The sequence below is a fragment of the Pyrococcus woesei genome (genome assembly GCF_050496105.1).
GTDB classification, from domain to species: domain Archaea; phylum Methanobacteriota_B; class Thermococci; order Thermococcales; family Thermococcaceae; genus Pyrococcus; species Pyrococcus furiosus.
Genome location: NZ_CP179867.1, coordinates 1,786,422 through 1,841,856, shown reverse-complemented (window position 1 = coordinate 1,841,856; position 55,435 = coordinate 1,786,422). Strand labels below are relative to the sequence as shown.

Sequence of the window (55,435 nt, the reverse complement as noted above, 5' to 3'; positions counted from 1 at the left end):
ATTTGAGTAAATGCTTCTTGAATCTTGAACATAGCAGTTCTCTATCTTGTATTTTCCAGTAAGCGGTAAAATAACTTCTTCATACGTGATTGTGGTATATCCCCTAGGAGCCCCATAGAAAGGAACGTCTATTTCAACAGGCTTAGCGTAGGTGAGGTATAGAATGAGATATGTAGTTGTGAATAAAATTACTGAAGCTAGCATAACATATGTAAGCACCTTCAATACATCTCCCTCCTTTTTATTATTTCGAGTGTGGACACAGCCACTATTCCCTCTAGAAATATTCCCATCAGCAGATATTCCGAAAAGGTCCCAAATTCTCTGCTCCACATCAAATACATTAGAGAGATAGACGGCATGAGAACATCTCTTAGGGAGTATGAATACATAGAAAGAAAGATAATAACAAAACCAGTGGCTACGGGATAAATCTGGTTTTTAAATATGAGAGTTAGAAAAATTGTTAGGACTACTCCCCAAATAAAAGCTAGGAAAGAAGATATGAAGATGGCAAGTAGGGCTCTAGACTGTACAAAGATACCAAAGTGCTTTGAAAGAGTAACAATAAACACGTTTATTATACTCAAGAAACCTCCATAATAAACAACTGGGGTTGTTCTTTTTATTATCGCATTTACTTTGCTACCAACGAGAGAGACGTCTATTATTATTTGGCCACCACTTATGGGTTCTCCAATGAATAGCGCTGCCAAAATCGTGCCTGTGATAAAAGTCGAGAGTATTAATCTAGTCAAGGCAGAGTGAAATGCTGCAAATTGAGCTACTTTAACGGCTTCAAAAAATTCAATGTTGGAGGTAATTGCTGAAAGATAAGAAGTATAGTTGCTAATAGGAACTAGTTTACTGGAGCTTGTGGATACAACGTCTATCTTACTCATAGTTGACCAAAATATGTAAAGAATCACAGAAGGCAATGCTATCATTGTACTTAGCATATCTATTCTTGATTTTAGTTCTACTCCTAGAGTTTTCATTTTTTCATCACTCTCCATAAAGCTATTCCCAGGAATGCAAGTGTTAAGCCTGCATAAATTAGAGTGCTGTTATCTTTAGTAGAGGGAGGATTTGGGAGGGACATTAGAAAGTTTAGAGTTTGATTATCAAGTATAGGGGTTATCATAATTGTTACGGGATCATCAAAAATACCAAAGGGATCCTTGGGATAAATCACACTTGCTTGCACTAAGTAGGGACCTCTAAATATAAAAATGGGATCCTCCTTTTTTGTTTCCCACTTAAGGCAAGTTCCATTTACATGTACAAAAGCACATGCCTTTACCTTGAAAGTATCCATGTTTTGGTAAATGTCTAAGTTGTTGACATATCCAACTCCTATCCTCGTTCCGTTTTCAAATGAATCCCCTATTATAATCTCACTCTTTTTAAACTCTATAGGGATGCCCATATGGTAAATTTTGTCGGCGATAGTAAAGTTATGGGGAATGAAGTAAAATGGGAAAAACACAATCTCATTTCCACATATAAATGTGTTTGTCTTTCCATCTACAGTTAGAGATATTAAAAGCCTTTTAGGAGATCTGTAAACCCAGTCATTGAGAGTTTTAGTTTCAATGTCCAGGGTAAACGTGACGTTATACATATCATCTTCTAAGGAAGTTATTGTAAGGTTTGAAACAATACCCTCATAATCATCAGAGGTTATTACGTATGTTCCGTTTTCATAGTTCAATTTTGTAACTATCACTCTCCACTTTAATGGGATAGACTCGCTAGCTAAAGTATTAGGAGTCAACATCAAAAATATGAAAAGAAGGAAAACAGTCTTTTTCATAATTTCATCCCCTCTTTATCTTCTATAGGGGAGGATTGTATTTTTGGTGCTGTAATAAGCCCGGAGAGTCTAAAGTTCCCATTTATTAGAACTTCGTCTTTGTCCCACCTTTCTCCTGGCCTTTCTGTATGCCTTATTGCTGTTAAATGATAAATGGTATAGACCTTGTAATCTCCTGTTGCAATTCTTTCTCGCTTTATGTCGCCCTTCCAATACATATTTACCCTGTACCTAATCTTTGTTATTGGTATTACTGGTGTTGTATAGTCTTTTGTTTCATAGTTCATCCATCTCCCAAAACCAGCCCACTCATTAGTTTCTGGGTTATAGTAGCCATATAGTGCCGCTCCAGCTCCAAATCCATGTTTTCCGCTGTACGAGACTTTTAGGTTAAAATTTATGGATCCTCCTGATACACTTATACTTATATCAACAGATGAAACTTCTCCTCCTTTTTTTACATCTCTATCTAGAAGGTATGGCTCCAAACTTCCAGCTTTAGTGGTTGTTGTGCTTACTGCCAAGAACATTAACAGCATCACTACAAAGTGCTTCCTATCTAAATATACTTTTATATTGTTCACCTCGTAATAATACTCCAGAGAATAGACTTATAAAAAATTTTGGTTAGTGTTTACATAAAATTATAAATTTAAAATTTGTAAACTAAACAAAGTAGTAAAAAAGAAAGTTCAACCGGATATCTCCCTAATCTTCTCCTTAACTATTTGACTCACGAGCTTTCCATCTGCTTTGCCTCTGACTTTGGTCATCACTCTACCCATTATTAGTCCCATAGCTCCCATTCCTTTCTCTTTTATGACATCTATGTATTGGTTAACTACTTCGTCAACTATCTTTCTCACTTCCTCCTCGCTCAACAAGGTTAATCCCTTTTCTTGTGCAACTTCTTCGGCCGTTTTTTCTGGATGCTGAGCTAACTCTTTGAATATTTCCTCAAAAGCTTCCTTGGCAATTTTTCCTTCCAAATACAGCCTGAATGCTCCCTTTATATGCTCCTCTGTAATGTTTTCAATTGGGACTTCTTTTCTTAGGCCCTTAAGAACAACTGCCAGAATGGAAGCTGCAAGTGATGGTTTTACGCCCATTTCAATCAGCTCTTCAAATAGCTCATCCCTTTCATCGTCCACAATTGTTTGGGCCATGCTCTTGTCAATTCCAAACTCCTTAACGTATTTTTCAACTTTCGCTTGTGGCAACTCTGGCAAGTTTTCTTTTATTCTCCTCTTCATTTCCTCTGTTATCCTTATTGGTGGAATGTCAGTTTCTGGGTACATTCTTGCTTTCCCTGGGAGAGGTCTCATGTATTGAGTGTTTCCGTCTGGGAGGGCTCTCCTTGTCTCTTCTGGAACTCCGATTATTGCTTCTCTTGCCCTTATTATAACCTCTTTTAGGGCTTTCTTGGCTATTTCCTCTTGGGCGGCAACAAGGACAAACGCATCTTCCTCTTCCAATTCAAGTAGTTTTCTAACCTTTTCTACCTCCTCCTGGGTTATTCCATAGTTTGGAAGCTCATCGCTGTGGAATATTCCAGGCACGTACTTCTTAGCTCTATCTGCAAATTCTGTTCCTAACCTCCTTCCTGGTTGGATTTCCATTCCTATTAATCCCTTGAACTTGGGGAGTTTTATTGCGAGAACTTTTCCTCCTTTCTTCAAAATTCTTGCGATTATTTTTGATTTTGTGTCTTTGAATATATCTGTAACATCGTAAAACTCTTCCTTTATGTCTTCTGGTGTAACTCCTCTCTTCCTGAGCTCATCTCTAATCTTGAGCAAGTTGAGCTGCCTTTGAACTTCTCTCTCAATGATCACTGGAATCATGTCGAGCTCTTGAACTCCCTTTATTTCAATCCTGGCTCCACCTTTTATTGAGACGTTTAGATCTTGTCTTATTGTCCCCAGCCCTCTCTTTACCTTTCTAGTGGCTCTCAGAGCATCTCCAATGAACTTTGCAACTACCTTAGCCTGCTCTGGGTGGTGAATATCTGGAGTGGTGCTTATCTCTACAAGGGGAATTCCTAGTCTGTCAATCCTGTAGATGACTTCCCTATCCCTTGTTTCGATAATTCTTGCGGCATCTTCCTCTAGACATATTGTTGGGATCCCCACGGTTCCCCAGGGAGTTTCGACTTTTCCGTCGGTGGCTATTATTGCCGTTCTCTGGAATCCTGAAACGTTTGAGCCATCTATTACAATCTTTCTCATATAATAGACTTCGTCAACTGGTTTGGCGTTTAGCAAATATGCTATCTGGAGAGCAACCTCTAAGGCTTCTTCATCTGGCCCCCTGGGAGGTTCTTCATCCATATAAACTAGATCGCCAAGTTCGTTGTTTGCCTCATAAATGTAAGTTCTTCCCTTCTTGAATTCTTCAAGAGCAGCTGGATCAATCTCCCCAAGTTCACTCATTGTAGGTCTTAGTCTTCTCTTAAAAGTAAAGTCAACGTCATCACTAAGCTTACTTGGAACTGGAGAGAAGAGCTTTTTGGTATCTAGTTGTCTATGAATCTCCAATCCTACTTTAAGTCCTACCTCTTCATAATTTATTTTCTCCACTTTTCCTCCCCAAACAATGTAAAGAATAGAGGGGGTTAAAATGAGTTGCGATTTACTCTCCCCAAGTTACATATTCATAGTAGCTCTCGTCCAGTATCCTAGTCTTTTCTTGTTTTTCTAGAATTACCACTTCTGCTGTGGTGCCTTCTTCTAGCTCTACACTCTCGATTGGTCTAAACACACCTCTTTCATAAACAACCCTGACCTTCATATTTATCCCCCCTTAGTTAATCCTAGAATTTCTTTGGTATATTGCCTTAGTTGTATATAAATTTTTTGACATTTAACACATAAAAACTAAATTTTTTGAAGAAAATGTTAAATGTGAAGAAAATGTTTCAAATAAGGAAAGTGTTTGGTTTAGTATAGGGGGTTATTTCCCCAGCATAGTTTGTGAGCATCATTTTCTTAGCTTCCCTTAAGTCATTTGTATGACCGAGAACCCACATTAGCTTTACGTAGGCAGTTTCTGGAAGCATGTCTTCACACGGTATAACCCCTGCCTTAAGCAACTTTCTTCCAGTTGCATAGACGTTTAAGTTCACCCTCCCATAAAGGCACTGGCTCGTCATGCAAACTGCCACACCCTCATCAACCGCCCTCTTTATACTTGGAATGAGATCTGAGGGGGTATGCCCTAGTCCAGTCCCCTCAATTACTATTCCTTTATACCCCTTATCCACTAAGAAGTCGATTAACTCTGCTGACATCCCAGGATAAACCTTCACTAGGGCAACTTTTTCTTCCAGCTTATCATCAACCCAAACTTCTCCCTCGCTTCTCTTCCTGTAATCGTCTCTAAGGAATTCTATTTTTCCATCACTCCATATCTTGGCTATGGGAATGTCGTTTATACTCCTAAAAGCATCTCTCCTTGAAGTATGCATCTTCCTAACCTTTGTTCCTCTATGAGCTAAGCAGTAAGTATCGCTTGTCTCTCCGTGCATAACTACCATAACCTCAGCAGCATCGCTTACTGCCATTCTTGTGGCACAAATAAGATTCATAGCAGCATCACTACTAGGTCTATCGCTACTTCTCTGTGCTCCAACTAAGACAACGGGCTTTGTTAAGTTTCTCAACATGAAGCTCAGTGCTGCTGCAGTGTATCCCATTGTATCTGTTCCGTGGGCTATCACAACTCCTTCGTTTCCAGAATTCAGAGCCTTTGCCGTTTCATGAGCAATCTCAATCCAATGTTTAGGCTTCATGTCCTCACTAAATATGTTGAAGAGTAGCTTAGGTTTTATGTTTGCTATCTCAAAAATTTCGGGAACAGCTTTTGCAAGTTCCTCAGCTGTAAATGCTGGATAAACAGCTCCAGTCTCGTAATCTATTCTACTAGCTATAGTCCCTCCAGTTCCCAGGATAGTTATTGTGGGTAACTCTTTCCTAGGCTCAAGTTCTGCTTTGAAGTGCACTTCGGGCTTAGCCTTAGCTTTTTCTATCACATTTATTTCTTGTATCTTTTCAATTGCAATACCAATGTTATACCCATTGTCAAGCTTTATTACAACCGTATCTCCCTCTGAGAGCTCGTAAGGGGGCATTACTATTCCTTCATATTCTACTTTTTCTCCGTCTTCAACTTTAATAATCCTGACATAGTCGCCCACTTCAATTCCCTTTTGTTTAAGAAACTCTTCGACTCTCATTTATACCCCCTGCGTATTTTTGCAATTAACTCTTATAAAGGTTGGATATTAAGTTTCTTTTATGGGAATAATATTTGGAGGCTCATCTTTTGGAATAGTTGAAGGGGATTCGATTAGGCTATTTATGTACGACACCGAATTTTGTGAAGTCTATACTCAGGTTAAAGGAGATGTTGTTTTTAGAAGGATTAGAAAACTGAAAGGAAATAAGTATCTAGAGAAAATTATTGTGGCAAATCCTAACAAGCATCCAGTTGATTTTGAAGTCATTGTTAATGTTACTTCAAAGTTTAGAGATGTTTTTGAGGTTAGGAGAATAGCAACTCCCGTTAATAGAGAAATATCAAGAAATAAGTTTGGGTTCGAATATAGGGGTAGGGATGGAGTGGTTAGGAAAGTCATAGTATTGACCGAAGGACTTAGTGGTTCTCTCCCTCCCTATTCTTGGAGAACGGCTAAGGTAAAGATAACTCTTCAAGCTTCTGTACCAGTGATTCACGATCCCTCATTTCCACAGATAAGGGCGAGTGGATTGTATGGATTATTAAAGAAGGCTCTAGAACACTTAAGAGCATTAAGCGTCGAGATTACTGGGAATAAAACATTATTTGCTGGAATTCCAGACTTTTTCTGCGTTTTTGGCAGAGATTCAATAATATCCTCTCTCTTTTTGCTCCCTTATGATCCAAAGTATGCTAAGGGAACTTTATTTGTGTTGGCAAAGCTCCAAGGTGAGAAATTTGATCCTAAAAGGTTGGAAGAGCCTGGAAAAATTCCTCATGAATATAGGCTTGGAGAACTCTCGCTTTCTGGGAATTATCCTTTTTCTCCGTATTATGGTTCTATCGATGCGACTCCTCTCTATCTTATCCTTGCTGGTGAGTACTACAGATGGACCAAAGATCAAGAGACAATAAAAAAGCTCAGGGAGAACTTATTTTCTGCTTACGAGTGGCTAATAAAGAAGCTTGAGGAAGGTAACGGTTTTTTAGTATACACTTATGCAAATCCTTACGTTCCAATGAATCAGGGGTGGAAGGACTCGAGAGAGGGAGTTCCAGATGAAGATGGGCTTCCCACAAAACCACCTGTGGCTCTTGTAGAGGTACAGGGTTATGCGTATAAAGCCCTTCTTTCTCTAGCAGAAATTTCAGAAATAATTAATCCTGATGAAAACTATCTTATCCAGCTTTCTAGAGAATTAAAAAAGAAGTTTAACAGGGAGTTTAAGGGAAAAAAGGGGTATAAGCTTGCTTTGAATTCAGATGTATTGGCCTCAAATCAGGGGCATTTATTGTTCTCTGGGATTGTGGAAGATCAAGAAAAAGTCATTGAGGCTCTCTTTTCTTCAGAACTTCTAACTAGGTGGGGAATTAGAACGTTGTCTGAGAAAGAAAAGGCCTACAATCCATTTAGCTATCATAACGGAAGCATATGGCCACACGACAACGCTATAATAGCTTTAGGTCTTTCAAAGGTTGGAGAGCTCGAAAAGGCGGAAGATGTAGCATTGAGAGTTCTAAGAGCTTTCTTGCGGTTGAATTCGTTGCCCGAGCTCTATGCGGGTGTTGATGCTCCAGAACCATTTATAATTCCCAGAGCAAATGAGCCTCAAGCATGGAGTGCGTCTTCCATATTTGCATTTATTACGGCCTCATTAGGAATTACTCCCAAAGGAGTCTCAAGAGAAAACACTAAGCTTCCAAACCTTTCAATTTATCCAGTTATTATAAACGGGAAAAAGCATAAACTGGCAATAAAAAATGGAGAAATCAAGATTTCAAGAATTTCTTAACTTCGATTGGGTCGCTTAGATCTATTCCTTCGATTCCCCAGATTTTAGTTACATATTCTATCTCTGCAGTGTAATCCCCTGGGACTAGTGACAGATGGTTAGCTCCCATAACCCTTATAAAATCTTGTGAGTCGAGAGGATTTTTAATTGCTGTGTGCGGCCACTGTTTCCCCCATTTGAGCTTTCTTTCAATTTCTTCCGTTATCTCAACTCCTTCCGTAAAGAAGTAAAGGAGATAGTATTTTCCGTTTCTTCTTATTAGTCTAGCAACGGTGAATTCTGCAGGGGGAGTTCTATAGGTTAACGCTCCCCCACTCTTTCCTTGGCACTGCCCTTGAATTGTTACCGCCCTAAGGTTTTCATAAGCATCATCACTTAGCCTTGCATAGTAGAGGGAGGAAGCTCCACAGTTCGCTATTATCACAATTTCATCGTCTACGTACTTTATATCTCCAAAGAGTGGCGGTTTCCCGCTTAAATAGTACAGCAAAGCTGAGGAAATGGTTCCCTTTATATCTCCTTCACAGGTAGCAGGGATTATTGGCTTTTCTCCAAAGGCATCTTGGTTAAAGGGGAAGAAAGCTGGGATTGTACATGCTGTGACACCGTAAACCTCACTCAACTCAGGCTGACACTTTATTGAAATTCCGCTTACTCTTTCTTTTCTTTCCTCTACAATTTTCTTTGCTCCTAGGTAAAGCCTTATTTGTTTTTTAAGCACTTCTGGAGTTAGCATCTTATTGTCAAACTTCACATTTGTGTTCTTCATTAGCCAATTATAGAATTCTTCAACTTTTTCATCCTCAATACTTTCGCCTTCCTTTATTACTACGTACTGGTCGAGAATTATGAAGTCTCCTACAAACTTCTTTAGTCTTGGCAGATCGTCCATTAAGTGTTCCATTCCCAAGGTGTATGTTCCTCCGAACAATAATAGAGCCCTTTCGGAGAGTGCTTTTATAGCTTCACTAGCCCTTGCCCAGGCTTTTACTAGCTCCACATCCCCAATGACTCTGGAGTGTCTGATCGCGTATTCGTTCACTGAACTTTCCCAAAGAGAAGCTCCAACTGAAGTTACACATGTAGCTCCAGCCCAATTTGGATCGCCATCACTATAAAGTAGTATGGGTACATTTGCCTCTTTAATGAAATATGTAACTAAATTACTCTCTGTCCAGTGCCAGAGACCAAGAATGACTCCGCTTACTCCTTTTGATTTAGCAATCCTACCCGCTTCAATTGCTTCCTCAACACTGTTAATTCCAAATATTTCCTCAGAATACTTTCCAAGTTCTGCATTTATATCGAGGATCTCAAACTCTTCACTCAACTCTTTCAGCAACTTTTCATGTTTTTCTTTAATTGCACTTTCTCTTTCGTGGGAGAGAGCGGTTTTCCTAGGGTCTGTAAAAGAGACAAGTCCTATCATTATGACACCTCCCTAATTTGTGGAGTTATACTCTTTAAATATGTATAGCAAAGAAAGGTTAGAGGTGATCGATAATGATTACTGCTTTCGGAGAAGTGCTGATTGATTTTATAGCAGCTGAAGAAGGGGACTTAGAGAATGTGAAAATTTTTGAGAAGCACCCAGGAGGAGCGCCTGCAAATGTTGCTGTGGGGGTTTCAAGATTAGGTATTCCATCATTCTTAGTAAGCAAGGTGGGAGATGATCCTTTTGGAAGATTTCTCATAAGGAGGTTAAAGGAGGAGGGCGTAAACACTGAAGGAGTTCTCATTGACAACGAGAAACATACTGGGGTGGTTTTTGTTCAATTAAAGGGTGCAAAGCCTTCTTTCATTCTCTACGACGAGGTTGCTTACTTTAACATAAAATTGAGTGAAGTCCCCTGGGAAATACTGGAGAGCTCAAAAATTGTTCACTTTGGTTCTGTGTTACTGGCTAGAGAACCCAGCAGAGGAACAATGATAAAGGTCATTGAAACCCTAAAGGAGAAAAGCCTTGTAAGTTTTGATGTAAATATTAGGAAAGATCTGTGGAGGAGCGAAGAGGAGTTAGTGGAAACATTGAAAAGAGTCCTGTCCAATGTTGATATCCTAAAGTTGAGCGATGAAGAATTTAACCTATTAAAGGAGTATGGCTTAGAGCCTAGAGGGAAACTTATTACGGCCATTACTTATGGGGCCGAGGGATGTAGAATTGAGAGTGATGAAGCGTCAATCTTTGTTCCTGCCTATAAAGTTTCTCCCGTAGATACTACTGGGGCTGGAGATGCCTTTGTTTCTGCCCTTTTAGTAGGGCTTCTAGCCCTAGACAAACAAAAACTTGAAGAAAGCGATATGTTCCTTCTTGGCAAGTTTGCAAACCTTGTCGCTGGCCTCTCAACTCAGAAAAGAGGAGCTTGGAGCGTTCCCAGGAGAGAAGAGTTGGAGAAGTACGAGGAGGGGAGAAAAATTTTTAGCTTAATAACTCTCTGACTCTCCTTTCAAAGTCGATGAATCTAGGAACTCCAATGAATTCAACTCTGTTATTTATGAGAATTGTAGGCGTTCCTAGAATGTTGTGCTCCATTGCCTTTCTTCTTCCTTCTGGAGTTGCTACACTAAGCTCTCTTACAATGACTCCCGGGTATTTCTTTTCTATTTCTCTGGCCATCTGAACAGCAATTGGACAGTAGGGACATCCTGGGGCAGTGATAACCTCAATGATGACTTTCTTTTTTGGCTTTCTCTCCTCTATTATACCCATTCTTTTCATTAGCTCTAACATTTTCTTTCTTCTTATCATCTCGAGCTCATCCATTTTCTCTCCCCATGTTTTGGTCAACAGAAGAACTTAATAATCTGTTTGTGAAGAAATTTTCATGAATTCTTGAATTTTAGAATCACGAACTCTTTGTAGTCCATGACCTTCTGAAACCCCTTCTTTAGATAATATTGGTATGCGGGTAAGTGGGGAAAAGTCACGATATATATTTCCTTTCCTAATTCCTTTAATCTCTTGATTGCAAAGGTAAGAAGTTTGCTCCCGATTCTCTTTCCTCTGTACTTTTCATCCACCATAAAGAATTCGATTAGTCCGATATTTTTCTCCCTAAGTTCTTCTGGCACCCACCAAACTTCCTTTCCTTTTAGGTTGTATACCAATGCTACTGTTCCAATAATATTGTTATTGTCCTTAGCAACGTAGAGTTCATCAAATTCTTTTGTGAGCCTAAACTCTAAAAATGGCTCATAGATTTTCTTAAAGCCCTCAAAATCGTTGGGTTCGGGCTTTTTCTCTGCCCACTCTAGGGCGGGATACGCTCCATTTGTGCTTTGATAAACTCCAAAGACGAATTTTAGAAGGTCATCTTTTAGCTTGATTGGTTCATTAACTTTTTCAATTATCACTTTTAACACCAAGAGAATTAAAAAAAGAAAGGGGTATTAAGCTTTGCTTCTCAATACATTATTCCAGCTGAGGCTTCCCTCTATTAGCTCCTGTAGGGTAATTTCTTTTTCCTCTATAACTTCACCCTTAAGTTTTTCCTTTAGTTCTTCAATATTAACTTTTGAATCATCTATAACAACTTCCGCCACTTTTGCGTATGGATTTATGAACACTCTGTAAAATTCATCTCTCGTTGAGAGTTCATACTGGACGATTTTTGCTTCTTCTGGAGTTAAGTTAGTCGTGAATTTTATCCACTTCATCCTACCACCTCACTCAAAGTAGTTGACTATGTCAATGTAAGTCTTCCTGTAGAGCTCGCTGTTCTTCATTTTTTCGACGAATTCTCTTGTCCTGAAGTACTTGTCCTTCTTATAGTCCCAATCTGGGTGTAGCTTCTTCCACTCTTCCCAGGAATAACTAAATTGTCTCTGGACTTTGTCTCTATATATTTCTGGTATTACATTAAAGGTACAGAATGGAACTATCCTTCCATCGGGCATTGCATAGTGAATTACACATCTTTCAACTCTCTCCACATCGTAGTTGTACTCATCCATGAAGTGCATCATTCCCAGGAAGAGGGTCTTAGTGTGGAACTGTCCTAAGGCATCATAGTTTCCATGCATGAATGCATTCTTAATTAGTCCAAGTACATCTAACCCTTTTGGTGCATACTTTTCGTCATAGAACTGCTTGAATTTTATAAAGACTGTCTCTCCTATTGCTTTTAGCTTTGCTAAACCTTTGAATCTTGCTCTTTCTATTTCTTCAGCCTTCTCAACTAAGAATTCAACAAATCCTTCTACATCTATGAACCTGGGAATTGGGATAACCTTCTTCTCCTCTTTGTCGAGAAAAACATAGGTTGCAGCTCCACAGGCATAGTGGCTGGTCATATAGTAGTGCTTTCCTGTAAATGCTTCGAAGAACCTAGCTATGTAACCCGCTATTGGAATTGGGTACCAGTCATCTCTAGATATAGCCCCATTTGTTTGCTCTTCTATCTTCTTAATTGCTCCTGCAATCGTTATTCTGAACCTCTGCCTCTCCTTCTTGGGTACCCTACCAACTAGGGATATTGGCTGGAAGTTTACTCCTCTAACTATGTCAAGATGATTAAGTCCGAAGTTTATTATAGCCCCAGCTTCGTGGTCATTGACATTTCTAATTAGTGTTGGGACTAGAACTATTCCGGGGCCACCGGCTTTTCTCACGTTTTCAAATATCAGTGGAATCTCCCAGTGATTCTTCCAGTTAGTTTGAGGCGTCATTCCATCATAGCTCAAGTATAGAGTGTTTACTCCTGCTTCTCTTATCTTCTTAACTAATTCAGGCTCAAATGCTAGTCTTATTCCATCGGTGTTTAGCTGAACGTGGTCGTATCCTTCCTCTTTGGCTATCTTTATTATTTCAATTAAATCGTCTCTTAAAGTGGGCTCTCCTCCAGTGAACTGGACTGCGTTTGCTCCAATTGGGTTTTCCTTCTTTGCATTTCTTAGCATCATCCTTATTTGCTCTAGAGTTGGCTCGTATACTGGTTCTCCTTCTCTTGCATAGAAGAAGCAGTACCAGCAGCTAAGATTACACCTGTTTGTGAGGACTATGTTGAGAAGGTTTGTGTGAGATCTATGTCTTGCACAAAGGCCACAGTCAAAGGGACAGTTAATTCCAGTATTAGGAACATTTACTGAGAATAGCTTTTTATCTTCGAACTTCCATCGTAGAAATCTATAATATAAGTCAACATCTTCAGAATATAAGTCTGTAATTATACCTTCGGGACACTTCTTCGTTATCCAGACCATTCCATCCTTTTCCCAAACGACTGCGGGAACTACTCTCCTACTCTCAGGACAGAGTGAGTAGGTTCTATGGGGGAGTGGTTCTCCGTAACCTCGATTTGCATTTTTTAGCATTTCTTCAAATTCCTCTTCACTTATCTCGGGAAATTCTATTATTTCCCGCATTCTTTTAGTTAGTGCTTCGAACTCTTTCTCACCACTCGGAACTTCCCCAGCACTTAAATTCTCAGCCATGTTACCACCTGAAGACCTATACCCCCTTCTCCCTATAAAAGGTTTTGCCTATATTTGAAACTAAATTTTCATATGTATGAAATTTTGATTTCATAATCTCATGTTTAAAACAAGATGGACAAAGGCAAACATTTATAAGATTTCGTTGTTAACCAATGGTGTAAATTATTGCAAAATTTTTCATTCAAAACTAGGGGGGCTGTGAATGGAGGAAGCAAGTTCAATTAGCAGGTATCTGTACACTTTCATAGTCCTGTTCATAATTTGGCTATTCTTGACAGCAAGTCTTGATCCTCAAGAACTGACAATTGGAGCTTTGTTCTCTGCAATAGCTGCACTCTTCACATATGAAATCTTCACAACTAGGGGATTGGCAAATCTTCATCCTAAAAGAGTCCTCTACTTTATTGCATATATTCCTTACTTCTTGTGGGCCATGATTATGGCAAACTTAGATGTAGCATACAGAGTGCTCCACCCAAAGAGGCCCATAAACCCAGGAATAGTGGAGTGTAAGACAACGCTCACCAACAACGTGGGCAAGATGGCGTTGGCAAATTCGATAACCCTGACTCCAGGAACAATAACTCTAGATGTTGATGGAGATAAGTACTTTATTCACTGGATAGATGTCAAAGATTCCTCCGTTGAGGGAGCTTCTGAGCACATAACTAAACCTTTTGAAAAATTCTTAAGGGTGATTTTTGAATGATAGGGGTTAACATATATCTCCTCCTAATTGGAGTAGCAACACTTCTCAGCATGTACAGGGTATTTAGAGGGCCAACAACCGTTGATAGGTTAGTGGCTGTAGATATTATGACCACCATAACAGTGGGGCTAATGGTTCTCTTCGCCTTATACTACAGGAGGATAATCTTTCTGGATGTTGCTTTAGTATACGCGATATTGTCATTTGCGGGAGTTATAGCCTTCGCTAGATACTTGGAGGGAGGCCTATGAGTGTTCTCTCATTAATAGGAGAACTCCTAGTACTTTTTGGGACGGTATTTTACCTTCTCTCAACGCTTGGTCTAATTAGAATGCCAGATGTTTACAATAGAATGCAGACTGCAACTAAGAGCGCAACCTTAGGTTCTCTTGGCGTAATAATTGGGACTGGAATTTGGGCCCTGGGAGAAGGGTTCAGCGTTGCATGGCTGACTAAGGCTATCGTGATTGCAGCATTTTTACTCTTAACAAACCCAATTAGCGCTCATGCATTGATTAGGGCAGCTTACAAGTCAGGAATTCCCCTCTGGGAAGGAAGTGTCGTGGATAAGTACAAGGAGCATCTTGAAAGAAAGAAAAAGGAGGAGGGTGAGCAAGAATGAACTGTATAGTTTGTATTGAATATATAATTGTCGCCCTCATGATAATTTCAGCAATTTTAGCAGTCGAGTGGAGAGACCTTTTAGCCTCAACGGTTGGCATGGCTGCAGTGAGCCTTTTCGCATCAATTTTGTTCTTCTTCCTTCAAGCTCCAGACGTTGCAATGACTGAAGCAGCTATAGGTGCTGCTTTGAGCGCTGCGGTCTTCATATTTGCGATTAAAAGAACCTACAGATACGAGACCGAGGAAGAGGAGAAACTTGGTTGGTGGGTGAGGTGGTAGGTATGCTCAAGAGAGTTCTCGCAATACTCACGATCCTTGTAATTGGTTATTGGCTTGCCCAAGGTTTAGCAGACGTTCCTTTTGGCCAGGATAAGATGGTTGTTGGCAAGTACTACCTTGAGCATGTAAAAGAAGAGACTGGTGCCGTTAATGCCGTAACCGCAGTTGTGGTTAACTACAGAGGACTTGATACCCTAGGTGAAGTAACTGTTTTGTTCATAGCTTCTACTGGAGTTGCGGCCTTATTGTGGAAGAAGAAGAGGGAAAGAACAGCGAAGACGGAAGGTTCTGTGGTCTTAACGACGGGAGCTAGGCTGTTATTTCCATTCATAGCGTTATTTGGAATGTACATTTTCATTCATGGTCACCTCACCCCGGGTGGAGGATTCCCAGGAGGAGCTACAATAGCTACGGCATTCCTGTTGATGTATCTGGCTTTCACAATCTATGAGATCCCACACAGGGGCTTTGAAGTCACAGAAGGACTCGCAGGAATGGGCTATGTTATTACAGGACTAATAGGTCTGGCAATAGGTGGATACTTCCTCTTTGATTGGATTTGGCAAACATGGGGATGGGGACATGAGAACATAGGTAGACTCTTCAGCGGAGGATTCATACCAATAATTTACACTTTGATTGGCATAAAGGTGGGAACGGAGCTCAGTGGAATCGTGGACAACATGCTCAAGGAGGAGGTGAAAGAATGATCTCCTCTTACTATTTCGGTGCAATAAGCCTCATTCTCATCGGTCTCTATGCCGTGCTAGTTAAGAAGAACCTGCTAAAAATCCTTATAGGCCTGAGTATCATGGAGACCGGAGTTAATCTTCTACTCATCAGCATTGGATACGTTTCTGGAAAATCTGCGCCAATTCTAAGTGAGGGTGTAACAGCTAGCAATGCAGTTGATCCTATTCCTCAAGCATTAGTCCTAACGGCAATAGTCATTGGTGTTGCAACCACTGCAATGGCCCTTAGCGTTGCTATTCTATTGTATGAAAAGTATGGAACCCTCAACATAGAAGAGATAAGGAGGTTGAGAGGATGAGCCAGGTTGCAGCTTTGTTGATAGCTCTTCCTCTCATCAGTGCATTCTTCGTTCCCGTATTAAAGCAGATAGGAAAGTCTCTAATTAAGCCATTCCTCGTCATAATAACTTTGCTCCAGACATTAATTGCTAGCTGGGCCTTTGTTCAAGTTTACTCAACAGGAAAACCAATTATAATCTATGCTGGTGGATGGAAACCTCCAATTGGGATTAACCTATACATAGGTCACTTTGCGGCGTTGTTCATATTAGTAATTGCGGTAGTGAGCTTTCTAATGGCCCTCTTCAACTTTAAAGCAGTAACTGTTGAGCCAATTGACAAGTATGCAATGCTCTTCCTACTTTTACTCCTGGGAGCTACAGGGATGATCGCTACAGGAGATATCTTTAACCTCTTTGTCTTCATGGAGATTACAGCCATTTCCGCTTATGCACTAACTGCGTATAACAAGACTGGCGAAGCTGCAGAGGCATCTATGAAATACATAGTCCTGGGAGGAATTGGTTCAAGCTTCTTCTTGGTAGGTGTAGCCCTCATCTATGGAGCAACAGGAACGTTAAACATGGCCCACCTGGCAATGCTTGCTAATGACATTAACCCGACAGTTGTTCAGGTAGGATTGGCTTTGATAATCTTTGGATTGGCAGTCGAGGCAGAACTCTTCCCACTGAATGCTTGGGCACCAGATGCCTATCAAGCAGCTCCTCACCCAATTACCGTAATGTTTTCAGCCTTTGTAGTTAAAGCGGGCCTATATGCAATGGCCAGAATCCTCTACTTGTTCAAAGATGTTTCTGGCTGGTCTTCTCTAACTAAGCTATTAATTGCAATGGCAACGTTGACGGTTGTATTTGCCGAACTATCAGCCTTGAGGCAGAAGAACGTAAAGAGAATGATTGCATACTCAAGTATAGGCCAAGTAGGCTTAATAGCACTTGCCCTTTCCCTGGGAACTCAAGAGGGAGTTAGTGCTGGAGTATTTCACATGCTTAACCACGCCATAGTAAAGACAATGATGTTCATGGCCATTGGATATGTGGGAATTACCTTGGGTGGAACAATGATTGAAAACTTCGAGGGTTTGGGCAAAAGAATGCCATTAACGTCCTTGTCACTAACCATTGGAGGAATAGCCACCGTAGGAGTTCCATTGTTCAACGTGTTCTGGAGTAAACTTAGAATTATCCTTGCAGCAGCCCATGAAGGAAACCTGTGGCCTGTGGCTTTGGTTCTCTTCGCTAGCGTAGTAGAGGCAGTTTATTACTTCAGGTTAATTCACACAATGTGGTTCAAAGGAAAGAGTGGGGAAAGAATTCCCGAGGGGGCTATTGCAATTGTCCTCTTACTATTGGCGATGCTCATCATAGTCATAGGAGTGTATCCAACGCCATTCTGGAACTTGGTGACGAAGGCTGGAAGCGATATTGTGGAGGTTAGTAAATATGTTGCAAATGTACTTCCGGGGGTGAAACTATGAACGAGCTTCCTATAATCCTATTATCACCCCTCATAGGTGGAGCATTGGCATGGCTAATTAGAGTGAAAGGAATTAGAGAAGCGATTGGTGTAGTTTCCTCAGCTATCCCCTTATATTTCCTAATAAAACTCTATCCTGCTCTAGAGGGTGAGCCCATTAGGTATTCCTTGAACGTTGGAGGCTTCGAGCTAACCTTAGCTCTCAGTCACATATCTTGGATATTTGCCATGATAGCAGCAGTTGTCGGCCTTTCTGCAGTCCTAGGATTAGTATCAACAGCAAAGGACAGCAATGAATGGCTCTTTGCTCTAATGAGCCTAGCAGGGGCACTAGGCGTGTTCTTGGCAAATGACTTTGTCGTATTCTTCCTCTCCTGGGAAATAATGACATTTGCCAGCTTTATGATGGTATTTAAGTACAATAGGCATGCTTCACTAAAGTATTTCGTGCTGAGCATTGCCGGTGCTTATGCAATGTTATTGGCTATAGGAATAATCTACGCCAAGACGGGAAGTCTCAGCTTCCCAGAAATTTCAGCAATATTTAGGCAGGATGCAATGATGGGAATGATGGGTGGAGGAGGAGTCTTTACCAAGACTGAAACTCTCCTAATCTACGCTCTGTTCCTAGTGGCCTTTGGTGTTAAGGCTGGAATGTTTCCGCTTCATGTCTGGGCTCCCGATGCATACAGTGAGACAAACCAAAGTTATACTGCAATGTTCAGTGGAGTTCTCAGCAAGACTGGAGTTTACGGATTCTTCTTGCTGTATCTTCTAATGTATGGTAAACTAGCAATAACTTTGGGCAATGTGAGAAGTGCACCAACATTTGGCTACATTATTGCTTTCCTTGGTGGATTGACGATAATGGTTGGTGGAATTTTAGCAGCTTTGCAGGAGGATATAAGGAAGCTCTTTGCATACTCCAGTATTAGCCAGATTGGTTACATATTAATAGGATTAGGAATAGGAACTCCCCTAGGAATAGCAGCTGCAACATACCACGCAATAAGCCATGCTCTCTTCAAGGGATTGTTCTTCCTCATAGTTGCTACTATAATTTACAGAACTGGAAAGACAGAATTCAAAGATTATGGCGGATTGGCAGAAAAGATGCCCATAACCTTTGCAATGGCTTTCGTCGCAATATTAAGCCTAGCTGGAATTCCTCCAATGGCTGGATTTGCAAGCAAGTGGCTTATATTTGAAGCAGTTATAAGCAGAAACTTACCGATTTTAGGCGCAATGGTCTTCTTCGGAAGTGCGATAGGTTTCGTCTACCTTATAAGATTCACATATGCTGTTTGGTTTGGCCAGAGGCCTAGCGACCTAGAAGATGTTAAAGATGCACCACTTCCTCTTGCAATAGGAATGGGGATACTCGCAATCCTGAATGTTATCTTTGGTGTTGCTCCGGGACTTGTGGCTAGAGAGCTCAACAAACTATTCAGCAATCCTCCGATCGGAGGAACAATCTGGGAGCTTGACTTGGGCTTTGGAAGGTACAACGGATTACTACTCTCAATATGGCTCGTCATTGGACTAATAATTGCAGCAATACTTTACTTCATGGGAGCAGGGGTTAGAAAAGTTCCAGTCACCGACACTTACCAGTCTGGTAACCCAGTGACAATGGAGTACAACCTAACCATAAGAAGGAACTTCTTCTTGCCACTCAAGGAAGCAATGGCGTTCTGGCTTAAAATGAGCTTTGACAGGTTATATCATGACATATGGAAGGCGATTGAAGAGTTAGCGGATTTGGCGAGGAGTTATGTGTATAATGGAAACATTCAGGCATATGCGTGGTACTTAGCAATAATCCTCCTAATATTGGTAGCTATGGGGGTGTGACAGATGATTGGGGTTTTCCTTAGGGCTCTCTTAATCATTATTTATGCAACGTTTGTTGGGTTCATATTCATGGGAATCATAAGGAAAGTAACCGCCAGAATACACAGGAGAATAGGCCCACCAATTTACCAGCCAATCATTGATACCCTTAAGTTCTTTGGAAAGAAGGAGAACATAACTCATGGTCTAATTTACGACTTTGGAATTATATATGCTGTTGGAGCCACTATACTCGCCCTGATGTTCATCCCATTAGGGCCAATAAGCGTTCTTAGAGCGTATGGAGATCTAATCCTAGTAACTTTTCTCTTAGAAATTCCAATGCTTGGTATAATGTTTGCTGCAATGAGTTCTGGCAATCCTTATGCTGGGATAGGTGCACAGAGAGCTCTATTAACACTCTTAGCAATCCAAGTTCCATTAGGACTCGCTATAATTGCCGTAGCTGAGTACTATGGAACATTCAGCACTTACGAAATAGTCATGGCTCAACAAAAGATGGGATGGAGCATATTCCACCTACCATTGCTATTGGCTGCAATAGCTTATGACATTGTTCTTCAAGCGATGTTTGGAAAGGAACCATTTGACATCATGATTGCCCCTGGAGAGATCTCATTAGGTCCGATGGTGGAGTTTGGAGGAAAACACATGGGAATGCTTCAGATTCAGCACGCAATGGCACTGTTCGCGGAGACACTATTCTTTTCAAACATATTCCTTGGAGGAGGTGTAGTCACAGCATTCGGCAGTCCACTCCTAAACACACTTGCAAGCTTAGCAGTTTTACTGGTTAAGCAGATTGCAGTATTGCTAATAGCGATATTTGTAGGGGCGATATTCCCAAGATTCACAATTGACCAAGCGGCGAAATTCTATTGGAAGTGGCCAACAATAATAGCTGCAATTGGAGCCATAATGGCTAGCTTGTGAGGTGAGGGGAATGGTTGATTGGAGGTTATTTGAGCCATTATTTAATTGGGCCAGAAAAAAGAGTCTTTGGATTGTTGCATTTTGTACCGGATGTGGTGGAATAGAGATGCCTCCACTAATGACCGCTAGATATGACTTAGAGAGATTCGGTATAATGCCAGATCCCAGCCCAAGACAGTATGACCTCTTCCTAATAACGGGTTATGTAACTCCAAAGACTCTAAAGAGAATAATTATAACCTATGAAATGGCTCCCGATCCCAAGTACGTTCTAGCTCACGGCTCTTGTCCAATTAACGGTGGAATATACTGGGACGCTTATAATGCAATAAAACAACTTGACAAGTACATCCCCGTTGACGTATATATAGCTGGATGTATGCCAAGACCCGAGGCTGTAATGGATGGAATAAAGAAGCTAATGGAAATGATTGAGAACGGAGAAGCTGATGGATGGAAGAGGTACAAGGAAAACTACGAGTGGTATAGAAAGAATCAGGATGAGCTATTGGGAGAGGGATGGAGAGAGAAAGAAGCTAGAAAATGGATTCCATGGTTAATGGATAAGAGGAAGGAGGTTAAAGAATGACGTGGGAAAAGGGAGAAGAGATTGTCAAGCAGATACTAGAGAAAGCTCCATACGCAGAAGGAAAAGTAAGGAGAGAAAGAAGGCTAGAATTTAGAGTTCCAGCAGATAAGATTAGAGACTTCCTTAGGATTATGAAGGAGTCGAACTTCCCATTAATGCTTCAGATAACCGCAGTTGACTGGCCAAAGGAGGGGGAAATAGAGCTTGTTTATCACTTAATTAACGTTGAGTTGGGAACTCATGCCATGGTAAAGACAAGAATTCCCAGAGATTTAGATAAAGCTAGAATGCCAACTGTTAAGGATATTTATCCAGCAGCTGAAACATATGAGAGAGACGTTCATGACTTTTTCGGAGTTTACTTTGAGGGGAATGAAAAAATGGAGATGCCTTGGATATTAGATGATCCAGAGAGAGGACTATACCCCCACAGAAAGGACTTTGACATGCTTGCCTATGTGAAGAAGAAGTATAAGATTCTTGATAGATTCGACGAGGATAAGGATAAGTATGTGATCTGAGGTGAGAATTATGGTTAGTCAAGAAGAACTCATTAGGGAAGCGAGACAAAATGGAATGGAGCTGTATCCAATTGATAAAGATACCTATGAGTTGTTCTTTGGACCTCAACACATGGCAACTGAAAACTTTAGTATCATCTTAAAGATGGATGGGAACAGAGTTGTAAAGGCTATAGCTAATCCTGGGTTCCTTCACAGAGGTTTCGAAAAGTTGGCTGAGTATAGGCCTTGGTATACTAACATAGCTCTCCTTCTTAGAATTTGTGTCCCAGAGCCCGACGTTCCGGAGGCAATATACTCAATGGCAGTGGATGAAATAATTGGATGGGAAGTGCCAGAGAGAGCCCAGTGGATTAGAACTCTTGTGTTAGAGATGGCTAGAGTAACAGCATACCTCTTCTGGATAATGGGTTTGAGCTTTAAGCTAGGTGTCTACACAGCTGGGCAATGGGCTGCTGCTTACAGAGAGAGGTTTATGGCATTATTTGAGCAATTGACAGGAGCAAGAGTTTACCACATTTATACAATCCCAGGAGGAGTAAGAAGGGATATCCCAGGGGACAAGTGGTTAAGACAGGTTAGAGATACAGTGGAATACCTCAAAGATAAGCTTAAAGACTTTGATAATGTCCTCTTCGAGAACTACATAACTTACAAGAGGCTTGAGGGAATTGGAGTAATGGACAAGAAGTTTGCACTAGAAGAGGGGGTAACGGGGCCAAACCTAAGGGCAACTGGAGTTGCCTACGACGTTAGAAAATCTGATCCATACCTTTTGTATCCTGAGCTTGACTTTGAAATTCCAGTGTTGAAGGAAGGGGATGCACTTGCAAGAGTTTTAGTTAGAAGATATGAGCTTGAGCAAGATCTCTACATAATTGAGCAGCTCCTCGATATGGGACCACCAAGTGGGCCTTACAAGGTTCAAGATCCAAAACTGAAGAACCTTCCAAGGTTTAAAGTCCCGCCAGGCGAGGCCTTTGCTCATGTTGAGGCAACAAAGGGTGATTTTGGAGCATACGTTGTTAGCGATGGGGGACATAAGCCATATAGGGTGCACATAAGAGGCCCTAGCATTGCTCATGGTGTAAGAGTTCTTGAGCAACTTTTAGTCGGAGCGAGATTAGCTGATGTCCCTGCAATATTAATGAGTCTTGATAATTGTCCTCCAGACATTGATAGGTGAGGAAAATGGAGGAGGTAACATTTAGAATAGCTCCCGAGGAGAAGGTAAAGAAAAAACCTTCATTCCTCAAGCCTTGGTTTGGGCTGAAATATCTCTTCAAGAAACCTGTCACTATAAAGATTCCCTATGAATTTATAGAGCCAGCTCCAAGGTATAGAGGATTTCATACCTTGGACTGGAAGAAGTGCATTGGATGTAATATGTGTGGCCAGATATGTCCTGCTAGGGCAATAGAGATGACTTGGATAGAGGGAGAGAAGAGGCCACATCCAAAGATAGACTATGGTAGATGTACATTCTGCCAGTTCTGTGTAGATGTTTGCCCAACTGGAGCTCTAGGGTTCATAGAGACTTACATGCTCACCACAACTTGGAGAGAAGAAGAGTTGTTGCTTTATGATTGGGTTCCAATAGAACCGGAAAAGTTCAAGGAAATTCAAGAAAAATTCAAAGATTATAAGTTCCCAGTTGAAAAGATAGAGTTCAACAAAGAGACAAAGGAAGTAACCTACTACCTAAGAGATGGCACCACATTCAAATTCAAAATACTTGGTTATGGACTTAAGCCTCCAGTAAAACCCCAGCCCACAACAAAACAGCAAGAGGAAGAAAAGAAGGAATCAGGACAGTAATTTCTCTATCTCATCCCAAATTCTCTCTGCTAACTCTCTCTTTTTCATTTTTGGAAGTTCTTTTGTGAAATCTCTGCCAATTAATACTACTTGGTTTTCCTCGCTTCCAAAGGCTTCCAATGTGTTACCAACGACTAAGTCAGCCTTGGCCCTCTCAATCTGCCTTTTACCTTCTTCTATAAGCTTTTCTTTTGAAGTTTCTGCTTTAAATCCAACAAGAAAGACATTTGGTTGAATTTCCTTTATTCTATCAATGATTTTGGGATTTGGAACGAGCTCTATCGTTATTGATCTATCGCTTTTAATTTTTCCCTCTGCTTTAATTTTTGGCCTAAAATCGCTTACAGCAGCTGCCATAATAACTACGTCATACTTTTTACTCCTCAACTCATTTTCAATCGCTGAAAGCATTTCTTCCACTGTCTCAACTTCAATTTGATTTTCTACAAAGCTCTTTACACTTCCCTTTGTTCTTATGAGGGTAACCTCAGCTCCTCTAAAATCTGCTTCTTCAGCCAACGCTACTCCCATTTTTCCACTGCTGGCATTTGTTATGAATCTTATTGGATCTATGTACTCTCTTGTTGCTCCCGCCGTTACTAGGACTCTCTTCCCTTCCAATGTTTTTTTGTGGAGCTTTTTAATAACTCTGTAAACTATTTCATCAATGCTTGCAACTTTTGCCTTTCCCTCCTCAATTCTTGGTCCTATAAACTCAACGCCAAGCTTCTTTAACCTTTCAATGTTCTCCCTTACTATGGGATGCCTGTACATTGTCTCATGCATTGCTGGGGCTATCATAATTGGAATGTGGGGAAATGCTGTGGTCACGACTGTAGTTACTGGAGTATCATCTATTCCACATGCAATCTTACTAATTGTGTTGGCAGTGGCAGGACAAACCAAAATTAAATCTGCTTTATTCTCATGTTCCCCTGCTAACTCAACATGCTCGATAAATCCAGTGATCTCAGTTATGACTGGATTTCCCGTGGCAAATTCCATTGCATAAGGATGAATTATCTTGGTGGCTGCCTCACTCATCACTGCATGAACTTCGGCCCCATGCCTAATTAGTTCCCTAGCAAGCTTTACACATTCCACAGCTGCAATACTCCCTGGGATTGCGAGAACTATCTTTTTTCCAACTAGCTTTCGACTTTTTGTGGCGTAGATTAGCTTGACGTGGTGAAGCATTTTTCTTCCCTCAAAGATTAATTGTCGAAAGTTTAATTAACCTTTGCTTTTATTCTAGAAAGAGGTGGAAATAATGGAAAGCGGAAATACATCTCTTGGCTTAAACGAAAATGTTGAAGCAGCTCTAGCATATGCAGGGGCATTTATCAGTGGAATAGTGTTGTTGATTTTAGAAAAGGAGAGTGAGTTTGTGAGATTTCACGCCATGCAGTCAACGGTTACATTTTTAGGACTTCTAGCTCTAGATCTCCTTCTTGGCTGGATTCCCATATTTGGTTTTGTTTTTGATTTTGTGATTAAGATTGTAGCAATAGTGGCTTGGATAGTGGGTATTGTCAAAGCCTATCAAGGAGAAAGGTTTAAGTTCCCAATAGCTGGGGACTTAGCTGAACATTTCCTTCCAAAAGTTTAGGCACGAAATCCGTATAAACTTTTTTCCTTATTTTATCATAGGGTGAAATCCTAATGAGAGGAAAAATACTATCTTTTTTAATAGTTCTTACGCTACTTGCTCTTCCCACAACGGCTCAGTGTCCTTCTCTAGGAAGAACAGTTGTTCTCAAAGCACCAGCAGTTTCCATGACCTCAACCGGGGAAATGATTGGAGTACCAACTGAATTTGTCATAACAGTAGCTCCTGGAAGTGGCCATGTATACGTTGAAACTTGGCCATTGACGGAAGTGGATATGCAGGCCTCTGCAAGGTTAGCTGCAGAGATTGCAGGAGTTGTGACTGGAAAGGATATGAGCAAGTACGACGTCTTCATCCAGGTTAGAGCAGACTCTCCAATAATTGGAGGGCCTTCTGCAGGAGGAACAATGACTGTAGGAATAATTGCAGCACTAATGGGGTGGGATGTTAGAAGTGATGTGATGATGACTGGAATGATAAATCCTGACGGGAGCATAGGACCAGTGGGTGGAATTTTAGAAAAAGCCTCTGCCGCTCATCAGGCTGGTGCAAAGATTTTTCTAATTCCAAAGGGTCAAAGAATCCAAGTTGTCACAGAGACCCAGAAAAAGCAGATTGGGCCTATTACTCAGATAACAACTACTCAAAGAAAGGTAGATGTTGTGGAATATGCCCAGGAGAGATGGGGATTAAAAGTAATTGAAATCAGCGATATTTATGAGGCAGTGTACTACTTTACTGGGCACAAGCTTGAAAAGCCTCAACCTCCACAAAATGTTGTTATAAGCACTTCTTTCTTAGAGGGAGAAGCAAAAAGTGATTATGAAGAAACCCTCCAATATTACAATACAATTAGCAATAAACTAAAGAATAGTGAAGTGGGGTACACTACATATAGTTATTTAAAGGCTGCTTTAGACAATGCCAAATCAACGTTAGATAACGCTAAGAATGCTCTCGACAGTGGAAAATATTACACCGCCATGAGTCTCAGCTTTCAAGCTAGGATTGTCATTAGACATGTTGATTGGTATATAGACCTCTATGAAGGAAAAGACATTGAAGACATATTCTCTGAAGTTAAGGATGAGATTGACAGAATCGAAAGTTATATTTCAAACCTCACAATTAGAGGAGTAACAATGCTTCAGGCGGTAGCTGCAGCGGAAACGAGAATCGAAGAGGCTAAGGAATATCTAAAAGAAGCTCAAATTTCTTATTATAACCAAGATTACTGGAATGCAATAGGTGATGCGGCATACTCTTATGAAAGGGCCAGAACAGCTGAACTTTGGGCCGAGTTAGGAGAAAAATATGGAAGAGGAGAAGAAATATCGAGGGAAGCTATAAAGAAAGCGGCAAGAACTCAATTGGACAATGCACGATTAATAGTCACTTACATCACTTCAATGTTTGGAGAGCAAAATCTTCAAGATCTTGTAGACACTCTCAACAAAGGAGAAGCCTACTATGAAGATGGAAAGTACTCTGCGGCTTTGTTCTCTGCCATGGAGGCGAGAATTAGGGGAGAAGTAATTCTTGACACAATTGGAATTGACAATGTGACGGTCCTTAAGGAAAAGCTTGAAGACATCAAAGAAAGCGCTAAGGGTGCCATTGCCTTAGCACAGTCAGGTGGAACAATTCCTCTACTTTCAATGGCCTATTATGAATTTGCTGAAAGCTATGAAGCTAAAGGAGATTTAGAAGATCTTATAACAGCAATGATATTCTATCAATACGCTAGGGAAACAGCAATGATTTTCGTAAGCTGGAAGTCTCAAGAGAACACTGAAGTTTCAACAGAAACGGAGATTATAACAACATCTACCACCACTTCAACATCCACTCAAACCACCACTACTCAACAAACTACTACAACTACAGAACAAATTTGTGGTCCTGGGGTGCTAGTTGCATTGTCCCTTCTAGGCCTCGTCTTTAGACGCAGATTCTAATTCTTTTAATTTCTTTTCCATAATTTTTGGCAAGAAGTTTAGCTCTTTGAGGAGAATTATTTCCCAGTGAGCTAAGCTTGGACAAACTGTGCATCCTAGCCTATAAAAACCTTCGCAGTATAGGGGATGTAATTCGAGTTTGTTCATGAGTATATAGAGCTGAACCATTGCACCGCTCCAGAACTTTATGGGCATGATTTCCAGAATGTTTCCAACTGGAGTTTTTCTCTCAATTACTGGAGGCTTTAATCTTCTTCTTGCACTTTCCGAGTCTCTATCTCCCACCACTAACACGGGATCCCTGAACTCTGCCACTGCATTATATAGGGCCTCAACTTTCATTTTAGTACACCATCTGTTTGAGTGGGTGGGCAATCCAAACTTTTCTATTGGCATTGGAACTTTTGTTTCAATGAGATTTATCCCCAGCTTTTTGGCTACCTTTTCAATGTATTCATCAGTTAGAGGCATTTCATATTCCATCTTTACATAGACTGCAGTAACATCGTCAAACACCTTACTTGCAAGAATTAGAGCAGCTGTTGAATCTTTTCCTCCACTCCATGGAACAATTACATCCTTATCTTGAAACTTTGAAAGGAACTCCATGCTGGCTTTCTCAAATGCCTCTATGTATTCCACGTTCAGGGTAAGGGAATCTTCTAATGATACTGGCATGACTGCGGGGATTCTCCACTTTACATCTGTTGGTTTTCCAATAACTTTCTCGATTTCTGCAATCTTGTTTGGCCCTGAATAATATTCTTCCCTGTTCATTGTCTTTCTCAGCACTAATGCAAAGTCCCCTGGGTCTACACCCAATAGCTTTATCATGTTCCTTCTAAATCCCTTGCCAAAGGCAAAGTAGATGTCATAGTCTGGATGAAGTTCTATTCCCATTGTGTTTTGAGGATCAAAGAGGTAACCGTTATTTACCCAGGACACACCCAACCTAAATCTTGCCTTAATTTCTTCTATGTTCTCATATAGTTCATCAACTCTCATGTTTCTAACTCTCTTCGTCCTAAGAATCCTAGTGTAGTATGGTCCTTTAATTTCTCTACTCACATCTTCAGCAAGCTCTTTTTCTTTTTCCCCAAAGAGAAGAATTGGGATGTATGAGCTTTCCAGGGCCTCTCTTAGATTATCTACTACTTCTTCAAATTTTCTTCCTCCCCCTAAACTTGAAACTTTGAACCATCCTCCATAGTTTCTTTCATTTATGTATTGTATTGCCTTGGCATCTTTCCTAGCTCTAACTATTATGTTGAACATCAAAAGAGATATCAAGAAGTGGGTATAAAAAACCAACGATGAGATGATGAGAACTCCCTGATCTGAGCGGTGATGAGGACCGGTGATCTGAAAAATAGTAAAAAAGGGGTGTCACTTAGAAGCTTGCTTTTCAGCCTTTGCCTTATTCGCTTCTTCTAGCTTTTTCTTAATATCTTCTGCTTCTTCTGGGGTTAGGTAGATAAGCTTGGCATCATATTTGTCGTAGCTGGCCAGTAGGAATTCATCGCTCATTTGAAGAGCCGCCGTTGGGCAGACATCAACACACTGCTTACACATGACACATCTTCCTATCCATAGAGTGACCTTTCTTATTTCTGGGAGATAAACAAAGACTCCTGCAGGACAAACTGTTACACACATCCTACATCCTACACACTTATCCACATTGTATACTAGCTTTCCTCTGAAATCCTCAGGAACTGGAACTGGTTCAGTCTTTGGGAAAGGATTAGTTGCAGGTTTCTTGAAGAGGTTTTTAATTACGGTTGGGAGGAGCGGAAGTCTAATCATAGCATCACCCCCAATGCAAGAAGTAGAGCACCAATAACACTCGCGGTAAACACCCTAGTCCAGAGGAGATTTACTGCTTGGCTGATCTTCAGTCTGCCTGTTATAGTTCTGAATATCGTCTTGGAGACTAGAAGAACGATGAACACCTTTAGCGTGTGGAGCAAGAGGTTTATTAGGTATCCCTGAACACCTGGGATGTTAAGTTGCCATGGGAATAAAACTGCAACTACTAGTGAAGCCGCTATAAACTCTTTAATAGACTCGGCAAGTTTTATTATGCCCAGGTATCTTCCACTGTACTCTACTAAAGTCCCCTCTGCAATTTCTTGTTCTGCCTCTGGTATGTTAAAGAACCCAACCTCTATCTCGCTGGCTAGCCAAGCCATGAAGACGTATATTAATACAACTCCAGCGACCCAAGCGACTGGACCAAAATCCCATATGGTGTGTTCATATAGGCTCGATAAGCTGAAGGGTTTTTCAACACCAAGTTTTGATATCGCCCACATTACCGCAAATACTCCAAGCATCATCGCTGGCTCTCTTGACACTAATAGTGCGATCCCTCTTGCGGCACCTATTCTTCCGTAGGGACTCCCTGAGCTCATGACACCCACAACTAAGAAGAAGTCAGCTAAGGTCAAAAGATATATGAAGACTATTATATCTCCCTTTGTCCCAAATATTGGTGGAAATCCTAGAGGGGTGTAGGCTAAAAGTGCTATTACTGTCGCAAGCATTAAAATTGGAGCTGCCTTAAACATGAAGTTTGCTGTCTTAGGTATTATTGTTTCCTTGCTCATGAGCTTAAGAAAGTCATAGAAGGGCTGTAAAATTGGAGGCCCTATTCTCCTCTGCATTCTAGCTACAAGCTTTCTATCTATACCACTAAATAAAAGTGAAACTACGGAAACGTAAATGTAAATGAGGATTAAGCCAATAACTCCATATACAATTTTCATATTCACACCCCCCTAGAACATCCAATTCCAGTAGGTGTAGGATCTCCCTTTACGTTTGGGTTGATCTCCTTTGTCTTTTCAATAGAAAGCTTTAATAGATCCTTTTCAGTTAGAACTACCTTCTTTCCTTCTTTTACTATGGCTACTCTGTCTGTACAGCTTAGACATGGATCTATTGAAGCTATGGCAACAACTAAGTCCGCAAGCTCATTTCCTTCTAGAGCCTTTGCGATTGTGAATAGATTCGGGAAGGTTGGCTCTCTTGGTTTCCACCTTACAGGCCCATCTCTTCCCTTTTGTCCTCTCACGTAGTGGACTAGCTCTCCTCTAGGAGCTTCGTACCTTCCTATTCCTTCTCCATCTCCAAGGAGCTTCAGCTTAGCTACTAAGATATTGTCTTTGGGGAATGTTTTTATCTTTCCTTCCGGCATCTGATCGAGTGCATGTTCCAGCAAATCTAAACTCATCCATAGCTCCCCAATTCTTACGGCCATTCTGTCATAAACATCTCCTCTGGCCTTTTCTCCAGTAACGTCTTCGGGCGTTACTGGTTTTATTCCCAGGTCGGGATAAACTCCTAGTTGCTCACTCCATCTAGAATCCTCTTTAATCCCACTTCCTCTCGCCGTTGGGCCAACGGCACCCATCTCTATTGCAAGCTTTTTTGGAACAACTGCAACATCCCTTAATCTTGCCTCAATTGTTGAGTCATGGAGAAAAACGTCTTCTATTTGTGGGAGAACCTCTCTGTAGTATTTTATCATATCCAAAATTAGTCGTTTTTGTTTCTCTCCTATATCCCTTCTGACTCCTCCAATGGTTACCATGGAGTAGTTAACTCTGTTTCCACTAACAGCTTCTAGGACATCCATTACTCTTTCTCTAGCCAACCATGTTAGATGGAGGACTGTGTCATATCCAATGTCGTGCCCCACTACTCCGAGATTCAAGAGGTGGGAGTGAATTCTCTCGAGCTCCCCCACTATAACTCTGATATATTCTGCTCTCTCTGGAACCTCTATTCCGGCCATCTCTTCAACAGCTCTTACGTATGTGTGGTTATGGGAAAAGGAGCAAATTCCACACATTCTCTCTGCCAGATACATGATCTGGACGTAGTTTCTTCTCATTCCTATCCATTGCACACCTCTGAGGTTATATCCAAGCTTTACATCAACGTTTACTATTCTCTCTCCATCTAGGGTTATGATGAACTTTTCTGGCTCTTCTAATCCTGGATGAATGGGACCAAAGGGGATTTTAACCCAATATTCGACCTTCTTCATTTCTTCTCCCTCCTGAGAAGGTATGGGTGGCCAGCGTTTTTGACCATCTCCTCCGGAACACCTTTTTCATCAGTTCTTAATGGGTATATTCCCTCTGGGAAGTCGTCTGGTAAGAAGAGTCTTCTCTTATCTGGAGCTCCTTCAAAGTCAAGCCCCACCATTTCCATTCCTTCCCTTTCAAATTGCAATGATATTGGGAATATATCGCTAGTGTCTGGTAGTACGGGATTATCTTTTGGAGCATGGACATCAATTAGCAGAGATACCCCAGGGGGCTCGTCGTAGAATAAGAGGATATGATTCAGAAATCCAAGCTCATCTCCCCAATCTTGCTCGATTCCAATTGAATAGTGGGCTTCGGGGTCAAGTTCCCTTATAAATTTCATTAGCTCTTTGTATTCCTCTCTAGATATTCTAACCCAGACTCTTTCTCTTCCCCACTTGTTGGTTTTTACTACAACTTCAGCGTTTGGAAACCTCTCCTTTATCTTATTTGCAACCATTTCAGCTTTACTCATTTTCCTCACCTTCCTCAGGCGGAACTTCACCTTTTATCATCTTGGCAAGCTTTTCTAGAGCTAATACGACTCCATGGAGAATTGCCTCTGGCCTAGGTGGACATCCTGGGACAAAGACGTCTACTGGGATTATCCTGTCAAGTGGGGCATTTGTAAATGGGCTTTCATAGAAGACGCTTCCTCCAGTTGGGCAGGCTCCAATGGCTATTACTATCTTGGGATCTGGTGTTTGTTCATACACTAGCTTTACTCTCTCGAGGCTTTGGTTTGTAACTGGACCGGTGACTAAAAGAATGTCGGCATGTCTTGGACTTCCCACTAGCTTTACTCCAAATCTTTCCGCATCATATCTTGGAGTTAATGCTGCGATTATCTCAATGTCACATCCATTACATGAACCTGAGTTTACGTGAAAGACCCAGGGGGACCTTCCAATGAACTTACATAGTTGGGCAATTCTCTTCTCCAACCTTTTTCTCTCCGAATTGTTAGTCAAATTATCACCCCCTTAGTAGGAGTATAACGAGGATAAATGCAGTTGTCATTAGGAGATAGCTGACATAATCGGGCAGTAATCCAGTATGGTCATTTTTTAGCGTGGCAAAGAACTTCTTCACACCATTTACAAGTCCCCACATTGTGTTTCTTCCTGTGTAGTATCCTTCAAGATGCTCGAATCCTGGGATTACTTTTTCTGGATCCTCACCACTTATGAATATTTTTGTTCCTTCTCCCACTTCCCTTGTTCCCATTCCACTCTTCTTGGCCCATAAGTTCAATAGATATGCAAGTATTAGGCCAATGATAAATACGATGATAAAATAGAGGGGATCCCAGTATCCAAACATTTCATCCACCTCCCATTAAGGATGAAATATAGTCAATTACATCCCAAAGGGCTCTCGCTGTTGGAACCATTATTCTGTCACTTATTTGCCATGGGAAGAAGCCCATGACTATTATTGTCACTACAAGAATTATCATTGGAAGCATCATAGCTATTCCTGGGTCTCTTGCATTCGTGACCTTTTCACTTGGCCTTCCGAAGAATGTGAATAATGCCCTTACATAGGCTGCTGTACAAAACACTGTCCCAATGACAGCAATTGCACCTAATATTGGATTGAACAGAGCTGAGCTTTCGTAGATAAGCCACTTACTTGCAAATCCATTTAGAGGAGGTAGACCAACAATTGCAGCTGCTCCAATCAGAAAGGCAAAGGTTGTTTTTGGCATCGTCTTTGCCAATCCGCTCAGCTCGTTCATGTTTCTAGTTCCAATTTCGTGAATGACAGCACCTGCAACAAGGAAGAGGAGTGCCTTCATTAGCGCATGATTTACAGTGTGGTATATTGCACCTGCCAATGCTATTTCACCTACTCTAGTTCCATAAGCCACCATTCCTATTCCGAGTCCCAGGAGAATGTAGCCAATCTGTCCCACTGAAGAATATGCGAGCAGTCTCTTCAAGTCTTCTTGCACAACTGCCATTGCGTTTCCAACTATTAGAGTAATGCATGCGAAGATTATTATTATCCACCCTATTGTCCCAAGATTTATCGTTGGAGAGAATATGCTGAACACTATCCTTGCTATTGCGTAAATTCCTCCTATCTTAATTACGAGACCTGAAAGCATTGCTGAGATTGAGCTTGGAGCGGCTGGGTGTGCATCTGCTAGCCACATGTGAACTGGAGCAGCACCACTCTTGAAGAGTAATCCACCTATGAAGAGGGCAAGGGCAACTTTCGCTACTATTGTTGGGTTTTCCGCAATCTTTACAGCAAGATAACCCATGGTAAGTGTTCCATATTGCCCATAGAGAAGGGCTATCCCCAGAAGAACAAAGCTACTTGCCAATGACCCTGCAAACATGTACTTTATGCCGGCTTCAATTCCTTCCCATGTGTCATTCCTGAATGCAACAAGTGCATAGCTTGCGATGCTCATTATCTCTAGGAAGACATAGAAGTTGAATATATCTCCAGTTATCGCTATTCCGAGCATCCCAAGCTCTAGTATTAAGATTAGGGTGTAGAACTTCTCTAGTCCAGTGTCGTGCTTCATATACTCAATAGAGTATATGACCGCTAGGAAACTAACGAAAGTCACTATTAGAACCATTAGGGCCCCAAACTTGTCAACTTCCCAGACTATTCTAATTGGGAACGTTGCTTTTCCAAAGGGATTTGGTGCTCCTAACGTATAGACTATTGTCCCTTTGCTCCAGACTTCTCTAAAGACTTGTATTCCGACAATGAGGGTTGCAAAACTTATCATAGACGCCCAAATTTCCTTTGCTTTGCCCTTTAGTAGGCTCACTATAGGCATTGAAAATGCCCCTAAGAGGGGAATGATAATGATGAATGGTAACCAGGTCATCCTCTCAACCTCCTAAGCTTTGTTACATCCAAAGTTCCATAATGCCTGTATGCGTTGACAGTAAGGGCAATAGCTAAGGATAGCACACATACTCCAATAACTATGCTTGTGAGAACTAATGCTTGGGGAATTGGAGCCACCATCGCTCCTCCTTCATACCCGGTGTATATTGGGGCAGTTGGAGGTATTCCGTTTTCCATTCTGTATCCTTCACTTATCAGGAGAAGGTGTATTCCGGAGTCAATTAGGTTGAGAGCAAGTACTAATTTAATCAAGTTCCTCTTGTAAAGTAAGGCGTAAATTCCTAGTAAAATCATAATTGTTGCCGTTAGATATTGAAATGCGATCATGACTTCCACCTCCTAAATACGCTGAGGGCAAATAGAGCTGATACTAGGCCTGTGAACACCTTCAGCCCAACCCCCAAGTTCATTATGGGGAGGAATCCTGCAGACAGAAGAGTCCCAGGAGAGCTATTGAAGATGGGTCCTTCGTGCCATAGAATGTTGTAGAAGAATGCCACACTTAAACCTAGCATTGCTGCTCCCAGGAAGACTAAACCGCCAAGTCCTTCGAGCGCTGAGTATAGATTTTTGTTTATCTTTTCTTTCGCGGCTTTAACTCCAAAGGCGATCAGGAATAGCACTCCAGCTCCGGCTATAGTTGCTCCTCCCTGGAATCCACCACCTGGGGTAAGGTGACCATGCGTAACTATGTAAGCTCCGAATATTCCTATGAAAGGTATCAAAGCCCTCGCGTTAGTTCTAACTATAACTCCCATATCTTCATTCATTCTCCTCCCTCCTCCAGGGTCTTAAGAGTGCCACTGCACCTGCTATGGCCGTAAAGAGAACAGTAGCTTCACCCAAGGTATCGTATCCTCTGTAGTCAAACACTATGTCCGTGACTATGTTTGTTCCCCCCACTTCCTCAATTCCATGTTCAATGTAATAGTTGTCTGTGTATCTGTATTTTAGCCAGTCCTCTCCTCCAACTCCAAACTTTATCCCGTATTCTGGGCTTAGGGCCACCAAAAGGCTAGCAAATATTACAAGCAATGAAAGGAATCCTAAAGCTCTTTTCATGGGGCTTCACGCTCCCATCTCTCTGTTTTTGAGATGGCATACATAACCAAAGCAGTAACAACCCCAGCCCCAACTGCAGCTTCAGCTATGGCAACATCTGGAGCGTGGAGCATGTAGAATTCCAAGCTCAAGAGTAGGCTCATGGCTGCAGAAGCCAATACTGCAACAAGGAGGTCTCTTGTAACGATCATTAAGACTGAGGAAAGTATAATTCCTCCCAATACGATGAACTGAATAATCATGTCAAGATTCATTTTTCTCACCCCTTTCTTTTTCGAGATATGCATCAACAACAGCTCTCTTTGGTAGATACCCTGTCTTGTGTGCTGCCTTTGCTATTGCGTGGGCACCAACTGGGTTAGTTAATAGCAATGCTAACATTGCAACAAAGCTGTGTATTGCCATCTGGAGGTACTTTGGATTTCCTGTGGCTTGAAGTTTCACTATTGCGTGTGTTATGACAGCTAAAGCGGCGAAGATCGTTCCGAAGGTTGTACATTTTGTTGCTCCATGAAGCCTTGTATAAACGTCCGGAAATCTGTGGAGGGCTATGCTCCCAAGCATGTTAAAGGTAACACTAATTCCCAGGAATGCTATTATGAGATAATATGCAATCATTGCAATCCCCCCTGCAGATATTTTGCTATAACAAGGGTTCCGACATAGCTTAGAAGAGCGTATACTATCGCTATGTCAATGTATATTGCTCTTTCATAAGCTGCCCCCAGGAGAAGCATTATCGCAACAATGAGGGTGTTTAGCGTATCGACCGCAACAACTCTATCTGGGACTGTGGGGCCTAAGGCTAGTCTGATGAATGTTATGATTCCGGCAATTCCTATTAGGAGAGTTGCATAAAAGAATATCATGCCCCTAACCTCCTAGCCCATTTTTCAAATGGTCCAGAGACGGGTTCTGAGTTTTCAGGCCATTCTAAACCTTCTGGAATGTTTATCCAGTGAACGTAGAGAGCTTTCTCCTCTGGGCATGCTTCAACGGTTAGGGTACCTGGGGTGAGGGTTATTGAGTTGGACAAAATTGTGTACTGAGCATCGTTCTCTAACTCTACTGGAACTCTAACAATTCCGGGCCTTATTTTCCCTGTGATAACTCTGTAAGCGACATCTAAGTTTGCTTTTACCATTCCCCAGAATAGGACAGGAGCATAAGCAACAAATAGTATCCATTTTACTGGATTTAAGAACCGTGAGGCTTTTTCTCCGATAATGTTTCTGGTTGAATACCCTACTATTGAGGCAAATATCAGTCCAGCTATGAGTTCCTGGGTACTCCATAGCATTCCTTTACTCCCTGCTGTTAAAACAAGCCAGAGGAAGTAAGCCCATATAAATGCTGTTATGAAGGACATCGCCAAACCTCCTTAACATTTGGTTTGAAACGGTATTTTAGTGCCATATTTTCCTCTCTCCAAATTCGTATTGGCTTTGAAACATTAAAAAGGTTTTTTTGAAGCATTGAATTGAAAATAAAGGTATTTAACTTTTGGTTTATAACATATGTTTTATGGAATTACTCACAAATGTTCCAAAATGCTTTTAAGTAGGCACCACCAAGTTAGGGCAGGAGGTGAGGACATGTTCAGTTTAGGAGGATTAACAAAGAGTAGTGTTGATACTAGCAAAGTATGGGATGTTATTATCATCGGAGCTGGTCCAGCTGGATACACAGCAGCAATTTATGCTGCAAGATTTGGACTTGATACACTCATCATCACAAAAGATCTTGGTGGAAATATGGCATTGACAGACCTAATAGAAAATTATCCAGGATTTCCAGAAGGGATAAGTGGAGCAGAGCTTTCAAAAAGAATGTACGAGCAAGTAAGGAAGTATGGGGTAGATGTAATTTTTGATGAAGTAGTAAGAATTGACCCAGCCGAATGTGCATATTATGAAGGACCATGTAAGTTCACAATAAAGACTGCAAACGGTATGGAATATAAGTCGAGAACTGTGATAATAGCCGTTGGAGCAGAACCAAGGAAATTAAACGTCCCAGGAGAGAAAGAGTTCACTGGTAGGGGAGTTAGCTACTGTGCTACCTGTGATGGCCCTCTATTTGTTGGTAAAGAGGTAATTGTTGTTGGTGGAGGAAATACTGCCTTACAGGAGGCTCTATATCTTCACAGTATAGGAGTTAAAGTTACCTTGGTTCACAGAAGAGATAAATTCAGGGCAGATAAGATACTTCAAGATAGATTTAGGGAGGCAGGAATTCCTGCGATACTTAACACCGTTGTTACTGAAATTAGAGGAAAAGATAAAGTGGAAAGTGTAGTTCTGAAGAACGTTAAGACAGGAGAAACATTCGAGAAAAAAGTTGATGGTGTGTTTATCTTTATCGGATACGAGCCAAAGACAGACTTTGTAAAACATCTGGGGATCACTGATGAATACGGCTATATAAAGGTAGATATGTACATGAGGACAAAGGTTCCTGGTATATTTGCAGCAGGAGACATCACAAATGTTTTCAAGCAGATTGCAGTTGCAGTGGGACAAGGAGCCATAGCTGCCAACTCTGCAAAAGAATTCCTAGAGAACTGGAACAAAAAGGATGTTGAGTAATTCTTCTCCTGGTCTTCCTTATTTTTCGAAAATTTTTCGAACAAAAGTGCTCATTTTCGAGCTTAAGGTTAAAAGTGTGCTCATCCACTATTTCCTGGTGATGAAATATGGAGTTAAGGCCAAATGTTAAAGAAATCCCAGGTCCAAAGGCGAGAGAAATAATAGAGAAACACCACAAATACATGGCAACTACCACCAATGATCCCAATGAGTACTTCTTAGTTATTGAGAGAGCGGAGGGAGTTTACTGGATTGATGTGGATGGAAATGTAATCCTCGACTTCTCTTCAGGAATTGGTGTTCTCAATGTTGGATTAAGGAATCCTAGGGTTGTTGAGGCCATAAAGAAGCAGTTGGACTTAGTTCTTCATGCTGCTGGAACAGACTACTATAATCCATATCAAGTTGCCTTGGCAGAAAAGCTTGTTCAAATAACACCTGGAGATTTCGAGAAGAAAGTATTCTTGAGCAACAGTGGAACTGAGGCCAACGAGGCAGCACTAAAGATAGCAAAGTGGTCCACAAACAGAAAGATGTTCATTGCATTTATAGGGGCATTCCACGGAAGAACTCATGGAACAATGAGCCTCACCGCTAGTAAGCCCGTTCAGAGGAGCAGGATGTTCCCAACAATGCCTGGTGTTGAGCACGTTCCTTATCCAAACCCATACAGAAATCCCTGGCACATTGATGGTTATGAGAACCCAGACGAACTCATAAATAGAGTTCTGGAGTACATAGAGGAATATCTCTTTAGTCACTATGTTCCAGCAGAAGAGGTTGCAGGAATAGTCTTTGAGCCAATTCAGGGAGAGGGTGGTTACGTCGTTCCCCCAAGGAACTTCTTCAAGGAACTAAAGAAGCTGGCTGACAAGTACGGCATACTCTTAATTGATGACGAGGTTCAAATGGGAATTGGTAGAACTGGAAAGATGTGGGCAATTGAGCACTTTGGAATAGCCCCAGATATCATCACTACAGCAAAGGCTCTTGGTGGAGGCATTCCAATTGGAGCTACAATCTTCAGAAAGGATTTGGACTTTGGAGTTAGTGGAGTGCACAGCAATACCTTTGGAGGAAATGCCGTAGCCGCAGCAGCTGCACTTGCAGTAATGGAGGAGTTGGAGAATGGATTGTTAGAGAATGTCCAGAAATTAGAGCCCCTGTTCAGGGAGAGACTTGAAGAAATGAAGGAGAAGTATGAGATCATAGGAGATGTCAGAGGTATAGGCCTTGCATGGGGTGTAGAATTCGTAAAGGACAGAAAGACCAAGGAATATGCAACTAAGGAGAGAAATGAAGTAGTAGTTGAGGCTCTTAAGAGAGGTCTAGCATTGCTAGGGTGTGGAAAGAGTGCCATAAGACTAATTCCACCACTAATAATCAGCGAAGAGGAGGCCAAGATAGGACTTGACATATTTGAGGAAGCAATAAGGGTAGTCAGTGAGAGGTATGGATATAAGATCCACTAGTCTCTTCTAAACTTTTCTTTGATTCTACATATTTTTTCTTATCTAATGGAAAATTATTGGCGTTTTCGAGTAGAGCATTAATAAATTCGGCCTGTTCTTTGCTCCAAATTTCGTTAGGAGTTCTCTTTAACTACTCAACATAGAGCTTTATGTATTCTATCCTCTCACTCATTTCTCTATTCAATTGGATTCACCCCTAATTTTTTGCAGAATCTTTTGAGTTTTTCTCTATCTATAACATCTTTAAATAGCTCATAAAGGAAATATGCGTCTTCATAGTCCTTATCACTTCCTAGATAAAGTTTGTATGCTATCTGAAGTTCTATTGGTGGAATATAAACGTTTAATTTTCCTGCTTTAACGAGGATCCTTTCTTTCAGGGCTATTAAGTGAATTTCATTTTCTTGGAAACTTTACTTCAAGATTTGGGAATATTTTGCCCTTTTTTGATATCCTTAAGGGCAAACCTTCTTGAAGCATTTCATAAAGGTCTTTGGGATTGTCTCCATTTAAGAATTCAAAATTAGAGGAGATGAAGTCATTATATAATTTTTTGAATTTTTCAAATGATATTCTGGCAATTATTGTATCTATATCTTCGGTTCCTCTTGCTCTCTTGAAGGAACTTAATGTTCATGGAGTCCTCCCCTTTATATGTATCCAAATTTTTCTAATATGTGGTATATTGCCTCTGCTCCTCCTTTTCCATATTCATTTTGTGTTATATAATCTGCATTTTCTTTAAGAATTTTCGGAGCTTGGGCAACGGCAATTCTGTACCCAACAACTTTGAAAGCGTCAAGATCATTTTCTCCATCTCCAACATGAGCAACTTCTTTTGGATTTAGCCCCAGTAGTTCACACGCCTTTTCTATTCCACTTCCTTTATTTATCCAAGGCTTCTTCACATGGATTGCAAATCCTGAATCAACGGCCACTAAATTTAAGTTGAGCTCCTTAATGAGCTTTCTTACCGTTTCAACATCTATCGTCTCTCTCATAATCACTAAACCTGCTCTTCTGTCTGGCATTGTGTGACTAGTTTTTACGTTGGGAAACCTCTTCTTTAGCTCACCCCAAAGTATCCATTCTTCATCCATACTAGTTAGGAAAATTCTTTTCTTTTTGTAAGAAATTGCTCCTCCATCTTCAGCAACCACAGGTCCAGAAGTTCCTATTAAGATGCTTGCAGCCTCCGCAAATTGAACCGTATTGCCAGTTACTAGCATAATTGGAACTCCAAGACTTTCCGCTTTTCTTATTGCTTGTAATGCCTCTTCATGAATCATTCTATTCGGATAAGTGATCGTCCCATCAATGTCTAAAGAGATTGCTTTTATCTTCATTCTCTCACCCCTCTGATCTAATAATCTAAAAACTTTTAAAATAATTGGGGAAAGCAAGAGTGGAACCGTGGTCGATGAACTGAAACCGGTGACGGGAGTAGGTTAGGCCACGGTTCTTTGGGGTGATGGCGCCCGCCCGGGGCTTCGAGCCCGAACCGCCTCCCGTTGGGAGGCTGATGGCGCCTATTCTGTAGAACTTGAGGGAGGTGGCAATATGGGCTCGAAGCTCTCTAGGTACATAAATTTGGAAAAGGTTTTGAACTATATTGAGAAAAGGCGTCATGAGGATGGAGGTTACTGTTTTGTCTCCCAACTTGATGATACAAACATAAATGATACCTACTATGCCGTAAAGATATATTCACTCCTGGGAATTGAAGTTCCAGAAAAAGAAAAGACAATTGAGTTCCTTTATAGCTCAGCCAAACCACAGGCTGCTACTGTTGCTATTGCCATGGCAGTTGAGGCGCTTTCAATTTTAGGAGCTAAGAACTTGGCAGAGGAGAAAATGAATCTATTGTTCAAAAAATATAATCCCATGGAGGATAAGTTTGCAGTAGGTCTTGGAGGGAGTGAGGAGTTTGGTACAGCAACACCTTTGGAGGCAACTTATTGGGTAATGAGAGCTATGAAGGCAGTAAACTACAATCCCTCTAATGAAATGAGAAAGGGAATCATAGAGTTTGTGCATAAATTCAAGCTGGGAGATGCATATGGAGTAACACATCCAACTACCACAATGACTTACCAGGCTCTCTACACTCTAGATTTCCTAGGAATAAGGGAAGATACAAGACACTTTGAACTTTGTGAAGTTTGTGGAGACTGGGGAGGCTTTACTGAAGTGCCCAATTCACTACCTCCATATATAGAGCCAACATTCTATGCTCTAAGGGGATTAGAACTGCTGGGAAGGAAAGCAAAATGCATTGAGGCTCATATTAAGTTCATAAGGTCTCTACAAAATCAAAATGGTGGGTTTAGGAGAAGTTATGAATTAGGTATATCAAACTTTCAGAATACCTATAGAGCATTGGCAAGCCTTGATATATTGCTAAGGTGGCTATGATGGAAATCTGGGTGAATGAAGAAGAATTTGAAGCAATAAAAAAGAACAAAGAGAAGGGCTTGGAATTGCTTAAAGACAGGGAAATGTTTAGGTCTTATTTGCTCTCTTTGAGATTTAAATTTTTATGTAAAAAAAATTAGCAAGTCTAGAGAGAAAGCTTGCTGAGATTGAAGAAAGTTATAAAGAACTGAAGATATTCGAAGAGAAGGCCATAGTGGACAAGGAACTTTTGATGAGAATTAGAGAAGAACTTTCTGCTGAGAACTCAAAAACTAAGGGGCGTGCTAAGAAATGAAAGTAGTATTCAAGAAAAGTAGATTTGCTAAAATAACTATTGAAATCTCGGATTTTGTTATCAATATTTCTAACGAGCTTGATTTCTCTCTTGAAAAAGTTCTTAGAGAAATTTTCATAAAAGGAAATATTGAGTTTGAAGAGCATACAGAAAAGGAAATTAAAGAGCTCGAGAAAAAAGTTGAGATACTAGAGAAAAGGCTATATGAAGTCGAGGGTAAGTGGTCATCTTTGAAATTTAAGCTTTTTCAAATCTCTTCAGATAATAGGAACCTTGCAATTCAAGTTTCTGGATTAATGGCTGAAAATAAAAGGTTAAGGGAAATTTTAAATTTGCCTAAGAGAGACTTCAGAAAAGTGGAAGACATTGTAAAATACTATCTAAACATAAAGATTGAAAAAGAGAGGAGATAAATCCAAGTATGATGGTGTTGGCAGTTAAGGTTCCAACGAAGTTGGGAGAGCAAGTTCGAAGAAAGCTCATCGAATTGGGTAAATTTGACGAAAGGTATAAAATAAGAAGAGAGGGAGGTTTTCTTCTAATTCCTGTGAAGGAACCTATAGAAGGATTTGAGATAATTGAAGCTGACCTTGAACCTAAAGAAATAAGGCCCAGGAGCTACAAAGAAGTCGTTAATATCCCCGAAGAGTTAAGAAGGTATCTTCCCACTTCATTTGATATAATTGGTGATCTTGCAGTAGTTGAGATTCCAGAGGAGCTAAAAGGGTATGAAAAGGAAATTGGAAAAGCTATTCTTAAAGTTCACAAAGGCATTCGAGGTGTCTTCGCTAAAGGGAGCAAAATCGTGGGAGAATATAGGGTTAGAGAACTAATCCACTTAGCTGGAGAAAATAGAACTGAAACTCTCCATAAAGAGAATGGGATTCGATTGAAGTTAGATATTTCAAAAGTGTATTTCTCTCCGAGATTAGCTACAGAAAGAATGCGGGTTTTCAACATGGCTAAAGAGGGAGAGGTTGTATTTGACATGTTTGCCGGGGTTGGCCCATATTCTATTCTTCTCTCAAGGAAAGCAAAGCTTGTTTTTGCATGTGACATTAACCCCTGGGCTATAAAGTATCTAGAAGAAAATATTAGATTAAACAAGTCCTTCAATGTGATTCCAATACTAGGAGACGTTCGAAAAGTATCTGGCTTAATAAAAGCTGATCGTATAATAATGAACCTTCCTAAATTTGCTAAAGATTTCTTGCCTTATGCCTTTGAGAGCGCTAAACCTGGGAGCGTAATTCACTACTATGGGTTTGGTCCCGAAAGTGATCCCTATGGGGAACATATAAAGGAGATCGAGAAAGTGGCAAATGAATTTAGCTTTAAAATTGAGATATTGGGAAAGAGAATAGTTAGAAACTATGCACCGCGTCAGTATAACATTGCAATAGACTTTAAGGTTATCTCTTGAACCAACTTTCAAGGGTTGATTGTTTTCCACTTTTGATTGCCTTCTTAAGCCTCTCTAATCCATTCTTTACTCTTTCCTCACTAAAGTCATGCTCGTCACATAAGAACTTTAGTATTCCCTCTTCGTCGGGATCTCTCCACACTAAATTGTAGTTATCTGTGACTGGTGGGTTTAGGAAGAACTCTTTTATTGCATATAAATCCACATCGCTTTGCTTTTGGAACTTTGCTAGCGGATCTTTTGAGTGTCTAACAATCTCTAAAGCTTTTTTAAGGCCTATGCCCTTTATTCCTCCTGGGTTGTAGTCTGTTCCAACGAGGATTGCTAGTTCAATGAGCTTTTCTCTTGTTAGCTTTAATTCCTTGAGTACTTCCTCCAAAATTATCAACTCGGGCTTTATCTCGACGTAGACATTTTTCCCAGGCAACTTTCTTTTTCCTGTTATTGTTAAGTTTCTAACAAGTCTTGGAGCTCCAAAAAGTAGGGAATCGTAATCTTGACTAGCCGATGCATACACGCTCCCCTTTGCGGCCATATATGCAGCTTGGGCCTCTCCCTCGCTAGGTGCTTGAACTATAGGAATTCCCATAAGCTCTAAGAGTTTTTTTGCATCCTCGATGAGCATTTCATTTACCCTGGTTGCTCTTTGGGCATATTTTCTTGCTTCCTCTATCTCTCCTTTTTCAAGTGCTTCTCTCCACTTTTCTTCAGCTTCCTCTCTCGCTTCTCTTCTTTTTTCGAGCTCTTTCTTTTTGAATTCTGGAGGTTCTCCATCAAAAACATACACAGGTTTTATTCCAGCCTCCATTAGGTTTATTGTCCTGTAAAAGAGCCCGCTTAGGTGGGAGGTTATTCTACCCTTTGAATCCATAAGTGGAGTTCCATCTTTCTGTCTTATTGTGGACAAAAATTGGTAGATTGCATTAAGAGCGTCGATTGCGATTTTTTTCCCGTATAGGTTTTCTAACTCAATTTCTTTTCTTGGTATAATCTCACCAATTGGGACACCCATACTATCACCTCAGCCTACCGGTGTGCTCATCACCTCTCAGTTGAGGGGAAGGATCATCATCAGATATACAATCCTTATTTTAGAAAATTAATCTTTTTCTATAGTTTCCAACCTAGTGTATATCCATCCGAGAGCTAAGATCATTAGTGCAAAGGCAAATAAGACAAGTGGATCGGCTTTTTCCGTGTCTTTAGTTGATATGACGATTTTTCTAATTATTGCCACGATCCCAAGCTCAGCAACCCTCCTCATACTTACATGGTGCTCTTTCAGATATAGGGAGAGCAACTCGTACATTTCTAAGAGGATTAGTGCCATTAAAAATTCTTCAAGACTTCCTTCCAGATTTCCAGCAAATAAGTATTTGAAACCATTTATTATACTGACTCCTAAAAGTACTATTGCAAGAATTACTAATATGCCAGTAACGATGTCAAATGCAAGATCCAAAGCTTTAATAGCCTTTCTTCTCACCATAAACAAAATTAAGAAAATGAAAATTTAAGCTTTTGCATATAGCCAACAAGCAACGTAGTGATCCTTCTCGACTTCCACCATAGGAGGCTCTTTCTTATCACATACTCCTGCCTTAAAGTATGGACATCTTGGGTGGAACCTACAGCCGCTTGGTGGATTTATTGGGCTTGGTGGTTCTCCTGTTACTTTCATCCTCTTTTTCTTCATTTCTCTAGCTATATCTGGATCTGGAATCGGAATTGCTGAAAAGAGCATTTGGGTGTATGGATGCAGTGGATTTTCAAAGAGTTTATCAGCAGGGCCTACTTCCACTAGCTTACCCAAGTACATAACTCCTATTCTATTGCTCATGTACTTCACTACACCTAAGTCGTGACTTATGAAGAGGTATGTGAATCCATATTCCTTCTGCAGGTCTTTGAGCATGTTCAAGATGTTCGCTTGAACTGAAACATCTAATGCTGAGGTAGGCTCATCTAGAACTATGAACTCTGGCCTTAAAGCAAGTATTCTAGCTAAGGCGATTCTTTGTCTTTGACCTCCGGAAAATTCATGAGGATATCTGTATAAGTGGGTCTCATTAAGTCCTACACTTTCTAACAGTTTAATGACAAACTCCTCAGGATCGTCCACCTGAATGCCGTGGAACTTCACAGGTTCCATAATTATCTCAAATACGGTCTGCCTAGGATTTAATGAAGAATAAGGATCTTGGAACATTATTTGGGCCTTCCTCCTGAACCATTTAAGTTCTTCACCTTTAAGCTTAGTTACATCTTTGCCCATGAATATGATTTTCCCATCTGTAGGCTCGATGAGCCTTAAGATTGTTCTACCTGTTGTAGTCTTTCCACACCCACTCTCCCCTACTAGTCCGAAGGTTTCTCCTCTCCTTATCTCGAAGCTAACGCCATCTACAGCTTTGACCCATCCAATTGTCCTTATAAGTCCCCTCACTGGAAAGTACTTTTTGAGGTTTTCAACCTTCAGCACAACGTCTCTGTCATATTCCATAAGAATCACCTCAATATAAGTGGCATGCAACAAAATGCCCTGGCTCGATTTCTTTAAGCTCAGGCACTTTCTGCTTACAAACCTCCATGGCCTTTGGACATCTTGGGTGGAATCTACAGCCGCTTGGTGGATTAATGAGGTTTGGAACTGTTCCAGGAATTGCTTCTAACTTCTCTATTTTTGTCATTGGGTTTGGAACTGCTTTCAATAATCCTTGAGTGTAGGGATGAAGAGGATTCTTGAATATCTGGTCCACACTTCCAATTTCAACGATTTTTCCTGCATACATAACTGCAACTCTATCAGCCGTCTCTGCAACAACTCCCAGGTTGTGGGTAATTAGAATTATTGTAGCATTGTACTCTCTCTTCATCTTATCTAGTAACTCCAAAATTTGTGCCTGAACAGTCACGTCCAAAGCAGTAGTTGGCTCATCGGCTATCAAGATTCTTGGATTGTTAGAGACACCTATCCCTATGACAACTCTCTGCTTCATTCCACCTGAGAGTTCGTGCGGATAATTCTTGACTCTTCTCTCTGGATCTGGTATTAGAACGGATTTTAGGATTTGGATTGCCTTTTGAATTCCCTCTTTTATATTCGAGATTTTCCCATGTACTTCCATTGCTTCGGCAATTTGGTGTCCAACAGTGTATAGTGGGTCAAGTGAAGCATGAGGATCTTGGAATATGTAGGCTATTTCGTTTCCTCTAATCTTTCTTATCTCTTCTTCGCTTAGCTTTAGTAAATCCACGACACTTCCGTCATCTCTGTAATATAGAACTTGACCTTCAACTATTCTACCTGGGCTCTCTATTAGTTGAGTTAGGGCCCTTGAGGTTACGCTCTTTCCACACCCCGTTTCTCCAACCAAGGCGAAAGTCTCTCCTTTGTACACGTCGAAAGACACTTTTTCTATGGCTTTAACTATTCCAGCGTAAGTATAAAAGTGAACAGTTAGATTTCTAACTTGGAGGATGGGCTCAGGCACTTTTCTCACCCTCCTTCTTCTTTACCTTGAACTCTATGCTTCTTCTGGTCTTTGGATCCAGGATATCTCTTAGGCCATCACCAAGTAAGTTCCATCCAAGCGCTGTTAAGAGAACTACCAATCCTGGGTAAAACACTAGCCACCAGCACCTTGGGAAGTACTGGGCTCCATCGTATACTATTCTTCCCCAGTCTGCAATTGGTGGTGTTGCACCGAGTCCCAGGAAGCTTAGTCCAGCTTCCATTAAAACTACGCTACCGAAATCTAGGGTTATGTACACTAATATTGGCCCAATGATGTTTGGCAGGATGTGCTTGAAGAGTATAGTTCTTGTTGGAAGGCCAATTGCTCTAGCAGCTTCGATATATAATTTTTCTCTCTCAGCCAACGTTGAACCTCTAGTGATTCTTGCGTATCCTGGCCACCATACTATAATCATTGCCACTATAACAGCAAGCAACCTTCCAAGGTTCCCTGCTTCTCTCTGGTCTAGAGCAAAGATTGCCAGCACTATTTTCTCTAGAATAGGATGTGCTGAGATAAACTCTTGTAGTCTCTCAGGTAATACTGCCGAAAGTGCTATTGCCAAGATTAACGCTGGAAAAGACAGGAACATGTCAGTTATACGCATTATTAGTTCGTCTATCTTTCCTCCGTAATATCCTGCAATTAGTCCCAAAATTATTCCCAGGGGGACTCCCAAGATAATAACTATTATTGAAATTACAAAGCTCGTCCTTGCTCCTTGTAGGATCAAACTTAATAGATCTCTTCCATAATGATCGGAGCCTAACGGATAAGTTATTACTGCGTTATTATAGTACTCTAGCACCGCTTTACTCCCAGGGGGTACGAGATAAACTTGGTCATAGTTGCTTGTATATAATGTTGGCATGAAGTTGTACTTCCAAGGAGCTAGATACGGTCCAAAGATTCCCAGGAAGATAAAAATCATTACAAGAAACAGTCCTATTAATGCTGGAGGTGACCTGTTTAAGGCATAAAGCATTAATCTCCATTCTTCAAGCTTTGACCTGTTTTTTTCCATCCAGCCTTTTTTAAATAAACTTATGAACTTTCCAAGACCATAAACGAATTTATCGGCAAGTTTGTCAAGTATAGACTTCTTATACTCTTCCTGCATTTGAAATCACCTCAGTATCTAACCCTTGGATCTATTATAGCATAGAGTATATCAACGACGAGGTTAGTTACCACGTAGATTATAGCGTATATGAAAGTTATAGCTACCACGACTGGGAAGTCTAAGTTTTGAATGGATTGTACCGCATAACTACCCATTCCTGGGAGCCCAAACACAGTCTCAGTAATTGGTGTTCCTCCAAGAAGTCCACCGAATTGGAGGCCGAGCACAGTAACTATCGGAACTAATGCATTCTTTAGGGCGTGCCTATAAAGCCTAAGCTTTGGTACTCCTTTGGCCTTCAAAAACTGAACAAAGTCTGAGCTAAGTGCCTCAAGGAAACTATTTCTCACGAATCTAGCTGTTACTCCCATTCCCAGGAAGCCAAGAGTGAAGCCTGGGAGCCAGAATCTTGCTAAGTGTTGCTTAAACAGTGCAAAATCGCCCCTTAGTAAAGCATCTATCATGGGAACTCCCGTAATCTTTGGTGGAAATGGTGGGACACCTGCTATTGTGGTAATTCTGTATTTCACAAAGAAGACGTACAGCATTAGGTATCCTAGCCAAAATGCTGGAGTTGAAACACCCAGGAGGGCAAATATTCTTACCACTGTGTCTATCCATGTATTCCTTTTAAGGGCAGAGATTATTCCTAGTGGAATTCCTACGAGAAGAATGAAGACAAACGCTATTATTGCCAACTGAAAAGTTACTGGAAATCTTTTTCCAACGTCATACATAACAGGGTTTGACGTTCTGGGGTCGATAATTGTATTTGTAAGTAGTCCTTTCATTAAAAAGATATACTGATCATACCAAGGCTTGTCTAGGTGATATTCTCTTATTATCCTTTCAATTGCAGCTTGAGTTGCTTTCTCTCCTCCTGCCCATGCCTTGGCTGGATCTGCTGGTATTTTATATGCTATTAGAAATACTATTATTGTAACTCCTATTATTGTTGGAATAAAAGTTAGTAGCCTCCTAATTAAGAATTTCTTGAGGTTCGCCATCTATGTCCCTCCATGTTCATTGTCGCATTAAAATTTTCGTCTAAACTTTTTTGTCAACAAAATAAAAATCCTTCGGTATATGAAAAGACAGAAAGACAAAAGAAAAATAGGAAAGAAGTCATCCAGAAACTTCAATGTTTATTTCAGAGAACTCTGTAGCTCCATAGAGGAATGGGCCTACCCAATTGTCGGAGTCAAGGTAGTCTGGTACCCAACCTACTATGTAAACGTCGTAGTCTCCATGTTCTGTCTTGGAGAGGTAAACTGGCCATTCATAAGATTCAACTGTCACTCTAAATCCAAGCTGGCTCCACACGTTTTGGATTAGAGTCATCACCTTCTCACGCTGGGTGTTACCAGCGTTGTAGATGAGGGTTATTGAATACTTACTTGGATCAACTCCTGCTTCTTGTAACATTTGCTTGGCTTTAGCAATGTTGTATTCGTACTTGATGATTCCGTACTCGGTATATCCAGGCCATGGCTTTGGAATTGGTCCCCAGTTCCTCTCGAGGAGGTTGTTGTAAACTACTTTTGCTATTTGATCATATGGAATTGCATATGCTAGGGCCTGTCTGACTTTTACGTCGTTGAAGGGTTCTTTCTGGGTGTTGAATACTATGAACGTTAGAACTGGCAAGAGTATGTCGGTCTGCACTACCACTTTATATCCATCCTTCGTTACTCCTTGGACGTCTTCAATTTTGTCCGTTGGTATTGCTGCTACGTCAGCTGTTCCAGTGGTTAAGAGTTGTACTCTGGCAACAGCATCGTTGTTTATGATGTAGATAACTCTCTTGTGTCCTGGGTTGCTTGTTGCATTCCAATAGTATGGATTGTATTCAAGGACTATGTAGGAGTTCTCTTGGTACTCCTTAACATAGAATGGTCCAGTACCAACTGGGTACTTGTGCATTAACTGGTGAGTTGGATCGTCGACTCCTTCTTGCACATAAGCCTCCCAAGCGTCTGGGTTCTTACCATAGTTGCTTGCCTTGAGTGCTTCTTCATACTTGTCTCCTAACAAGTACTCCATTGGAACTACGCTTAGGAATGGATCTGCCACTATGTTTAATACTGCAGCGTATGGGTGTGGAAGGACAAGCTTGAATACTCCGGCAGTTTCACCGTTGTATCCGAAGAAGTTGAGTAAGTCTTGTAGAGACTTAATTTCTGCAGTCTTTCCATTGTACTCTGCTATAAGTGGGTTGTTCTTAACGTAGTTGTTGAATTCTTCCTCAGTGAGTGCCTGGGAAGCTGAGACATTCATGAATTCTGTAACCATCCAACTAACTGAGTGCCCTAACCTAGCAACACGCCAGAAGGTGAATACAACATCAGTTGCATCTATTGGATAAGTCTTGTCATTCCATGGATCATAAGCCTTAACTCCTCCCCTTATAACGAAGTACCACTCGGTGCCCTCTTTGTTGTGGGCCCATGCAACTGCCAAGTCGGGGGTAACTTGCTCAGTCTCTTCTTTCCAGTAAGTGACTAAGGTGTCTCCAATCTCGTGCCAGATCTCCCATCCAAATGTTTCATATGTCCAAGCTGGGTCAAAGCTTTCGGGCCATCCAATGGTAGCTATTACATAGGTTTCTGGGTCGTTCTTATAGCTTCCAATTCCTGTATCAACTACCGGAGCGTTGGGGTCTTCCCAGAGAAGATCATATCTCTCTGGGAGTGTCGGGTGGTAATATCTTCCCTTAACCCAGTCCCAGTAGACACGGAGTTGCCTGTTCTGTCCAAGTATGACTTCTGGGACATAATAGTTGCCCAGGATATAGAGAGCCTTGAATATTTCAGTTCTTACTTCCGGATTAGTCTCTCTTCTGGCAGCTATTACAAGAGCATCAACGTTTGTATCCCTAAAGAATGCTGGGTTTATTGCACCAAATCCCTGACCTTGCTCCATTAACTCTTTAACGCTTGGAGTGTTTTGCTCATCCACCACATAAGTTACGGTAATTACCTTCTTTCCAGATGGAATTGAAACGCTTGGTTTTTCACCTTTGGGACCAACTACAACGATAGCTGTTCCAGTATCGACAACTGTAACTTTTCCGAGCTCCAAAATTGCTTGGGTTACTCCGCTAGGAGTGGTTGTTTGGGTTGGGCTTCCAGTTTCTGTGGGTGTTTGGGTCTGAGTTTGGGTTCCTCCTCCAATACATCCACTTCCAAAAGTTCCCAATACCATGACTCCAACAAGCAAAATTGCTAACAGTCCTTTCTTCATTTGGCCATCACCTCGAGTTTTCAGTTAATATCTAAAGTGTACTCAAGCTATAAGTTTTTCGATGATGTGGTATTTTTAACCCAATATGCTAGAAATTTTGGCATAATATTTATCATAATGTTCGTAATAAATATAAAAATATAACAAAAAGTTAAGCCATAAATAGCTACTTGAACACATTAGAGCATTTCAAATAAACTTTCGTGACCATATCCATACATCACTGGAAGTTTTCTATTTTTAGGGCTCAATCGTTGTTCCGTTGTGATCTCCCTTTATTACTCTGAATAAGTCTTTTGCATCTTCTTTTCCAATAACGATAGTTTTTATTCCTGTTCTTGCAATTATCTTAGCCGCTAATGGGTCGATAACACTACTGCTTCCAGCCTTTTCTATTCCTTTACCCACAATTTCAAGAAGCTCTTCCGGCTTCATTTTCTTTATCTTCTTGGCTGTGGGATCTTTTTTTGGATCTGCTGTATATACTCCATCAACATTAGTTATCACTACCAATAAATCTGCCTTAAGAAACTCTGCCAAGAGCGCTGCTACAGCATCGGTAGTGTGCCCTGGGTGAGTTCCTCCCATTACAGGTATCTTCTTAAGCTGTACTGCCTTCCACGCTTCCCAAAAGTCTTCAACTACAACTGGATATGCCTTTTCCCTTAGAGCTGCTATGAGAAGCATCGCATTGGCTCTTGTTATCTGAATCCCTATAAAATCCTTAAAAGTTTCACTAGAATTGAATTTTTCTGCAACTTCAATGTATTTTCTAGCCAATTTCCCCCCTCCAACAACCACCGCCACTTCATGATCTTCGCTAACTTTTGTGAGCTGGTAAGCTATCTCTTTTATGAAGTCTATATCAGGATTCTCTGGAACCAAGACAGACCCTCCTATGTCAAACACTATCCTCATGCTTTCACCAAATTACCTTAAGAAGTAACGATTTTAAATGTTCTCTAGGTCTTCGAAGTTTTGTAGAATTCTCAATCCTTTTTCAGTTATCTTGTAATATACCCTCTTTCCCTTTCTATATGCCTGTTCAACTAATCCCAATTCAAGTAACTCCTTAATGTGCTGATGGACTGCTTGGTACTTTAGAGGTTTCCCAAGTAAGCTCCAGATCTCATATGCATACATTTCTCTTTCTTTCAACAGCCTAAGTATCTCAATTTTAGTTGGTCCAATTGAAAATTTCTCTTTTCCACCTTCTCCAGTTTTTAAACCAGAACCTGTAACTACTAGTACAACTTTGTCTCCTTTTTCTATAAACCCATTTTCTTTAAGCTTTAGCAAAGCCGGCATGACTACGGCTGAGGATAATTCTGCATAAATGCCCTCACTTGCAAGTAATTTTTCTCCTCTCATGATTTCTTCCTCATTTACAATTACTGCAGTACCTTTGCTTTCTTTTATAGCTTTAACTGCCTTGTTTTTCATAACTGGATTTTTAACGTACAAGCCGAGAGCTTTTGTTTCTGTGCATTTCTTCTTTGTTCCCAGAACTTCAGATGCTATAGGATTGCATTTATCAGTTTGAACGGCTATCAAATTAGGAATTTCCTCAAGAACCCCGATTTCCATTAACTCCTTAAATCCCTTGTAAATTGAATAAATATAACTTCCACTACCAGTTGGAACTACTACGTGGGTGGGATTTAGCTCTTCCCAAAGTTCAAAGGCTATTGTTTTTTGACCTTCAAGTCCAATAATATTATCTTCTGGCGTGACGTTATAAAGGCCATTGAGCTTTGCTATTTCCCTTGCATACTCTATTGCCTCGTCAACACTTTCCCCAAATCTAATGATTTTGGCCCCAAAGGCCATCATCTGTATTAACTTCCCCCTGTCAACTTTCCTTGGGATTACTACAAACGCTTCCTTTTCAGCTCTTGCAGCATAAGCTGCAACTGAAACTGCAGCATTTCCATCACTAGCTACAATAAATCCGTTGGATGCATAAGGTAAACCATAAGAAATGGCAACTGTAGCTAGTCTATCCCTAAATGAACCTGTGGGATTTCTAGTTTCATCCTTAATATACACATCTATCCCAATTTTTTCTGAAATTCTTGCCTTTATTAACGGAGTTCCACCCTCTCGCAGTGTAATCATTCTCTTTACAGGGGGAAGAAGCTCTCGATATTTCCATACAGAAGAAAGTCTGTTCTTCCACTTTCTAACATCTACTTTAGAGTAGTCATAGCTAATTTCAAGTTCAGCCCCACAAGTACAAAAGGGGGGAATAAAAGTAGTCCACTCTCTCCCGCATTTCGGACATTTCATGGCATCACCTCAGTCGAATGGTGTCGAGATTGTTTGGAGCCCTAGTGGAGAGTCCAAACTTCTTGTGAATGCTCGTAGCTAAATCCAAACATTTTTGAGGCTCCCCATGAACTGTAATTACCCTCTCGGGTCTTGGTCTAACCTTAGCTACGTAATTCATTAGTTCTTTTCTGTCAGCATGACCCGAGAATCCATCAATTGTATGAACCTCCATGTTCACTTTTATGACCTCTGTTCTTCCACTTTCTCCTATCATTGGAATCTCTCTAACTCCACTCTGCACCTGTCTTCCAAGTGTTCCTTCAGCTTGATAACTTACGAAGATGATTGAGTTTCTCTTATCAGAGGCCAACTGCTTGAAATATTCTACGCTTGGTCCTCCAACTAACATACCAGAAGAGGCTATGATTATTGCGGGCTCATTGCTATCAATAATGTCCTGCCTCTCTTTCGAATTGGCCACTGGATGAAAGATTTCACTTAAGAATGGGTTGTAGTCTTCCTTGAAAATTTGTTCCCTCAGTGTTTTGCTTAAATATTCGGGATACGCAGTATGAATTGCTGTAGCTTCCCAAATCATTCCATCGAGATATATTGGGACATCAATGCCTCCGACTCTTGCGTACTCCTCTAGCACCATCATTATTTCTTGAGCCCTCCCCACTGCCATTGCTGGAATTAGGACTTTTCCTCCCCTCCTTATGGTCTGGTGAATGACTTCTATCAACCTCTTCTCCGCTTCTTCCCTGGGCATTTGAATATCATTAGCTCCACCGTACGTTGATTCCATGACTAGAGTTTCAAGTCTTGGGAATCTGTAACTTGCTGGCTCTAATAATCTTGTTGGAATGAATTTAAAGTCTCCAGTAACTGCAATGTTATGCAACCCATTCCCTATGTGCAAGTGAACGATTGCTGAGCCTAAAATGTGGCCAGCATTGTGGAGTGTTAGCCTCACGTCGGGAGATATATCTCTAACTTCCCCATAATCTAAGGTTATTGTGTGCTTAATGACTTCCTTTATGTCTTTAGGCTTGTATAATGGCTCCTGTCCATTGCTCTGTTGAATCTCCACAAAATCCTTTTGGAGTAACACCATTAAATCCCTAGTAGGAGGAGTTGTGTATATTGGCCCATCGAATAAATTGTATCTGAATAAGTATGGAAGCATTCCACTGTGGTCAAGATGAGCGTGAGTAATGACTATTGCATCCAGTAAGCCCTCTTTCAATACATATTGAAACTCTGGAGCGTCAAAGTGTGGAAATGCCTTATATGGATCATTTAAGGCAGCAACGTTAATTCCAAAATCAACCAACACGAAACTTTCATCAGTTTGTACTAATAGTGCACTTCTACCTACTTCTCTAAATCCTCCAAGTCCAGTTATTCTAATCCACCTGCTTTTATATTCGGGCTTTCTGTAGATATTTCTCCCAACTTGCCTCAGGAACTTTCTTCTATCCTTACTTTCAGTTTGAAGAATTTGTCTGATTAGGTAGATAGTCTGGCTCTGAAGTGGAGGCGTTCTGACAACTTTGGGGGCCCACCTTACTTTTTCGGTGATTAGTCTAAGAGTTTCACCATTTTTTCCAATTACTAACCCAGGTTTCTTTGCCTCAATTAGAACTTCTCCTACGGATGGATCAAAAGAAATATTCGTAATTTCAGCCTCTTTTGGAACAATTTCCAGAATTAACTTCTCAGCCTCTTCAGGAGGTAACAAAACATCTGGATCTGGTCTAATACTTATCCTCTTCTTTAGAATTTTCGCCAGCTCTTTTATAAGCTCCCCATCTTTCATTACAACCTCAGGATTTTTAACGTAAATGACTAATTCTGGCCCTTCAAATTCTATTTCGGTTATTTTTGCTTCTTTTGGTATTTTTTGAGCTACCTTTTCTCTTATCTCCTTAAGAATTTCTTCAACCATGGTTTCCCTTTTAATCAAAATTGTCACCTCCTTGGACTACTTTAACATTTTTTCTAGTTCTGCTCCTCTGTATTCTTTGTATCCGTCTTTTGTTATCGTTACAACGAGCAATCCATCTCCTGTGAACACATCTCTCTTTATTGCCACATTAATTGCCTTTACAGCTAACTTGATACCATCATTTACACTCATTTCTTCTCTATATTCGGAATCTAAAATTGAGTATGCAAATTCCATTCCAGAACCTGCAGCGGCATAGTTATCTTCAGTTATTCCCCCCACCATGTCAACAGAAAACAGTCTGGGTTTCTCATCGTATCCTCCAACCAAGAACCATCCCAAGTAGGGGAAGTACTTTGACCCGTTCAAGATGTTTGCAAGCAGGGTTGCTAAT

Annotated in this window: 63 protein-coding genes, 2 other RNA genes and 1 riboswitch (2 of these 66 only partly in view); of the genes, 24 read left to right on the top strand and 41 right to left on the bottom strand. The window is 40.8% G+C overall.

Annotated features, from left to right (window positions below; genetic code table 11):
* The 7 genes from ACMFNG_RS10220 to gatD all read right to left on the bottom strand — a co-directional run.
* Positions 1-219: the 5' portion of a hypothetical protein gene (locus tag ACMFNG_RS10220; RefSeq protein ID WP_394295154.1), read on the bottom strand. It extends 168 nt beyond the left edge of the window; the window shows 219 of its 387 coding nt (coding positions 1-219); the start codon lies at positions 217-219; its stop codon lies off the left edge, out of view.
* 2 nt (positions 220-221) lie between these two features.
* A complete protein-coding gene (locus ACMFNG_RS10215; protein WP_143522508.1) occupies positions 222-998 on the bottom strand; it encodes a hypothetical protein in 777 nt (258 codons plus the stop codon).
* Entirely contained in the window at positions 995-1,816 is an 822-nt protein-coding gene (locus ACMFNG_RS10210) for a hypothetical protein (RefSeq protein WP_011012611.1), read from the bottom strand. Before ACMFNG_RS10210 ends, ACMFNG_RS10215 begins: the two co-directional genes overlap by 4 nt.
* Positions 1,813-2,400, bottom strand: a complete 588-nt coding sequence (locus tag ACMFNG_RS10205; protein ID WP_011012610.1) for a hypothetical protein — start codon at positions 2,398-2,400, stop codon at positions 1,813-1,815. The genes ACMFNG_RS10210 and ACMFNG_RS10205 overlap by 4 nt, the downstream gene beginning before the upstream one ends.
* Before the next feature lie 108 nt (positions 2,401-2,508).
* Positions 2,509-4,395 carry a Glu-tRNA(Gln) amidotransferase subunit GatE gene (gatE, locus tag ACMFNG_RS10200; RefSeq protein ID WP_011012609.1) on the bottom strand — a complete coding sequence of 629 codons (1,887 nt, stop codon included), beginning with the start codon at positions 4,393-4,395 and terminating at the stop codon, positions 2,509-2,511.
* Between the two features lie 52 nt (positions 4,396-4,447).
* Complete coding sequence (locus tag ACMFNG_RS10195) at positions 4,448-4,606, bottom strand: antitoxin family protein (protein ID WP_014835417.1); 159 nt, start codon at positions 4,604-4,606, stop codon at positions 4,448-4,450.
* 127 nt (positions 4,607-4,733) lie between these two features.
* On the bottom strand, positions 4,734-6,050 hold the full coding sequence (gatD, locus tag ACMFNG_RS10190) for a Glu-tRNA(Gln) amidotransferase subunit GatD (protein WP_011012608.1): 1,317 nt from the start codon (positions 6,048-6,050) through the stop codon (positions 4,734-4,736).
* Positions 6,051-6,111: 61 nt separating this feature from the next.
* Here gatD and ACMFNG_RS10185 point away from each other — a divergent pair, with 61 nt between their 5' ends.
* Complete coding sequence (locus tag ACMFNG_RS10185; protein ID WP_011012607.1) at positions 6,112-7,845, top strand: amylo-alpha-1,6-glucosidase; 1,734 nt, start codon at positions 6,112-6,114, stop codon at positions 7,843-7,845.
* Here the strand turns inward: ACMFNG_RS10185 and ACMFNG_RS10180 are convergent.
* The gene (locus tag ACMFNG_RS10180; protein ID WP_011012606.1) at positions 7,823-9,274 is read right to left on the bottom strand and encodes an L-fucose/L-arabinose isomerase family protein; all 1,452 of its coding nucleotides are present in this window, start codon (positions 9,272-9,274) and stop codon (positions 7,823-7,825) included. The genes ACMFNG_RS10185 and ACMFNG_RS10180 overlap by 23 nt on opposite strands.
* 74 nt (positions 9,275-9,348) lie before the next feature.
* Between ACMFNG_RS10180 and ACMFNG_RS10175 the strand changes: the two genes are divergently transcribed.
* Complete coding sequence (locus ACMFNG_RS10175) at positions 9,349-10,284, top strand: carbohydrate kinase family protein (RefSeq protein ID WP_011012605.1); 936 nt, start codon at positions 9,349-9,351, stop codon at positions 10,282-10,284.
* On the opposite strand, the gene ACMFNG_RS10170 is transcribed toward ACMFNG_RS10175, so the two are convergent.
* The 4 genes from ACMFNG_RS10170 to tes are packed head-to-tail and all read right to left on the bottom strand — an operon-like array spanning position 10,265 to position 13,278.
* A complete protein-coding gene (locus ACMFNG_RS10170) occupies positions 10,265-10,609 on the bottom strand; it encodes a thioredoxin family protein (protein WP_014835416.1) in 345 nt (114 codons plus the stop codon). The genes ACMFNG_RS10175 and ACMFNG_RS10170 overlap by 20 nt on opposite strands.
* 59 nt (positions 10,610-10,668) lie before the next feature.
* A complete protein-coding gene (locus ACMFNG_RS10165) occupies positions 10,669-11,199 on the bottom strand; it encodes a GNAT family N-acetyltransferase (RefSeq protein ID WP_011012603.1) in 531 nt (176 codons plus the stop codon).
* Positions 11,200-11,235: 36 nt separating this feature from the next.
* Positions 11,236-11,502, bottom strand: a complete 267-nt coding sequence (locus tag ACMFNG_RS10160; RefSeq protein WP_011012602.1) for a DUF3213 domain-containing protein — start codon at positions 11,500-11,502, stop codon at positions 11,236-11,238.
* A 9-nt stretch (positions 11,503-11,511) separates the two neighbouring features.
* Positions 11,512-13,278, bottom strand: coding sequence for a tetraether lipid synthase Tes (tes, locus tag ACMFNG_RS10155; RefSeq protein ID WP_011012601.1), 1,767 nt, complete (start codon positions 13,276-13,278; stop codon positions 11,512-11,514).
* A gap of 205 nt (positions 13,279-13,483) precedes the next feature.
* Between tes and ACMFNG_RS10150 the strand changes: the two genes are divergently transcribed.
* The 13 genes from ACMFNG_RS10150 to nuoI are packed head-to-tail and all read left to right on the top strand — an operon-like array spanning position 13,484 to position 23,136.
* Positions 13,484-13,990 carry a Na+/H+ antiporter subunit E gene (locus tag ACMFNG_RS10150; RefSeq protein ID WP_011012600.1) on the top strand — a complete coding sequence of 169 codons (507 nt, stop codon included), beginning with the start codon at positions 13,484-13,486 and terminating at the stop codon, positions 13,988-13,990.
* Positions 13,987-14,241 carry a monovalent cation/H+ antiporter complex subunit F gene (locus ACMFNG_RS10145; protein ID WP_011012599.1) on the top strand — a complete coding sequence of 85 codons (255 nt, stop codon included), beginning with the start codon at positions 13,987-13,989 and terminating at the stop codon, positions 14,239-14,241. Before ACMFNG_RS10150 ends, ACMFNG_RS10145 begins: the two co-directional genes overlap by 4 nt.
* Positions 14,238-14,612 carry a monovalent cation/H(+) antiporter subunit G gene (gene mnhG / locus ACMFNG_RS10140; RefSeq protein WP_011012598.1) on the top strand — a complete coding sequence of 125 codons (375 nt, stop codon included), beginning with the start codon at positions 14,238-14,240 and terminating at the stop codon, positions 14,610-14,612. The genes ACMFNG_RS10145 and mnhG (ACMFNG_RS10140) overlap by 4 nt, the downstream gene beginning before the upstream one ends.
* Positions 14,609-14,893 (top strand): DUF4040 domain-containing protein, encoded by a 285-nt coding sequence (locus ACMFNG_RS10135; protein ID WP_011012597.1) that lies wholly within the window; start codon positions 14,609-14,611, stop codon positions 14,891-14,893. The genes mnhG (ACMFNG_RS10140) and ACMFNG_RS10135 overlap by 4 nt, the downstream gene beginning before the upstream one ends.
* Before the next feature lie 2 nt (positions 14,894-14,895).
* Positions 14,896-15,603, top strand: a complete 708-nt coding sequence (locus ACMFNG_RS10130; protein WP_014835415.1) for a Na(+)/H(+) antiporter subunit B — start codon at positions 14,896-14,898, stop codon at positions 15,601-15,603.
* Positions 15,600-15,944, top strand: a complete 345-nt coding sequence (locus ACMFNG_RS10125; RefSeq protein WP_011012595.1) for an NADH-quinone oxidoreductase subunit K — start codon at positions 15,600-15,602, stop codon at positions 15,942-15,944. Before ACMFNG_RS10130 ends, ACMFNG_RS10125 begins: the two co-directional genes overlap by 4 nt.
* Positions 15,941-17,422: a proton-conducting transporter membrane subunit gene (locus tag ACMFNG_RS10120; RefSeq protein WP_011012594.1), complete on the top strand. Its 1,482-nt coding sequence runs from the start codon at positions 15,941-15,943 to the stop codon at positions 17,420-17,422. The genes ACMFNG_RS10125 and ACMFNG_RS10120 overlap by 4 nt, the downstream gene beginning before the upstream one ends.
* Complete coding sequence (locus ACMFNG_RS10115; RefSeq protein WP_011012593.1) at positions 17,419-19,275, top strand: proton-conducting transporter membrane subunit; 1,857 nt, start codon at positions 17,419-17,421, stop codon at positions 19,273-19,275. The genes ACMFNG_RS10120 and ACMFNG_RS10115 overlap by 4 nt, the downstream gene beginning before the upstream one ends.
* A gap of 3 nt (positions 19,276-19,278) precedes the next feature.
* Positions 19,279-20,208, top strand: a complete 930-nt coding sequence (locus ACMFNG_RS10110; protein WP_011012592.1) for a respiratory chain complex I subunit 1 family protein — start codon at positions 19,279-19,281, stop codon at positions 20,206-20,208.
* A 10-nt stretch (positions 20,209-20,218) separates the two neighbouring features.
* Entirely contained in the window at positions 20,219-20,797 is a 579-nt protein-coding gene (locus ACMFNG_RS10105; protein ID WP_011012591.1) for a NuoB/complex I 20 kDa subunit family protein, read from the top strand.
* Entirely contained in the window at positions 20,794-21,318 is a 525-nt protein-coding gene (locus tag ACMFNG_RS10100) for an NADH-quinone oxidoreductase subunit C (RefSeq protein ID WP_011012590.1), read from the top strand. Before ACMFNG_RS10105 ends, ACMFNG_RS10100 begins: the two co-directional genes overlap by 4 nt.
* A gap of 10 nt (positions 21,319-21,328) precedes the next feature.
* Positions 21,329-22,504, top strand: coding sequence for an NADH-quinone oxidoreductase subunit D (locus tag ACMFNG_RS10095; RefSeq protein WP_011012589.1), 1,176 nt, complete (start codon positions 21,329-21,331; stop codon positions 22,502-22,504).
* Between the two features lie 5 nt (positions 22,505-22,509).
* Positions 22,510-23,136, top strand: coding sequence for an NADH-quinone oxidoreductase subunit NuoI (gene nuoI, locus ACMFNG_RS10090; RefSeq protein WP_011012588.1), 627 nt, complete (start codon positions 22,510-22,512; stop codon positions 23,134-23,136).
* Here nuoI and coaBC read toward each other — a convergent pair.
* Positions 23,125-24,333 carry a bifunctional phosphopantothenoylcysteine decarboxylase/phosphopantothenate--cysteine ligase CoaBC gene (gene coaBC, locus ACMFNG_RS10085; protein ID WP_011012587.1) on the bottom strand — a complete coding sequence of 403 codons (1,209 nt, stop codon included), beginning with the start codon at positions 24,331-24,333 and terminating at the stop codon, positions 23,125-23,127. The genes nuoI and coaBC overlap by 12 nt on opposite strands.
* Before the next feature lie 73 nt (positions 24,334-24,406).
* On the opposite strand from coaBC, the gene ACMFNG_RS10080 reads away from it, so the two are divergent.
* Complete coding sequence (locus ACMFNG_RS10080) at positions 24,407-24,745, top strand: DUF4870 domain-containing protein (protein WP_014835412.1); 339 nt, start codon at positions 24,407-24,409, stop codon at positions 24,743-24,745.
* A gap of 53 nt (positions 24,746-24,798) precedes the next feature.
* A complete protein-coding gene (locus ACMFNG_RS10075; protein ID WP_011012585.1) occupies positions 24,799-26,703 on the top strand; it encodes a S16 family serine protease in 1,905 nt (634 codons plus the stop codon).
* Here ACMFNG_RS10075 and ACMFNG_RS10070 read toward each other — a convergent pair.
* Complete coding sequence (locus tag ACMFNG_RS10070) at positions 26,674-27,978, bottom strand: phosphoadenosine phosphosulfate reductase family protein (protein ID WP_011012584.1); 1,305 nt, start codon at positions 27,976-27,978, stop codon at positions 26,674-26,676. The genes ACMFNG_RS10075 and ACMFNG_RS10070 overlap by 30 nt on opposite strands.
* 39 nt (positions 27,979-28,017) lie before the next feature.
* On the opposite strand from ACMFNG_RS10070, the gene ACMFNG_RS10065 reads away from it, so the two are divergent.
* Positions 28,018-28,072: C/D box small nucleolar RNA (locus tag ACMFNG_RS10065), an RNA gene on the top strand.
* 17 nt (positions 28,073-28,089) lie between these two features.
* On the opposite strand, the gene ACMFNG_RS10060 is transcribed toward ACMFNG_RS10065, so the two are convergent.
* From ACMFNG_RS10060 to ACMFNG_RS09995, 14 genes are read right to left on the bottom strand one after another with little or no spacing between them, the layout of a single operon-like run.
* Positions 28,090-28,509 carry a 4Fe-4S dicluster domain-containing protein gene (locus tag ACMFNG_RS10060; RefSeq protein WP_011012583.1) on the bottom strand — a complete coding sequence of 140 codons (420 nt, stop codon included), beginning with the start codon at positions 28,507-28,509 and terminating at the stop codon, positions 28,090-28,092.
* The gene (locus ACMFNG_RS10055; protein WP_011012582.1) at positions 28,506-29,471 is read right to left on the bottom strand and encodes a respiratory chain complex I subunit 1 family protein; all 966 of its coding nucleotides are present in this window, start codon (positions 29,469-29,471) and stop codon (positions 28,506-28,508) included. Before ACMFNG_RS10055 ends, ACMFNG_RS10060 begins: the two co-directional genes overlap by 4 nt.
* Positions 29,472-29,473: 2 nt before the next feature.
* Positions 29,474-30,757: a nickel-dependent hydrogenase large subunit gene (locus ACMFNG_RS10050; RefSeq protein WP_011012581.1), complete on the bottom strand. Its 1,284-nt coding sequence runs from the start codon at positions 30,755-30,757 to the stop codon at positions 29,474-29,476.
* Positions 30,754-31,275: an NADH-quinone oxidoreductase subunit C gene (locus ACMFNG_RS10045; protein WP_011012580.1), complete on the bottom strand. Its 522-nt coding sequence runs from the start codon at positions 31,273-31,275 to the stop codon at positions 30,754-30,756. Before ACMFNG_RS10045 ends, ACMFNG_RS10050 begins: the two co-directional genes overlap by 4 nt.
* Complete coding sequence (locus tag ACMFNG_RS10040; RefSeq protein WP_011012579.1) at positions 31,268-31,771, bottom strand: NADH-quinone oxidoreductase subunit B family protein; 504 nt, start codon at positions 31,769-31,771, stop codon at positions 31,268-31,270. Before ACMFNG_RS10040 ends, ACMFNG_RS10045 begins: the two co-directional genes overlap by 8 nt.
* 4 nt (positions 31,772-31,775) lie before the next feature.
* Positions 31,776-32,123, bottom strand: coding sequence for a hypothetical protein (locus tag ACMFNG_RS10035; RefSeq protein WP_014835411.1), 348 nt, complete (start codon positions 32,121-32,123; stop codon positions 31,776-31,778).
* Between the two features lies 1 nt (position 32,124).
* Entirely contained in the window at positions 32,125-33,657 is a 1,533-nt protein-coding gene (locus ACMFNG_RS10030; RefSeq protein ID WP_011012577.1) for a proton-conducting transporter membrane subunit, read from the bottom strand.
* Positions 33,654-34,007, bottom strand: a complete 354-nt coding sequence (locus tag ACMFNG_RS10025; protein WP_011012576.1) for an NADH-quinone oxidoreductase subunit K — start codon at positions 34,005-34,007, stop codon at positions 33,654-33,656. The genes ACMFNG_RS10030 and ACMFNG_RS10025 overlap by 4 nt, the downstream gene beginning before the upstream one ends.
* The gene (locus tag ACMFNG_RS10020; RefSeq protein WP_011012575.1) at positions 34,004-34,450 is read right to left on the bottom strand and encodes a Na(+)/H(+) antiporter subunit B; all 447 of its coding nucleotides are present in this window, start codon (positions 34,448-34,450) and stop codon (positions 34,004-34,006) included. The genes ACMFNG_RS10025 and ACMFNG_RS10020 overlap by 4 nt, the downstream gene beginning before the upstream one ends.
* Positions 34,443-34,742, bottom strand: coding sequence for a hydrogen gas-evolving membrane-bound hydrogenase subunit E (gene mbhE / locus ACMFNG_RS10015; RefSeq protein ID WP_011012574.1), 300 nt, complete (start codon positions 34,740-34,742; stop codon positions 34,443-34,445). The genes ACMFNG_RS10020 and mbhE overlap by 8 nt, the downstream gene beginning before the upstream one ends.
* Positions 34,739-34,996, bottom strand: coding sequence for a DUF4040 domain-containing protein (locus ACMFNG_RS10010; protein WP_048059061.1), 258 nt, complete (start codon positions 34,994-34,996; stop codon positions 34,739-34,741). The genes mbhE and ACMFNG_RS10010 overlap by 4 nt, the downstream gene beginning before the upstream one ends.
* On the bottom strand, positions 34,986-35,360 hold the full coding sequence (gene mnhG, locus ACMFNG_RS10005) for a monovalent cation/H(+) antiporter subunit G (RefSeq protein WP_011012572.1): 375 nt from the start codon (positions 35,358-35,360) through the stop codon (positions 34,986-34,988). Before mnhG (ACMFNG_RS10005) ends, ACMFNG_RS10010 begins: the two co-directional genes overlap by 11 nt.
* Positions 35,357-35,611: a cation:proton antiporter gene (locus ACMFNG_RS10000; RefSeq protein WP_011012571.1), complete on the bottom strand. Its 255-nt coding sequence runs from the start codon at positions 35,609-35,611 to the stop codon at positions 35,357-35,359. The genes mnhG (ACMFNG_RS10005) and ACMFNG_RS10000 overlap by 4 nt, the downstream gene beginning before the upstream one ends.
* Positions 35,608-36,111 carry a monovalent cation/H+ antiporter subunit E gene (locus ACMFNG_RS09995; RefSeq protein WP_011012570.1) on the bottom strand — a complete coding sequence of 168 codons (504 nt, stop codon included), beginning with the start codon at positions 36,109-36,111 and terminating at the stop codon, positions 35,608-35,610. Before ACMFNG_RS09995 ends, ACMFNG_RS10000 begins: the two co-directional genes overlap by 4 nt.
* 226 nt (positions 36,112-36,337) lie before the next feature.
* Between ACMFNG_RS09995 and trxB the strand changes: the two genes are divergently transcribed.
* Positions 36,338-37,330 carry a thioredoxin-disulfide reductase gene (gene trxB, locus ACMFNG_RS09990; RefSeq protein WP_014835409.1) on the top strand — a complete coding sequence of 331 codons (993 nt, stop codon included), beginning with the start codon at positions 36,338-36,340 and terminating at the stop codon, positions 37,328-37,330.
* A gap of 107 nt (positions 37,331-37,437) precedes the next feature.
* The gene (locus tag ACMFNG_RS09985) at positions 37,438-38,802 is read left to right on the top strand and encodes an acetyl ornithine aminotransferase family protein (protein WP_011012568.1); all 1,365 of its coding nucleotides are present in this window, start codon (positions 37,438-37,440) and stop codon (positions 38,800-38,802) included.
* Between the two features lie 650 nt (positions 38,803-39,452).
* Here the strand turns inward: ACMFNG_RS09985 and ACMFNG_RS09980 are convergent.
* The gene (locus tag ACMFNG_RS09980; protein WP_011012566.1) at positions 39,453-40,148 is read right to left on the bottom strand and encodes a phosphoglycolate phosphatase; all 696 of its coding nucleotides are present in this window, start codon (positions 40,146-40,148) and stop codon (positions 39,453-39,455) included.
* A 112-nt stretch (positions 40,149-40,260) separates the two neighbouring features.
* Positions 40,261-40,341, top strand: a riboswitch (Fluoride riboswitch).
* A 21-nt stretch (positions 40,342-40,362) separates the two neighbouring features.
* On the opposite strand from ACMFNG_RS09980, the gene ACMFNG_RS09975 reads away from it, so the two are divergent.
* The 4 genes from ACMFNG_RS09975 (at position 40,363) to trm5b (ending at position 42,935) form a co-directional block, all read left to right on the top strand.
* Positions 40,363-41,217 (top strand): prenyltransferase/squalene oxidase repeat-containing protein, encoded by an 855-nt coding sequence (locus tag ACMFNG_RS09975; protein ID WP_011012565.1) that lies wholly within the window; start codon positions 40,363-40,365, stop codon positions 41,215-41,217.
* Positions 41,217-41,357: a hypothetical protein gene (locus ACMFNG_RS09970; protein WP_014835408.1), complete on the top strand. Its 141-nt coding sequence runs from the start codon at positions 41,217-41,219 to the stop codon at positions 41,355-41,357. The genes ACMFNG_RS09975 and ACMFNG_RS09970 overlap by 1 nt, the downstream gene beginning before the upstream one ends.
* A 151-nt stretch (positions 41,358-41,508) precedes the next feature.
* Positions 41,509-41,925: a hypothetical protein gene (locus ACMFNG_RS09965; protein ID WP_011012563.1), complete on the top strand. Its 417-nt coding sequence runs from the start codon at positions 41,509-41,511 to the stop codon at positions 41,923-41,925.
* 11 nt (positions 41,926-41,936) lie between these two features.
* Entirely contained in the window at positions 41,937-42,935 is a 999-nt protein-coding gene (trm5b, locus tag ACMFNG_RS09960; protein ID WP_193328789.1) for a tRNA (guanine(37)-N1)-methyltransferase Trm5b, read from the top strand.
* Here trm5b and fen read toward each other — a convergent pair.
* From fen to psmB, 12 genes are all read right to left on the bottom strand, one after another.
* Positions 42,925-43,947: a flap endonuclease-1 gene (fen, locus tag ACMFNG_RS09955; protein ID WP_011012561.1), complete on the bottom strand. Its 1,023-nt coding sequence runs from the start codon at positions 43,945-43,947 to the stop codon at positions 42,925-42,927. The two genes, trm5b and fen, sit on opposite strands and share 11 nt — an antisense overlap.
* A gap of 6 nt (positions 43,948-43,953) precedes the next feature.
* An RNA gene (locus ACMFNG_RS09950) (C/D box small nucleolar RNA) lies at positions 43,954-44,011 on the bottom strand.
* 23 nt (positions 44,012-44,034) lie between these two features.
* Positions 44,035-44,424 (bottom strand): phosphate-starvation-inducible PsiE family protein, encoded by a 390-nt coding sequence (locus tag ACMFNG_RS09945; protein WP_011012560.1) that lies wholly within the window; start codon positions 44,422-44,424, stop codon positions 44,035-44,037.
* 24 nt (positions 44,425-44,448) lie between these two features.
* Positions 44,449-45,438 (bottom strand): ABC transporter ATP-binding protein, encoded by a 990-nt coding sequence (locus tag ACMFNG_RS09940; protein ID WP_011012559.1) that lies wholly within the window; start codon positions 45,436-45,438, stop codon positions 44,449-44,451.
* A gap of 10 nt (positions 45,439-45,448) precedes the next feature.
* Positions 45,449-46,429: an ABC transporter ATP-binding protein gene (locus ACMFNG_RS09935; protein ID WP_011012558.1), complete on the bottom strand. Its 981-nt coding sequence runs from the start codon at positions 46,427-46,429 to the stop codon at positions 45,449-45,451.
* Entirely contained in the window at positions 46,422-47,573 is a 1,152-nt protein-coding gene (locus ACMFNG_RS09930) for an ABC transporter permease (protein WP_011012557.1), read from the bottom strand. Before ACMFNG_RS09930 ends, ACMFNG_RS09935 begins: the two co-directional genes overlap by 8 nt.
* An 11-nt stretch (positions 47,574-47,584) precedes the next feature.
* Positions 47,585-48,583: an ABC transporter permease gene (locus ACMFNG_RS09925; protein WP_011012556.1), complete on the bottom strand. Its 999-nt coding sequence runs from the start codon at positions 48,581-48,583 to the stop codon at positions 47,585-47,587.
* Positions 48,584-48,701: 118 nt separating this feature from the next.
* Positions 48,702-50,819 carry an ABC transporter substrate-binding protein gene (locus ACMFNG_RS09920; protein ID WP_011012555.1) on the bottom strand — a complete coding sequence of 706 codons (2,118 nt, stop codon included), beginning with the start codon at positions 50,817-50,819 and terminating at the stop codon, positions 48,702-48,704.
* Between the two features lie 240 nt (positions 50,820-51,059).
* Positions 51,060-51,737 carry a UMP kinase gene (gene pyrH, locus ACMFNG_RS09915; protein WP_014835405.1) on the bottom strand — a complete coding sequence of 226 codons (678 nt, stop codon included), beginning with the start codon at positions 51,735-51,737 and terminating at the stop codon, positions 51,060-51,062.
* A gap of 33 nt (positions 51,738-51,770) precedes the next feature.
* On the bottom strand, positions 51,771-53,108 hold the full coding sequence (gene thrC / locus ACMFNG_RS09910) for a threonine synthase (protein WP_011012553.1): 1,338 nt from the start codon (positions 53,106-53,108) through the stop codon (positions 51,771-51,773).
* Positions 53,109-53,112: 4 nt separating this feature from the next.
* Positions 53,113-55,059: a beta-CASP ribonuclease aCPSF1 gene (locus tag ACMFNG_RS09905; protein ID WP_014835404.1), complete on the bottom strand. Its 1,947-nt coding sequence runs from the start codon at positions 55,057-55,059 to the stop codon at positions 53,113-53,115.
* An 18-nt stretch (positions 55,060-55,077) separates the two neighbouring features.
* On the bottom strand, positions 55,078-55,435 hold the 3' portion of the coding sequence (psmB, locus tag ACMFNG_RS09900; RefSeq protein ID WP_011012551.1) for an archaeal proteasome endopeptidase complex subunit beta. The gene runs 263 nt beyond the window's last position; only the last 358 of its 621 coding nucleotides appear in the window; its start codon lies off the right edge, out of view — the gene reads right to left on this strand; its stop codon occupies positions 55,078-55,080.

Bases quoted from the DNA above. Each gene is read 5' to 3' on its own strand.
- ACMFNG_RS10215 (WP_143522508.1), bottom strand. From the start codon at position 998: ATGAAAACTCTAGGAGTAGAACTAAAATCAAGAATAGATATGCTAAGT.
- ACMFNG_RS10210 (WP_011012611.1), bottom strand. From the start codon at position 1,816: ATGAAAAAGACTGTTTTCCTTCTTTTCATATTTTTGATGTTGACTCCT.
- ACMFNG_RS10195 (WP_014835417.1), bottom strand. From the start codon at position 4,606: ATGAAGGTCAGGGTTGTTTATGAAAGAGGTGTGTTTAGACCAATCGAG.
- gatD (WP_011012608.1), bottom strand. From the start codon at position 6,050: ATGAGAGTCGAAGAGTTTCTTAAACAAAAGGGAATTGAAGTGGGCGAC.
- ACMFNG_RS10185 (WP_011012607.1), top strand. From the start codon at position 6,112: ATGGGAATAATATTTGGAGGCTCATCTTTTGGAATAGTTGAAGGGGAT.
- ACMFNG_RS10180 (WP_011012606.1), bottom strand. From the start codon at position 9,274: ATGATAGGACTTGTCTCTTTTACAGACCCTAGGAAAACCGCTCTCTCC.
- ACMFNG_RS10175 (WP_011012605.1), top strand. From the start codon at position 9,349: ATGATTACTGCTTTCGGAGAAGTGCTGATTGATTTTATAGCAGCTGAA.
- ACMFNG_RS10170 (WP_014835416.1), bottom strand. From the start codon at position 10,609: ATGGATGAGCTCGAGATGATAAGAAGAAAGAAAATGTTAGAGCTAATG.
- ACMFNG_RS10160 (WP_011012602.1), bottom strand. From the start codon at position 11,502: ATGAAGTGGATAAAATTCACGACTAACTTAACTCCAGAAGAAGCAAAA.
- tes (WP_011012601.1), bottom strand. From the start codon at position 13,278: ATGGCTGAGAATTTAAGTGCTGGGGAAGTTCCGAGTGGTGAGAAAGAG.
- ACMFNG_RS10150 (WP_011012600.1), top strand. From the start codon at position 13,484: ATGGAGGAAGCAAGTTCAATTAGCAGGTATCTGTACACTTTCATAGTC.
- ACMFNG_RS10145 (WP_011012599.1), top strand. From the start codon at position 13,987: ATGATAGGGGTTAACATATATCTCCTCCTAATTGGAGTAGCAACACTT.
- mnhG (WP_011012598.1), top strand. From the start codon at position 14,238: ATGAGTGTTCTCTCATTAATAGGAGAACTCCTAGTACTTTTTGGGACG.
- ACMFNG_RS10135 (WP_011012597.1), top strand. From the start codon at position 14,609: ATGAACTGTATAGTTTGTATTGAATATATAATTGTCGCCCTCATGATA.
- ACMFNG_RS10130 (WP_014835415.1), top strand. From the start codon at position 14,896: ATGCTCAAGAGAGTTCTCGCAATACTCACGATCCTTGTAATTGGTTAT.
- ACMFNG_RS10125 (WP_011012595.1), top strand. From the start codon at position 15,600: ATGATCTCCTCTTACTATTTCGGTGCAATAAGCCTCATTCTCATCGGT.
- ACMFNG_RS10120 (WP_011012594.1), top strand. From the start codon at position 15,941: ATGAGCCAGGTTGCAGCTTTGTTGATAGCTCTTCCTCTCATCAGTGCA.
- ACMFNG_RS10115 (WP_011012593.1), top strand. From the start codon at position 17,419: ATGAACGAGCTTCCTATAATCCTATTATCACCCCTCATAGGTGGAGCA.
- ACMFNG_RS10110 (WP_011012592.1), top strand. From the start codon at position 19,279: ATGATTGGGGTTTTCCTTAGGGCTCTCTTAATCATTATTTATGCAACG.
- ACMFNG_RS10105 (WP_011012591.1), top strand. From the start codon at position 20,219: ATGGTTGATTGGAGGTTATTTGAGCCATTATTTAATTGGGCCAGAAAA.
- ACMFNG_RS10100 (WP_011012590.1), top strand. From the start codon at position 20,794: ATGACGTGGGAAAAGGGAGAAGAGATTGTCAAGCAGATACTAGAGAAA.
- ACMFNG_RS10095 (WP_011012589.1), top strand. From the start codon at position 21,329: ATGGTTAGTCAAGAAGAACTCATTAGGGAAGCGAGACAAAATGGAATG.
- nuoI (WP_011012588.1), top strand. From the start codon at position 22,510: ATGGAGGAGGTAACATTTAGAATAGCTCCCGAGGAGAAGGTAAAGAAA.
- coaBC (WP_011012587.1), bottom strand. From the start codon at position 24,333: ATGCTTCACCACGTCAAGCTAATCTACGCCACAAAAAGTCGAAAGCTA.
- ACMFNG_RS10080 (WP_014835412.1), top strand. From the start codon at position 24,407: ATGGAAAGCGGAAATACATCTCTTGGCTTAAACGAAAATGTTGAAGCA.
- ACMFNG_RS10075 (WP_011012585.1), top strand. From the start codon at position 24,799: ATGAGAGGAAAAATACTATCTTTTTTAATAGTTCTTACGCTACTTGCT.
- ACMFNG_RS10070 (WP_011012584.1), bottom strand. From the start codon at position 27,978: ATGTTCAACATAATAGTTAGAGCTAGGAAAGATGCCAAGGCAATACAA.
- ACMFNG_RS10060 (WP_011012583.1), bottom strand. From the start codon at position 28,509: ATGATTAGACTTCCGCTCCTCCCAACCGTAATTAAAAACCTCTTCAAG.
- ACMFNG_RS10055 (WP_011012582.1), bottom strand. From the start codon at position 29,471: ATGAAAATTGTATATGGAGTTATTGGCTTAATCCTCATTTACATTTAC.
- ACMFNG_RS10050 (WP_011012581.1), bottom strand. From the start codon at position 30,757: ATGAAGAAGGTCGAATATTGGGTTAAAATCCCCTTTGGTCCCATTCAT.
- ACMFNG_RS10045 (WP_011012580.1), bottom strand. From the start codon at position 31,275: ATGAGTAAAGCTGAAATGGTTGCAAATAAGATAAAGGAGAGGTTTCCA.
- ACMFNG_RS10035 (WP_014835411.1), bottom strand. From the start codon at position 32,123: ATGTTTGGATACTGGGATCCCCTCTATTTTATCATCGTATTTATCATT.
- ACMFNG_RS10030 (WP_011012577.1), bottom strand. From the start codon at position 33,657: ATGACCTGGTTACCATTCATCATTATCATTCCCCTCTTAGGGGCATTT.
- ACMFNG_RS10025 (WP_011012576.1), bottom strand. From the start codon at position 34,007: ATGATCGCATTTCAATATCTAACGGCAACAATTATGATTTTACTAGGA.
- ACMFNG_RS10020 (WP_011012575.1), bottom strand. From the start codon at position 34,450: ATGAATGAAGATATGGGAGTTATAGTTAGAACTAACGCGAGGGCTTTG.
- mbhE (WP_011012574.1), bottom strand. From the start codon at position 34,742: ATGAAAAGAGCTTTAGGATTCCTTTCATTGCTTGTAATATTTGCTAGC.
- ACMFNG_RS10010 (WP_048059061.1), bottom strand. From the start codon at position 34,996: ATGAATCTTGACATGATTATTCAGTTCATCGTATTGGGAGGAATTATA.
- mnhG (WP_011012572.1), bottom strand. From the start codon at position 35,360: ATGATTGCATATTATCTCATAATAGCATTCCTGGGAATTAGTGTTACC.
- ACMFNG_RS10000 (WP_011012571.1), bottom strand. From the start codon at position 35,611: ATGATATTCTTTTATGCAACTCTCCTAATAGGAATTGCCGGAATCATA.
- ACMFNG_RS09995 (WP_011012570.1), bottom strand. From the start codon at position 36,111: ATGTCCTTCATAACAGCATTTATATGGGCTTACTTCCTCTGGCTTGTT.
- trxB (WP_014835409.1), top strand. From the start codon at position 36,338: ATGTTCAGTTTAGGAGGATTAACAAAGAGTAGTGTTGATACTAGCAAA.
- ACMFNG_RS09985 (WP_011012568.1), top strand. From the start codon at position 37,438: ATGGAGTTAAGGCCAAATGTTAAAGAAATCCCAGGTCCAAAGGCGAGA.
- ACMFNG_RS09980 (WP_011012566.1), bottom strand. From the start codon at position 40,148: ATGAAGATAAAAGCAATCTCTTTAGACATTGATGGGACGATCACTTAT.
- ACMFNG_RS09975 (WP_011012565.1), top strand. From the start codon at position 40,363: ATGGGCTCGAAGCTCTCTAGGTACATAAATTTGGAAAAGGTTTTGAAC.
- ACMFNG_RS09970 (WP_014835408.1), top strand. From the start codon at position 41,217: ATGGAAATCTGGGTGAATGAAGAAGAATTTGAAGCAATAAAAAAGAAC.
- ACMFNG_RS09965 (WP_011012563.1), top strand. From the start codon at position 41,509: ATGAAAGTAGTATTCAAGAAAAGTAGATTTGCTAAAATAACTATTGAA.
- trm5b (WP_193328789.1), top strand. From the start codon at position 41,937: ATGGTGTTGGCAGTTAAGGTTCCAACGAAGTTGGGAGAGCAAGTTCGA.
- fen (WP_011012561.1), bottom strand. From the start codon at position 43,947: ATGGGTGTCCCAATTGGTGAGATTATACCAAGAAAAGAAATTGAGTTA.
- ACMFNG_RS09945 (WP_011012560.1), bottom strand. From the start codon at position 44,424: ATGGTGAGAAGAAAGGCTATTAAAGCTTTGGATCTTGCATTTGACATC.
- ACMFNG_RS09940 (WP_011012559.1), bottom strand. From the start codon at position 45,438: ATGGAATATGACAGAGACGTTGTGCTGAAGGTTGAAAACCTCAAAAAG.
- ACMFNG_RS09930 (WP_011012557.1), bottom strand. From the start codon at position 47,573: ATGCAGGAAGAGTATAAGAAGTCTATACTTGACAAACTTGCCGATAAA.
- ACMFNG_RS09925 (WP_011012556.1), bottom strand. From the start codon at position 48,583: ATGGCGAACCTCAAGAAATTCTTAATTAGGAGGCTACTAACTTTTATT.
- ACMFNG_RS09920 (WP_011012555.1), bottom strand. From the start codon at position 50,819: ATGAAGAAAGGACTGTTAGCAATTTTGCTTGTTGGAGTCATGGTATTG.
- pyrH (WP_014835405.1), bottom strand. From the start codon at position 51,737: ATGAGGATAGTGTTTGACATAGGAGGGTCTGTCTTGGTTCCAGAGAAT.
- thrC (WP_011012553.1), bottom strand. From the start codon at position 53,108: ATGAAATGTCCGAAATGCGGGAGAGAGTGGACTACTTTTATTCCCCCC.